Consider the following 57671-nt stretch of genomic DNA (forward strand, 5'->3'; position numbering starts at 1 on the left):
GGCGAGCGCCCCGCCGATAATCGCACCGATCGGATAACCCGCAGCCATCGCGGTAACGGCGAAACTCCGCCAGCGGTCATTCGCAAACTCCGCTGCCATGGCGTTTGTGCTGGCCAGCATGCCGCCGATGCCGATCCCGGTAATCAGACGGACAATCGACAGCATCAGGATACTGGTGGTGAAAATCGCGGCACCCATTCCAACCGTCATGATCACCAGACAGATGAGAATGGTCGGGCGGCGGCCAATACGGTCGGCAAAGTGCCCGAGTGTGATCGATCCGACCGACATGCCAAACAGTTCCATGGACAGCACGAGGCCAAGGGCAGCGCGGTCAATACCCCATTCTGCGGCGATCCCCGGGGACGCAAAGCTGATCGACAGGACGTCGAAGCCATCAAGGGCCGTCAGCAGAACGCAAAGCACCACGACGGCGATCTGCATGCCCTTCATCGGCGACCTGGCAAGCACCGACCTCGGATCTTCATCGAAACTCATAAGCTATCCCCAACAGCAGGCGTCGGCACGGCCGTACACCTGTCTTTCCCATCCCGACTCAATTAGTATGCTTATGATACAATTGTGTCAACATACATAACCGACTTGCAACTATACCCATACTTTCAAGGCTTTATCCGGCTTCAGGCTTTAGGCTTGCTACGAACCGATGTTCGCACCTTGCTCAGCAAACGACGAAGCTCTGCGCGCTCGTCAGCACTCAGATCGCCGAAGGCGTGCTGGTCGTGAAGCGCCGTCGCCTGCTCCACCTTTTCCTGCAGCACAAGCCCGGCCGGCGTCATGTGAAGCGCATTGCTGCGGCGGTCCCGCCCGGGCCTTCTCTCGACCGCGCCGAGGGCGACAAGTTGGTCAACCAGCTTCATTGTGCTGGCCCGGTTGACCCCAAGCGCACGTCCGAGCGCCACCTGATCACATCCCTCATGCAAGGCCACATAGAAAAGCGCTGTTGCCCTTGCAGGCGTCAGGCCATGCTCCGCCAGTTCCGCCGACAGAAGCGCCATGGTCGCCACATCGGTCTGGTGCAGTTGATAGCCAAGCCGCTTTGCAATGATGCCTAGTGAAGTTACGCCACTCATATTCTTGCCGGATCAAGTTGAAACCAAGCCCTGAACCTATGGACAATTGATGGCATGAACAAGTTTGAAATTGCGCCCTTGCGTGCACCACTTCCCTTGTTCTCAAAGATCGGGATTGCTGCCCTTTCGGGCAGGTCCCGATCTTTGATCCTTAGCCCTGCCGTCAGAACTCCAGACCGGCACTCAGGAACCAGGTGCGTTTCCGGGCATAGATGATTTCGGCATACCCGGTCGCTGTCGAGAGCGACGAGTTGCCCGCCACCGGATAAAGCTCGTCCGTCAGGTTTTCGATCCCGAACGTCAGGTTCCAGCCACCCTCGCGCTCGGCAAGCCGGAGTGAGGCATTGACAAGCGTGACGCCCTTGTCCTGTGCAACCTCGATGCTGTTCGCAGCATCGAAGAACTGGGACGCGGTGTAGGACAGGTCAACCCGCGGGGTCAGCTCAAGATCGCCCGACAACGGGAAGACATAGCTCACGCCGATGTTGCCTTTCCATTTGGGGGTGAAGGGCAAGCGGTTGTCTGGTCCAACGGTCGCCGTGGTGCCGGGCACCTCGGTAATCTCGTCGATCTTGCTGTCCAGATAGCCGAGGCTGCCTTCGATCATGAAGCGGTCGGTCGGCACAAAGGCCATCTCAAGCTCCGCCCCGTCGATCGTTGCCGAGCCTGCGTTGAACAGCAACGGCACCACGCCAAGGCGGTAGATAAGCTGGATATCCTTGTACTTGGTGTGGAAAAGCGCACCGTTCAGGCGGAAGACCCGGTTGATGTCGGCCTTGAAGCCCGCTTCGAGGTTGGTGGCACGTTCCTCATCGAACGCAATCGGCAAGAAGCCCGGAGGCGGTGCATTGTAGCGCTGGTTATAACCACCGCTCTTGAACCCCTGCGACCAGCTTGCATAGGTCATCAGCGAGTCAGACCAGCGATACTGCGCCTTGAGCGTACCGGTCATGGAGGAGAAGTCCGTCTCGAAAAGGTCGGGCTCTACAAACAGTGCCGGGGTGCTGGTTGGCAGCGGATCCGGATCCGGCAGGGTCGACGGGAAGATATTGAAGGCAATGAGCTGCATCCCCTTCGTTTCTTCTGTGTAGCGAAGCCCGCCAGAAACCGAGAAGCGATCCGACACATCATATGTCCATTCCGTAAATCCGGCCCAGCTTTCGGTGCTGAGATCAACGATTTGCAGATCGCGCGAGCCCACACCGCCAGCGGCAACCACTGGCGGTGGCGCCCCGAGAAAGACAGTTACATAGTCATTGGTGTCTTCATCGAAATAATAGAGGCCGGCAACACCGTGCAGCGCGCCGAATTCGAACAGCGCCTGGAATTCCTGGCTAAACTGCTTGCTTACGCTCGAATAGTCAGTGGTCAGGATCGTGAAGGGCGTGTTGTCGGCATCGCGAACACCAGACCAGGTAAGATCCCTGTATGCCGTGACCGACTTCAGCGAGACATTATCGTTAACCGTCCAGTCGATAACACCGGAGAGGCCCCAGTTCTCGGTCTTGCTGCTCACATCTGCGTTGCCGCCGTTCGTGAATGGCCCGAGGTTCCAGAAATTGTTGGCGCACCGCGGATCATTGATTTCCGGCGTGCTCGGCGGCGGGAACGTTGCCCCCGGACACCCCGCGCCAACGCTGACCGCTGCAACAAATGCTGCGTTGGGATTGATTTCCTTGAACACGAACGGCGAGCCGTTTTCGTCTGCCTTGCTGTAGTCGGCTCGAACGGTCACGGTGACATCTGCACTTGGCGTCCAGCGCAACGCACCCTTCACGGCCCAATTGTCAGTATCACCAAGGTCAAGGCCATCAACGAGGCGGGTAACATAGCCGTCGCGTGTACGCCGGCTTACCGAAACACGGCTCTTCAAGGTTTCGCCAAGCGGCAAGTCTGCCGCAACCGAAAACTCCCGCTGGTTGTCGCTGCCGATCCGCACCTTCGCGCTGCCGCCAAGTTCGTCGCCCGGCGTGTTCGAGGTCAGGATCACAGCGCCGCCAATCGTGTTGCGCCCGAAAAGTGTGCCCTGCGGACCGCGAAGAACCTGGACATTGGCGACATCATTGAAATCCATCGCGCCGCCGACCGACCGGCCCATATAGACATCATCCACATAGATGCCGACACCGGGGTCAACAGCCCCCGTCGGGTCCACCTGGCCGATACCACGAATGAAGACCTGGGCGGCCGAATTGTTGCCCGAAAGCTGGCCGTAGCTTGTGAATTGCAGGCCCGGCGTGATGCGATCAAGGTCCGTCGTGCCGTTGATCTGCTGGCGCTCCAGCGCCTTTTCCGAGAAGGCCGATACTGCAATCGGCGTGTCCTGCATGTTTTCTTCGCGCTTACGCGCCGTCACCACAACTTCCTCAATCATGATGACGCTGGACTCTTGCTGCCCCGCCGCATTGGCAGCCGCTGCGGGCACAAGAATCGTGGCAGCCGCCATAACTGTAGAGATGACATAAGTAGAACTGGCGCCGCGAAGGCGCGACTTGATGCTGGTCATGGACCCCTCCCCAATTGTTCCGCATCTCCCAACCCGCCAAACGGCTGCCATATTCACTCAAGGCAGACCAGACCTGTTGAAGAGACCGCACCGAACACCCTCCCTGGCAGTCGGTTCGAAAATAGTATGACTAGGATACTGTCTGCATGCAATACTATTTATCGCATGCCTTAACCATAAATGGCGCATTTGTGTATTGCACCGCCGCCGCAGCTCGCCTGGAAGGCAAGAAACGGCCCTCTCCGGCGCGCATGCCGGCTCGCACAAACTGTTTCAGCAATAGGCCGGGGTTGAAGAAAGCCCGTCAGGCACCAATAGCGGCCCTGCCGCTTTCCGCAGCAGCCTGTTCGGCCTTGAGCAGGCGAGACAGAATGCCCCGAGCCCGCACGCCGCCGGCATCGATATTCAGCCCCAGCAGACGACGATCCGGATAAGCCAGCAGATTGGCTTGCTGGCGTTCGAGCATCTCGAGGTCTTCGCTGAATATCTTGCCCTGCCCTTCGCGGATGCTATCGGTGATGGCCTGATCGTCAGGCTTGAATCGACGGGCCATCCCCCAGAAATACCAGTGCGAGGTCCCTGTTTCCGGCGTGATGAAATCAACCACAATGCTGGAAGCCTTCACGTCATCCGGCGCGTCGTAGCCCCCATACCCGGCATGGGCGACCCCGACCTCGATCATCACATGGCTCGGCGGGCTGAAGCGGCAGATTTGCCAGCGGTCGACAGGCTTGTCATCTGCAAGGCCATTGGCCCGCAGCGCCATCTGCCAGAACGGCGGAGGCATCACATTCTCCATGTGGCGACTGGTGACAACCTGTTCCCCTTCAATAGTGGTTGTGGGGGCAGCTTCGTCGATCTCCTTCTGGCCGATGCTGTTTGCATGTACGTAAGTCTCATGCGTCAGGTCCATCAGGTTGTCGATCATCAGGCGGTAGTCGCACTGGATATGGAAACGCCCACCACCATAGGCCCACGCAGGATCCTCCGCCCATTCGAGATGATGGATTAGGCCGGGATCTGCCAGCTCACGATGGCCCGGCCACACCCAGATGAAGCCGTAGCGTTCCTCCACCGCGAAGGACTTGATCCGCGGAAAGCTGTCAACACGCTGCCCGGGCATCGCAAGGGTTGCACCGTCGCACCCCATTGTCAGCCCGTGATAGCCGCACACAAGCTTGCCCTCCCGGACCGTACCGAGCGAAAGAGGCGCGCCGCGATGCGGGCAGAAATCTTCCACTGCAGCAACCCGGCCGCCCTCACCGCGATAAAATACGATCTTCTCGCCGCAGATCTGACGCCCCAAAGGCCCTTCAGCGATTTCATCCGGCGTACAGGCAACGTACCAGGCATTCTTCAGGAACATCTCGTCTCTCCCCATTCACAATGGATCCAATATTTGCTGTTTTAAGCGTTAGTCAACACATATTGATATTTAATGGATCCATAATAAAACTGATCGAGACATGAGCTTTCCTGTCAGGGCATTATCCCTGCGGGAGAAAACTTGCGGAGAAACACGTGCAGAAACCCGGCTCTCTGGTCATGGTGACGCTTCGGCAAATGATTGGTTCCGGCGAACTGGCAGCCGGCGAAAGGCTTGTCGAAACAGCGATTGCCGAGCGGCTTGGCGTTTCGCGCATGCCGGTCCGCACTGCATTCCGTGAGCTGGCGTCGGAGGGATTGCTGGTGCGCGCCGGCGTGCGCGGCTATATGGTCCGGCACTTCACTTACAATGATATCGTCGACGGGGTTGAGGTTCGTGGCGTCCTCGAAGGACTGGCAGCACGCCAGCTTGGCGAGCGCGGCCTTGATGAAAGCACGCAAAAGCGGCTCCGCTCATGCCTCGCCGAGGGCGACCGGCTCCTTGCCAAGGGTTATCTCGATGAAAAAGATGCGGAAGCCTATCATTCGATGAATGTCCGGTTCCACGAGGCCATAGTCAGCGCCAGCGGCAACACCGCAGTGACAGCAGCCCTCGCCCGCAACGATCACCTGCCGTTCGCTTCGGTGAAAGCCATGACAATCAACACATCCGAAATGGAGCGCGAGTTTCGCAGGCTCAACTATGCTCACATGCAACATCATGCCATTGTGGACGCGCTTGAAGCGGGCCAGGCAGCCCGCGTTGAAGCCCTGATGCGGGAACATGCTGCCGCTGTCATCCGCTATACCGACTTGCTCCAGTCCGCCGATCCGCCCCTGAAGAACTGACGACGACAACGATAGACCTTACGCAGGAACGTTAGGCTGTTGCTCTTTGTGGTTGGTCACACTAATGGTATCAAAGGCTTGAGATTGGCTTGGAAACCGGGATCTGCACGACCACCCTATGCACGCGCGACGCACAAAAATGACGATGTCGGAACTGGCACGAATGGCCGGTGTGGATATTTCCACCGTGTCTCGTGCGCTCAGCGACAGCCCGCGGGTCAAGCCTGAGACCAAGAAATATATCCTCGAAGTCGCCGCGTCGACCGGATACGTGATCAACACCTCGGCCCGCAGCTTGCGCCGCCAGACGAGCGAAGCCATCGGCCTAGTCATTCCGTTGCGGCCGGAATCCGGCCAGACCATTTCCGACCCCTTCTTTCTGGAAATGATTGCGGCAGTGGGCAATGCGGCTTCGGATGCCGGATATGACCTCATCGTCAACATGCCGAAGGAAAAAGAGAAGATCGCTGAAAAGCGCCTTCTGGAAGCCGGACGTGCCGATGGCCTGATCGTGATCGGGCAAGCTGGCCTCAGCGCCCGCCTGCACGATCTTGGCCCCTTGAGGGACCGTGTTGTTGTCTGGGGCGGCAAAACGGACGAAGACGAATATACGCTCGTCGGCAGCGACAACCGTGAAGGCGGGCGACTGGCAGCCGAACACCTTCTTTCCCTCGGTCGCCGCCGCATCCTTTTCGTCGGCAACATGGAATTGCCGGAGGTGTTGCTGCGCTACTCCGGGCTGCAGGACGCCTATCGGGTTATGGGCTTGCAGCACCCGTCAGAGCTGGTCCTAGGGCTTGACTTCGGGGCACAGAACGCATTCGAGAAAAGCCTCGAATTCATCGATAGCGGAAAACAGTTTGATGCCATCTTTGCCGCTTCGGATGTGCTGGCAATTGCCGCCTTGCATGCCGTCAATGCGCGGGGCATGAGCGTGCCTCAGGACGTGGCGATTGTCGGCTACGACAATATCAGCCACTCGACCATGGTCGTTCCGCACCTGACCACCATCGACCAAAGCATCAAGGAAGGCGGCGAGATCATGGTGGACCTGCTGCTACGGAAGCTGGCAGGGGAAGAGGTGCACTCACAGGTGACCCCGACCCGCCTTGTCGTTCGTCAGTCAACCGTCGCAGCAAGCTGAAAACATCAGTCTCCTGCTCCACGCATTGCCAGCAGAATGCCGCCTTTCAGGCCGGCGTCATCGCCGAGCCCCGGCGTCGAGATCAATTCAATGGTTGCCCTGTCCTTCACATAGCCGTTCATCAGCATGTCATAGGCCACCCGGACCTTCTCGATCAGCCCATCGGCCAGCAGGATGCCGCCTCCCAGAATCACCCGTTCGACCCGGCTCATGAGCACCAGCGAGAGGCTGGCCTGCGCCAGATAATAGGCCTCGATCTCCCATGCCAGATGGTCCGCAGGCAGCGCCGCCGGATCACCAAAGCGATCCTGCAGCGCCTTTGCGCTGGCCAATCCTTCAAGACAGTCACCGTGAAAGACACAGCTTCCTTTAAAACCCAGGTCTTTCGGATGGCGTTGCAGGCGAATATGTCCGAATTCGGGGTGAACGGGATGCCCCAGCAGGCGACCACCTGTGTAGATGCCCGCCCCGATTCCTGTGCCTACAGTGACATAGGCGGCGCTGGCGCATCCCTTGGCCGCACCCCAAGCCATTTCCGCCAGCAGGGCGCCATTCACATCAGTTTCGACATGGACCGGCACGCCAAGGGCAGCGCTCAACCTCCCGCAGAGGTCACAAGACGCCCATCCGGGCTTCGGCGTCTCCAGAATGGTGCCGTAACTGTCAGATGCAGGATCGATATCGATAGGCCCAAACGATGCCACACCAAGGCTTTTCATCGTGGCATTATGCATGGACAGCGCTTCCCTGAAAAATGCAGTAACCGAAGCGATGGTCGCCTCCGGTACGCTCACCGGGATACGCTTGCGTGCGATAATCTCTCCGTCCAGACCTGCCAGCACACATTTGAAGGTCGTGCCGCCAGCGTCAATGCCGCCGAGCACCTGTTTCTGGTCACTTCCGCTCAAAATTTTCCCCTCTTACCCTTACAGAAATATCAGCAAATGCCTTTGTACAATCGTTTGTATTATGGCATTGCAAACGTTTGTACAATAGTGCAATAGTCCTTCGGGGAGGACCATATATGACGCATGTTTCCGCGCCGAAACCACCGGCCAACGCCACCATCATCTCTGCATTAACTTATGGCATGTTCTTTCTTTTCGCCATGACGACCGATGCAGTTGGCGAGATCATCAGGATCGCCAGGGTGGAAATGGACCTCTCAAACACCGAAGCCAGTGCCTTCCACTGGGCCAGCATGATCGCAATTGCGGCAAGCGGCCTCGGACTTGGTTTCCTCGCGGACCGGTTTGGCCGCAAGCCTGTGATCATTCTTGGCCTCGGCGTCTATATGGTGGCAAACGCCAGCTTCATGCTCGGCCAATCCTTCTACCTCTATCTCTCACTTCTCTTTATTTCGGGACTCGCAATCGGTGTCTTCAAAACCGCAGCGCTGGCTCTGATTGGCGATATCTCGCAATCCACCGAAGACCACACGGTGAGGATGAACAAGGTGGAAGGCTTCTTCGGCGTTGGGGCGATCATGGGGCCGATGCTGGTGGTTGTGCTGACGGGGCAAGGGTTTTCATGGACCCACCTTTACGGGATCGCGGCCACGCTTTGCGCCCTCATGGTCATTATCGCGGCGATCACACGCTACCCCGAAAAGGCCGCTCCTTCCGAAACACCAGCCTCCTTCTCTCGCAGCCTTTCTTTCCTGCACAACCGTTATGCGCTGGGCTTCTCGCTTGCCATCGCCCTTTACGTTGCCTGCGAAGTGGCAATCTTCGTCTGGCTGCCAACCTTCCTTGACGGCTTCATCAGCGACGGCATCGCTGGCCATTTCGCTGCCTACGCTGTGATGATTTTCTTCACCCTGCGGGCGGCCGGGCGGTTCCTTGGCGCCTATGTGCTGCAGAAAGCCGACTGGACAATTGTCATTCTGGTCTTCACCGCGCTCATCTTCGCCTGTTTCGCCCTCAGCGTATTGATGGGCCGCGAGGTCGCCGTGTATCTCTTGCCCCTTTCCGGGCTTTTCATGTCGGTTATTTACCCGACGCTTAATTCCAAAGGGATCAGCTGCTTCCCGAAATCAGATCACGGTGCCGTTGCCGGGCTCATCCTGTTCTTCACCGCACTTTCAGCTGCCTTCTCGCCACTCGCGATGGCCTTTGTGAGCGACAGTTTCGGCGCTGGCGACATGCGGATCGGCTTTGTTCTGGCAACTGTATTCGCCGCTGCGCTTTGCGCGGGAGCCTTCTGGAACTGGCAACGCAGGCCCGTGGAAACGGCGCTCGCCCAAGCAAACCGCATTCAATATTCGTGATGGACAGGAACCTGCATGACCAGCCCATTCTACGTTGATATTCCCCCGCCCAATCCCACCGTTTTCGTCAATGGCATCTGTCATCCGAACCTCTGGCTGTGGGATTCGTGGACTGCCCATGACCAATCGTCATTGCATCTCTATTGTCTCGCCCTGAATCGGCTGGCGCGCGACGGCAGCGCGATCCAGCCCGGGGACCGCAACAACTACCCCTTCCATATCCGTCACTTCCTGTCGGAAGATGATGGCATCAGCTGGCGGGATCTCGGGGTTGTCGCCAAACCGGGGGGCACGGCAGACGGGGCCGACGGCCGCAATGTCTGGAGCGGATCGGTGCTCCATTCACGGACGGGAAAGTGGCTCTTTGGCTATACCGGGCTGCGCGAAGTTACGGATGACCGCCAATTCCTGCAAACCATCTGCATCGCGGACGGCGCCACACCGAATGCCATCAGCGGTTGGTCTCCCAAGCCGGTCTCATGTCCGCTTCGGGATTACGACAGCATTCTTGCAGCAGGCTATTATCTTGGCACCAAGGAAAAGCTCGGCAGCAATGCAGGAGAAGCGGGCGGCCCCATTCTGGCCTGGCGAGACCCCTATCTCTTCTATGACAGGGATGGCATCCTTAACGCTGTCTGGGCTGCCAAGCTTGGCCCTACCAAACCTGCTGTCGCACGCGCGACGATTGGCGAAACGGAAGACGGATTTGTCATCGACAGGCTTTTCGCCCCCATCGCCCTGCCGGACGCCGCCGATTTCACACAGGCCGAGGTCCCCAAAATCTATCTCGATACGGCAGGCGACCAGTATCTGATGCTGATTTCGGCCTGCGACCGGCTGTATGAAGGCCAGCCCAACGCGGAAGTGACGATGGAAATGCGCCTGTACAAGTCGCGCGAACTGGAAGGTCCGTGGCTGCCCCACGGCAGCGAAGGCAGCCGCCTGCCGGAGTTGCGGGACCTTTTCGGGGCCAGCATCATCTCCAAGGGCTTCAGCCCGGAAGAGCTGGTCTTTCTCGGCCCCTATACCGAAAATGCAGGACCAGTGAGGCAGCTTTCGTTCGCGCCACCTGCCCGCCAGAAGCAGACAGCCTGAAAAGCCCGAGCAGACAAAAGGGAGCAACCCATTGACCAAGTCCAGAAATGACCATGCATCCGTTTGGGACCGCCGCCGGTTCATGCTGGCGGCCAGCGTCGGCGCGCTTGCAACTGCAAGCATGGCCGCAGGGCTGCCCGCGAGCGCCGAAGAGAAATTCCCACCCCTGCCCCCGCGCTCGAAAGCATGGGACGAAGCTACCGTGATGCCACTATGGCCTGGCTCGCCGCCCGAGACCGGCTTCAAGGCGCAGGAACTGCCGGAAAAGTGGCCCGACATTTTCCTCCGTAACATCAGCATGCCCGAGCTGCGGATTTTCCGCCCCGCAAAGCCGAATGGCCGCGCACTCCTAGCCATTCCGGGCGGAGCTTACAAATTTGTCTCGATCCAGAATGAAGGCGTGGATCTTGCCGCCGAAATGACAGCGCGTGGCTACACCGTGTTTGTTCTTGTCTACCGCCTCCCCGGCGAAGGCTGGACAAACCGGTCAAACGTGCCGCTTCAGGATGCGCAAAGAGCCGTCAGGCTGGTGCGGCATCACGCAGACAAATTCGGCTACGGCAGCAACAAGGTTGCCGTCATCGGCTTCTCTGCCGGTGGCCACCTTGGGGCATCGCTGACGACCGCCTATGATGAAGCTGTGTATCAGCCGGTTGACAGCGCAGACAAATTGTCCGCCCGGCCTGATGCCTCCGGTCTGATCTATCCTGTGATCAGTGTCGAGGCGCCGGTCACCCACGCGGAATCAGCATTGTTGCTTCTGGGCGCCAATCCCTCGGCGCCGCTTGTGGCGCACCGGTCGCCAGCGAACCATGTCAGTAACGACACACCTCCGGTATTCCTGATGCATACAGTGGATGACCCGGCCGTGCCCATCGAGAACAGTCTGCTCATGATGGCTGCCCTGCGGCAAGCCGGACGCCCTGTCGAGGCGCATTTCTATGAAGAAGGCGGCCATGGCTTCGGGCTCGGATCGCCGGACATGCCCGTGGGCGAATGGCTTACGGCCTTTTCCAAATGGCTGGATCGGCATTTAGGCGAAAACTGACCAACTGTTTCTGGGAAGGCAGGCGACCGGATATCGCCTGCAATTGATTTCTATCGGGAGGACTATGGATGACAACCTTCAACAGACGCGATTTGATGAAACTGACGGGCACCGCCATGTTGGCCGCGCTGGCAGCCCCGAAAGCCATCGGTGCCATGGCATCGGAGCCCGCCAAGGCAAAGCCGGTAGGCGATCCGCTTCAATATATCGACCCTGAACTGCGCCCTGCAGCTGAACAGGTTCTCAAGTTCACGGCCGACATGCCGCCCCTCAGCATGGAAGGGCTGCCCAAGTTGCGGGCCGGCGGCGCTGCCTTCGCCGCGCCGCACCTGCCGGAGATCCCGGTAGAGGAACGCACCATTCCGGTCGGCAAGGGCATGCCGGACGTCAAGATTTTCATCGTAAACGCCAAGGCTGGGGCCAAGCGCCCCGGCATCCTGCACATGCATGGCGGCGGCTATATCGCCGGCGCTGCCAAGTGGGAAATCCGCTATGTGCAGGAAGTCGCCCGTGATCTCGATTGCATCGTGGTAAGTGTCGAGTACCGGCTGGCGCCGGAGACGACCTATGTCGGCTCGGTCGAGGACAATTATGCCGGCCTGCGCTGGATGTACGACCACGCAGCAGAGCTGGGCCTTGATCCCGACCGTATCGCCGTCATGGGTGAAAGTGCCGGTGGCGGCCACGCCGCACGCCTCGCCATCACAGCGCGTGACCGGGGCGAGGTACCGCTGGTGCTGCAGGCGCTGATCTATCCGATGCTTGATGACCGCACAGGCTCGACCATTCATCCGCCCGCCCATATCGCTACTGTTGGTTGGGACGGCCAGGCCAACAAGTTCGGCTGGCAGTCCTTCCTCGGGCAAGAACCCGGCGTGAAAGGCGTCCCGGCGGCGGGTGTGCCTGCGCGGGTCGAGGACCTTTCCGGCCTCGCCCCGGCCTTCGTGGCGGTCGGCGGCGTTGACCTGTTCGTACAGGAAGACATTGCCTATGCAACACGTCTGCTTGAGGCCCGTGTGCCAACCGAACTACTGGTGGTGCCCGGTGCATTCCACGGTTTCGACCGCGTTGCACCGGAGACATACCCGGCACGGCTCTTCACCACTTCAAAGCTGAATGCCCTGCGCCGCGCGTTCGGCGAAACACTTCCCGCGGCCTGACCCTCGTCCGCTTTGCCGCACCGGTTCCTCGCCGGTGCGGCACCCTCAAAAAAATTGCGATCATCGGGAGCACCCAATGAAACCTGTCCTGAAGCTTTTGACGCTCGGCCTTTTCGCCCTGCAGGCGAAAGCCGCTGATCAGGGCGCCACCGCCCTGAAGGCCGGCGCTGCCAAGGTGGAGTTCACCCCTGCCCTCGCAAGCCTGCCGGAAGGCTTTATCGGCATCCTTGATCCCGTCTACGTACGTGCCGTTGTACTGCAAAGCGGCAAAGGCAAAGCAGCCCTCGTCAGCGTCGATGCAGGCGCCATCCCGGACGGTGTTTGGCAGGCAGCGAGTGATGCTGCCGCAAAACTCGGCATTCCGAGAGAAGCACTGCAGGTGACAGCCACCCATACCCACAGCGTGCCACGCGATCTGGGAGATGTGCTGTCAGCCAGGATTGCCGACGCATTGAAAGCAGCCGCTGCGCGGCTGGAGCCGGCAAACATCGCCTACGGCGAGGGCGTTTCTTTCATCAATGTGAACCGCAATATCATCGACCCCGAAACCCGCAAATGGTGGGAAGGCCCCAATTACGACGGCCCGTCAGACAAGACCGTCGCCGTTGTGAAGGTGGAAGCCGCAAACGGCACACCGATTGCGCTTTACTATAATTATGCGGTCCATGCCGTGATAACCGGCCAGCTTGATAAAGTCAGCGGTGACATCCCCGGCGCCACCTCGCGCTATATTGAGGATGCACTCGATGACAAGGCCGTCGCGCTGTGGTCCGAAGGTGCGGCCGGCGACCAGAACCCGATCTTCTTCCAACAGACCTATGACCTGCGCGAGATCCGCATCAAGGACTTCGCCGCACGCGGCATCGACATCAGCAACACGATGCTGCCCGGTGGCAAGGGGCTTGATCGCAGCAACCCGCAGGTCCAGAAGTTGATGAAACAGCAGGAGCAGATGATCGCATCGATGGGCCAGATGCTGGGCGAGGAAGTCCTGCATGTGGCGCGCAGCAATATGAACCGGGCGGAGACTGTGCCCGCGATCTATGGCAGCCAGAAAGATATCACCTGCCCCGGTCGCACGCGCACGGATGAAGGCCGTGCCGGTGCCCCCGGCACTTATATGGATGCCGATCCGGTACCCATTCGCCTCAGCCTCCTGCGGGTGGGCGATATTGTGATCGGTGGGGTGAATGCCGAAGTGTTCAACCCCATCGCCACGAAATTCAAGGCGCGTTCCCCGTTTGCCCGCACCATGATGGCAACGCTGACGAACGGGTATGCGCCGTCGGGCTATATCCCCCACGACGCGGCCTATGCCCAATATACGTTCGAGGTGGTCTCATCCCGCCTGAAACCGGGCTGCGCAGAAGAGGCCATCACAGACGGGCTTCTTGACCTGATCGAAGGATCAGAAAAAGCCCGCCTGCGCTGACCTATCGGCCTTATCGCTTTATGCTGCGCAGTTCGTCCTTGTCAGGGGCGAACGCAAGCTTGGGTTCGTCGTCCCAGATCATGCATGGCTCATCCGCCGCCTCGTAAGGCTTCCAATTGGGGATACCGGCATGATTGGGATTACCTGTCCGGGCGAAGGCGATCCACGCATCTGCCATCCGGTCGCTCAGTGCCTTGGCGCGCGGGCCGCCGCCCGTCATGGTGTCGCACCTTTCGGTATTGGCAAAAACGAACGGGATATCTAGGCAATGGAAGGCGCGGGGGCGGCCATCCAGAACCGGCGTCTGCCAGTTGAAGGAATAAAGATAGGCGGGTGCACCGCCGAGCGCTGCCTTTGAGGCCGCCTGATCGATCGCCGCCTGCCGGACAGGTGAGGTGGCAATCCGAGACCAGAGATCGAAGGGAGAGGCTTCCGGCGTGCGTGCCGCAAAAGCCTTCACGATCCGGCTGCCCTGCCCCGGGAACATGGCCTCGGCTTTCGCGGTAAGCCCTGCCTTGTCCATCCCCTCGTCTGCCGGTGTCATGACGCCGTTAATGAACTCATTCAGCGTGGTGCCGATCATCATCGGAACGTCCGCCGAGATACCCGGCGCCTTCGGCGCAAAGGGAGCAGACGGAATGATGCTGCCATCCATCACCGGGGCAAAATTGAGGTTCCGGGCGAACTGGCGCACGTCCACATAGCCGGGGAACGGTTCATTCTCCCGCTGCATGACAGCATCACACGCCAGTCGGACATGGTCATAGGGCATAGTTTGAAGTTCATCCACCGTTTGCCGGTTCAGCCCCAGTTCGGCCACCACCAGATCGGCTAAACGCCGTGACATATCCTGCGAAATCGCATTGGTGAACGACCCGCTTTGCACCACAGCCCGGTGGAACAGCCCTTTTGCCACTGGTATGCCCATCAGCGCGCTGACCTTGGCGCCACCACCCGATTGGCCGAAGATTGTCACTCGGCCCGGATCACCGCCGAATTCCGCAATGTTGTCCCGCACCCATTCAAGCGCTGCGACGATATCGAGCATCCCGACATTGCCGGACCGGGCGTAGCGATCGCCGTAGCCGGAAAGATCGAGATAACCGAGAAGATTGAGCCGGTGATTGAGTGTGACAACAACCACGTCACCCCGGCGCGCCAGATTCTCGCCGTCAAATGCGGGCAGGTCATGCCCTGATCCTGCGACAAAACCACCGCCGTGCAGCCAGACCAACACCGGCCTACGAACGCTATCCCTGACACCAGGAGACCAGACATTGACCCTGAGACAATCCTCGCCCGCCACGCTGTCGTTCCACTGGAAAATGAAGGCGGATTCGTCGTGAAAGCGGCCCATGCCCTTGTCTTGCGGGGCGATCAGACCGTAATGCAACGAACTGCGCACACCCGCCCACGGCTGTGGCTTTTCGGGCGCACGGAAGCGGTTCTCGCCACCTGTTGAGGCGCCATAGGGCATGCCCTTGAAGGTGAAGATCCCGTTTCGGATATAACCGCCAACCCTGCCATACTGTGTTTCGACGACTGCCGCACCTGTCTTTGCAACGAGCCGGTCACGACCGGCCCTTGCTTTTCCACAGGCAGGCTCGGCGGCTGTCACCCCGCCTATGCCCGAGGCTGCCCCTGCAGCCGCCCCTGCGAGAACGGCAGCCCCCTTCAGGAAGGCGCGGCGCCCGACCCGATCATTTGAAGTGTGGTCTGAATGTTTGGTCACGAAAGCCTCCCCGATATGTCCCCTTCCGCAATCCTCCGCCCTGACAGGCGGCATCCTGCTAGCTGAAAAGAAAGAGGGCCGAGTTCTTAAGATACCCGGCCCTCTCCTCACTCACTCAGTCGGTTGCCTCAGTTCATATAGAGCCTGAAGGCAACACCGATCGTGCGGGGACGCGGCCCTGCCAGAAGGGTCGGGCCATTGGCCGAAGTCGGGCCACGCAGATCGCTGAGGTTGGAGCCGAAAAGACGGAACTCATACTGGTCGCGGCGGAAGGCGATGCTCGCATCATAAAGCTCGTAGGCATCAAGCTCGTCTACCGTCGCATCCTGGTTCTTTGCCTTGCCATTGAAGGTGGCGGAGGCATTGGCCGTCATTTCCCAGTCGCCAACCGTGGTGCTGTAGTCCAGATCGAAGCGGACATTATAAGGCGGGGTATTGAACAGCCGTTCGCCGTTGGCGGCACGCGGTGTCGCCTCGGCAAAGGCCGGGATCACATTGGTGAATTCCGACGAGTTATAGTTGGCAATCGCATTGACGCGCAGCCCCTCGATCGGGGTCATCCACTGGATTTCGGCATCGATCCCCTGGGTCTTGCCGTCCCCAAGGTTGGCGAATGCCGAGAGCCCGATCGAGGTGTTAAAGGCGCTCTGCAGGTTGGTATATTTGATATCATAGACACTGGCAGCAACCTGCAGCCGGTTATCGAAAAGCGAGCCCTTGGCACCGATCTCGATGTTGCGCAGTTTGTCTGGGGTGAGCGAAATATCGCTCGGCACACCGTCCGCGATCACGGCATCAGCCTGCGCCTGCGATTGCAGGATGCTGCTACGGAAGCCCGTACCGGCGTTGATGAACAGCATCCAGTCGTCGCTCGCGTGATAGGCAAGGTTCGCCCGCCACGTCCATGCATCAAGCTTGTCGTCGCTGGCAGCCGGCACCCCGTTCGAAACGGAGTCCGAGCTGCGGCTGTCCTTGAAGTAGCGAAGACCAAAAAGCGGCACCAGCTTGCCACCGAACATGTCGTAGCTGATCTCCGAGAAGATCGAGCCGTTCTCGGTGCGGGTGATGGTCTCGCCGCCAAGGGCAAGCGTCGGGAAGTTCAGGCTGAACTCGTAAACACCCTTGGCATTCTGGTAGAACATGCCACCAACCCAGTGGAACGGGCCGTCATCCGAGGAAGCAAGCCGGAACTCGTTCACGAAGTTCTTGGCGTCGCCCCCGTTGATCAGGATGCCGGTGCCAAGCGGCGCGCCAAGGCCAAGCCCCACACCAAACCCGCCGGGCAGCGAGCGCTGATAAGAGGTCGCGTTGGTAAGGGTTACCGTATCGAAATCATAAGTAATCGTGTTCGAGAAATAGTTGGCGCTTCGCTTGTCGTAACCCTCGAACGTGCCCTGGTTGGCAGCATACGGCGGATCGACCGAGTCCATCACATTCAGATAGTCTTGGTCTGTCGAGAAGTGCCACCCGCGCATCCGCAACGTCAGCTGGTCGCTGGGCTTCCAGAGCACCACTGCCTGGATGTTTTCGGCCTTGATATCGTTCGCATCCGTCTTCAAGGGTGTGCCCGTCGGGGCCCCTTCATAGATATCATTGTAGCCGGCGCGGAAGTCGTAGCTGCCGCTGATGCGGATGGCGAGCTTGTCTTTCACCACAGGGATCGACACTGCTGCCGAGCCACGATAGTCGAAATCGTCTGCGTCCTTGGTTTTGGAAAGCGAAAGCTCACCCTCCACTCCGAATTCTTCGAGGTCCGGGTTCTTGGTGCGATAGATGATCACACCACCCATCGAGCCCTGGCCATAGAGCGTACCTTGCGGGCCGCGCAGCACTTCAACACGTTCGATATCGAAATATTGCAGCGGCGGCGCAGCCTGGAAGTTCGGAACACCGAAAGGCGTATCATCGAGATAATAGCCAACCATACCATCGCCGACCGGGCCACCAGCGCCTGACCCCCGGAACGAGAAGATGCGATAGCCCGCACCGATCTCCTGCGCTTGCGAGGCGCCGGGGATCAGCTTGATCAGCTCGGCACCTTCGCGAATATTGCGGGCAGCAAGCGAGTCCCCGCTGAAGGCCTGAATGGCCATGGGCACGTCGCTCAGTGCCCGCGCGCCTGTTTTGGTGGCGGAGACGACGATCTCGTCGATAACAAATTCAGTGTCAGCGTCCGCTCCGCCCTGCTCTTGCGCCTGGGCGGCATTACCGGCCAGAACCGCCAGAATGGCATAAGCCGCGACACTGGATGAAAGACCCAGACGGCGCATCCCAGCCCCGGCGAATCCCTCTTTGTTCATGCTGGAGGCAGAATCCAGCAGGCTCGCGTTGTTCATAAGCATAATCCCTCCCCAATGCTCTCTGTACAATCGATTGGCTTTTCCCTAGCACGACCAAAAACCCTTTACAAGAGGCCAATACAAACGATTGTATTTTTGTTGGAGAAAATGCAGGACACTGCCGAGGCGAATCCCCCGGACCAACGTGACGGGAAGAACAAGGGCTTTCTGAAAGCGCAGCAATCGGCCCTTACATGGCTAACCCAATCACTGAAGCCCCCAGCCGCGATAATCACCACTGAACCCGTGATCTGAACGAAGTGGCCTGAGCTTCGCCGCTACGCCGGCATCGGACCAGCAACTACCCCGCTGGTTGAGGCTATAAAATATCAATAAAATCAATAACTTATAGTCATTGGTGCCCGCTGCCGGCACCAGAGTTATAATTATATCAATGAGTTACAAGCACTTGGCGCAAGTTTGGCGCACGAATTTTGGCGTCACGAGGCCCCCGTCGTTATAAGAGGCACACTCTGAACTGATGAAGAAGAATGACCTGAATCAGCATCCTTTGCTTCAATCATCAGACTCACTCTACGGCAGACCTTTATTTGCATCAATTGCCTGACCGTCAGCGCCGGCAGGTAGTCAGAAGGCTCGACCATTTTGGGTGTGCATTACCTATTTATGATTGTATATTGCGTGCGTTTTCACGGAATGCACATGAACAGGGGGATGCCATGGGCCGGCGGGGGGCTGCTGACGCTTGGCGAAAGAAGCTGCAAGACGGCATCAGTGAGCTGCGGGCGCGGACTTGTTCGGCGCGGCTCTTGGTGATCGATAGCAACGGCTACCTTCACAATGACATTTCCCGGATACTGCAGCCCGGGAAGTTTGACGTGCGGTGCGTTACATCAGGCCGTCAGGCGCTTGAAGCATTGTTCGATGGTAGTGCATTGCGTGCCGCCCCTGCCTTCGACGTCGTTATTGTTCCTCACGAAGCGGATGCAAGTGACGGCGCCGGTATCTGCCATGCCCTGCGCCGGCTGTTCGGCAAACGGACCCTGATTATACTCGCATTCCTGCCGCCCTATCTCGACGAGCAAACAGTCCTTGGCTATCTGGCAGCCGATGTCGATGAAATCTGCATCTACCCCCTCAGCCGCATCGCGATGCAGAACCATTTCCGGATGCTAGCGGACCTCGTGGCCGAACGTCGCCGCACCCGAATACTTGGTGAGTTTCAGGCCGCTGCGGGATCGTATGGTTCAGTTGCAGCGGCAGCCGCAGCGGCAGCAGCCCTCCTTGCCAATGACATCCATGTCAGGCGGGCAATTGCCGTGCATGAAGATCATCCTGACATGCTGACCCTGGCCGCGATCACGCCACATGCCGAGGGACAACCCTATCGCCTTGTCGGCACACGTCTCGCTATCGCGGTGTCCGGCGGCGGGGGGCTTCAGTTGCTGGTCGACTATGACGTCGCGCCGCAGCAGGCCGATATCGATTTCGCCGTGGCCCTTGTCGGCGCTATAGCCGCCGACCAGACACGCCCGCTTGAAATAGACACAATGCGGGGTCTTCTGGCCATTCAGGATGGCCGCAATGAAATTTCGGTCATCAAGGGCGCCAACCAGTATTCCGAGATCGTTTTCGCAAGCGGCGCCACCCAGCTTTTGCTGAAAACGCCGCTAAAGACCATTGCCGGGCAATTCAGCGCCGACTTTGTCCAGTGCCACCGATCCTATCTGGTGGCGGAGCGCTGCGCCTGGGCCGCCAGTCACAACCGCAATGGCCGGTTCACGCTGAAGCACCACCAGCACACCATTCCGGTCGGGGACAATTATCTGTCCATGGTCAGGGCATGCCACCCTCACTGGTTCCATTGAAGCGCCGCGCCAGCCCCTGAGTCTTGCCTTTCGGTTACACACTCCTTGCGCAGCAACACTTCTCTCCTGCCACTCACTCATGGCCATCCCAGGCGGCAAGGCAGGCGACGACCGGCCTTCGGCACCAGCCTCCCCGGTTCACTCATTTGAAGTTGCTCAAAAAACTACCACTGCGAGTGTAGGCCGGGAATGCCTAGGGGGTTTCGGCCATGATCGAGTCAGCGCTGGAGCTGTTGCGCCACCAGCTGAGCGACTATATCGCCCACCGTCTGGGCCTGCCGGACGATCAGCCGCGCGCCGTGCTCGGCCCGATCGTTGATGAACAGGGGCGTACCGCGATTCCGGCAAATTCCCTGGGTGTCAGCCTGATCAACCTCGAAGAGGACAGGATCAATCCGCTACCGGGCAAAACAACGATGAATGCCAGTCAGGTAACATATCAGACCGTGCCGACCAAGCTCACCGCCTATGTGATGCTGGCCGCGAACTTCAGCGACTATCGCGAGGGGCTCAAGACCCTCGGTTGTGCGATCGAGATGATCCGGTCGCAGCCGGTCCTTACCGCGGCCAATGCTTCGGCGATGCCGGATGATCTTGACGTGCTGAGCCTTGAGCTTTGCTCTTTCCGCCTTGAAGACCTGAAAGATGTCTGGTCTTTCCTCGGGGGTCGCTACCATCCGTCGATCATTGTCCGCCTGAAAGGGATCGTCGTGGATGCGCGGCAGGTGCGCGGCCTTGGCACGCGGGCAATGGAAGCGCTGCTCCAGATGCTGGGGAGGTCATGATGCCCGGCGCTGCCCTGTTTGAACTCGTCACATCCCATGCCTACAGGGGCGGCGCCATCGAGCCGGATATCGGCTTCGTGCCCTCGCCCGCCACAGGGCAACTCCTGACGGCCCACGGCCTTGCGGCCCGAAGCGACAATGGCAGCCTGAAAATCGCCCGCTTCAACGATCGCAAGCCCTGGTTCGACGACCGGCCGCATGGCCCGCTCCTCTTTGCCGTCACAGCGCGCCGCGATGAAGTATTCCACTATACCGAACTGCCGATGGATAGCCCCGGCAGGGGCTGTGCCCCCGCGAAACCCGTGGTCGCACAAAAGGAATTTGCCGTCGGCCGGACACGGGCACATGCCGAATTCGGCAATCTCGCCGGCTGGCTTGCCGGCCTCCGGGCCTTTCTTGCCCTGATCATCCCGACCAGCTTGCTGGAGGGCAGCAGTCGCTGGACCCTGCCGCTTGCCGCCCGGCGCGCTCATTGGCGGTATCATGTGCTTTCAAACAGCCGGGAGCTGCAGCCCGCGAACCGGATGCTCATTGACGGAACTCCGGACGGCCTTTCGTTCAAACCGCTTGATCCCGGCCGCCGGGATCTGGCCGAGGCTGAAACGCTTGAATCCGATACCCCCTGGCCGCTGTCGGAACAGGGTCTGAAATCTGCCCGCCTCCTGCTTGAACGTCAGGGGCGGGATCCGAAAATCCTGTTCAGCGGCCTGCCCGCGCCGTCGCCCTTGAGCCTGCGAATGGTTCATGACGATCCGGCGCCCCGGGCCGACGCATTTCTCTATGTCTGATCCATCTGGTGAAAGGGACGACCATGCCAGCATATCGTACGCCTGATATCTACATCGAGGAAATCCCCCTCTTTCCGCCCTCAATTGCCGAGGTGGAAACCGCCATACCGATCTTCATCGGACATACGCGTTTTGCCGAATACCAGGGGGCTTCCCTTCTGAAAAAGCCGATCAAGATCCGGTCGCTGATGGAATATCACGAACGTTTCGGCCGCCAGCCCCCTGCCTGCATCGGCGATATTGCCATCAATGCCCAGAACAAGCTGGAAAGCGTGCGGCAGGTGGTCAGCTACAATCTGTATGACAGCGTCAGCATGTTCTTCATGAACGGCGGCGGGGCCTGCTACATCCTTTCAATCGGGGATTTCACCCTGCCTTCGATCAATGCCTCCGGCGCGATCACCAAAGACAAATATATCGAGGGCCTGCAACTCGCCGCCAAGGTAGACGAAGTGACGCTGATCCTGATGCCGGATGCCGTCAATCTGCCCGATCAGTCGCTTTATACCGTCCAGCAACAGGCGCTGGCCCAGTGCAACACGCTGATGGACCGTTTCGCCATTTTCGATCTTTACGAATATGAGGATGCAGGCGGCACCAGCGGCTGGGAAAAAGGCGTTCAGGAATTCCGCGACAAGGTGGGCATCAACTATCTGAAATATGGCGCTGCCTATACGCCCTATCTCGTGGCGGATATGGACCGTCCGCTCGGCTTCGCCCATTTCCAAAGCCGCATCACGAAGAACAAGGTGCCGGTGCAACTGGAAGACCTGACCGACGACGCCAGCATCGTGGACCTGATCCGCGACACATCCGAAGCGAATGACACCGCCACCCGCATGTCGACGGTCACCTATGGCAATCTGGCGCCAACTTCGCCGCTCGTGAATGTGATGCCGAACCTCGTAAGCAGCCAGCAGACCTCGGACCTCGAAGCGTTCGTTGCCGGCTACAAGATTCCCGATCCGCCGGCCGGCGTCACGCCGGACCCGAATGCGCCGAAGCCCGCGAGGCCGAAAACGCTGCAGGAGCTTTACAACCAGATTTCGGCCGCGCTCCGCAGCGTCAAGAAGGACGCCGACCAGAAGCCCATTCTCGGCAGCCTGCAAGACCTGACGTTCAAGGTACTCACTGATGTCGTCATGGCCAAATGGCTGATGAGCGACGCCAACGCCGACGCCGTGCGTCAGCATGTGAATGATCATCTGGCGTCGTTCATCGAGGATCTGGTCGCCTCCGGTTCATCCGACTATCCGCAGATTTTTGCGGACATCCTCGGGCGGATCGACACCCTGTACAAAGCCGCGGGCCTCACGAAACCTGCAGCGGATGACGATGCCGCGAAACTCGGCAACCTGGGACGGGCCATCTATGCGCTGTCGAAGTCCGCGAAGCCGACCGGTGTTACGGCGTCGACAGCCGACCAGAAGGCCCAGACGGATACCTTGTTCCGCGCCGCGCTCAGGCTGATCTCCAGCGTACAGACAGGCGCCTATCGCCACCTGAACAATCTGGAACAGAGCCTGCGCAAGCTGTTCCCGCTCTATAACAATATCGTTGAACGGGCGGAGCGCGTGGTGCGCACCATGCCGCCTTCGGGCGCCATTGCCGGGCTTTATGCGGCGGTCGACCGCGACCGCGGGGTCTGGAAAGCCCCCGCCAACGTTTCCCTGGCCTCGGTTTCCGCACTTACCCACCAGATCGACTCGTTCGGCCAGGAGTCGCTCAATATCGATGTCACAGGCGGCAAATCGGTCAATGCCATCAGGCCGTTTGTTGGCAAAGGGTTCCTCGTGTGGGGTGCCCGTACCCTGATGGGGAACGACAATGAATGGCGCTATATCTCGGTCCGCCGCTTCTTCAACATGGTGGAAGAGTCCGTCAAGAAATCGACCTACTGGGCCGTGTTCGAGCCCAACGATTCCAACCTTTGGATGAAGGTGAAGTCGAGCATCGAGGCCTATCTGCATGAGAAACGCATGCAGGGGGCACTGGCCGGGGTCACCGACAAGGACGCCTTCGTTGTCAATGTCGGCCTCAACAGTACGATGACGGCACAGGATATCCTTGAGGGACGATTGATTATCGAAATCAAGATGGCGGTTGTCCGGCCCGCCGAATTCATCATCATGCGGTTCATGCACAAGATGCAGGAATCCTGAGAAGAGGGGCGAATCGCTGATTCGTCACGCAGCTAGGGACCACGACCATGGCAGATGCAAAAGACTACCCAATTCCAAGCTTTCTGTTCCAGGTGTCCGTATCGACGCTCGGCAGCATGTATTTCAGCGAGGTATCGGGGCTCACGCGTGAGAACGACCTGATCGAATATAACCACGGCATGAACAAGTCTTTCAGTCCGCTGAAGATGCCCGGCCGACAGAAATATTCGAATGTGACGCTGAAGCGCGGAATCATCGTCGGGCAGAACAATTTCTTCGACTGGATCGGCCAGAACCTCTGGAACGTCGCCAACCGCCAGTCACTCATCATCCAGCTCCTCAATCAGGAGATGGCGAACGTGGTGACATGGAAACTGGTCAGCGCGTGGCCTGTGAAGATCGAGGGGCCGACCATGAATGCCGGCGCCAGCGAGGTCGCGATCGAAACCATGGAAATCGCCCACGAAGGCTTCACCATCGAACACAAGAGCTGACAGGCGATGGCGAGCAGCAGTGATCCTTTGCCCGGCTTCTATTTCAGCGTCGAGTTTGCGGCCCTGCCGACCCCGGACCGGGACATGTGTTTTCAGGAGGTCAGCGGACTTGAAGCCAAGATCGACTATGAGGAGATCAAGGCAGGTGGCCAGAATACCGAAGCGCTGTTTGTGCCGAAGCCCGTCGGTTTCGGAACGCTCAGCCTGAAACGGTCACTGACCACAAGCTCGGCTTTTGTCACCTGGGTCGAAGCCGCCCTATCGATGTTCAGGTTCGTGCCGGTTGACCTGCTTGTCTGCCTCAAGAACCAGAAGGGCAATCCGGTAGTTGCCTGGTATGTGGCCGGGTGCCTGCCCACCAGCTGGACTTCGACAGGTATCGACGCCACCAAAAGCGATCTGGTGATCGAAACGCTGGACATGAAGTACCGCTACTTCCGCCGTCTGACACCGCTTCTTTCCTGAGGAGTTTGCCATGCAATCGGCCCCGGCATCACCGCGTTTCCCGACGTCCGAAACCATCGTTCCGGATACGCCTGTCCGCCCCGATACCAAGAGCGGTCCCGTTACGGTGATGGACGACGAAGGGTGCGGCCCACCGCTTCGGGAGGATGACAAGAAGGACATCGTGGCGCGGTGCGTCGCCGAAATCCTCAGGATTCTGGACCAACGAAACGAACGATAGCGGAGTGACGGGTATGGCGGCCTCGCCCATCAGCAGCAAACTGGCAAAGCTGAAGATCGAAGCTTTCAGCGACAAGGCCATGACGTCTGCCATCTCGGGCGGGACCTTCACGGCACTGGTCAACCCCGACACGGTCAAGGAAACAATCGCGGTCTGCTACAACAACCAGAATGCCTGGCGGAACAATGGTACCGGGCGGGTTTTCAACCATTTCAAACCGCAAGAGTTCGAGCTCAATTTCTTCCTCGACGGCACCGGCGCTCTCGGCATCGATACGCTCGCGGCGGACTATGTCTGGAATCAGGTCCAGCTTTTCCGGTTCGTAACAACAACCCGCAAGGATGCCGCCTCCCCGCCGCCCTATCTCAAGGTTTCCTGGGGGGCGCTTTTCATTCATTGCCAGCTTGAACGCGCCAGCGTCAATTACACGGTTTTCGATACCGACGGCACTCCGCTTCGCGCCAACATCACGGCCGCCATGAAGACTTTTGCGGACGAAACCTTGAAAAAGGCCAACGACCCTGACGGCACCAAGGCAATCGCGGCAGCGGCTGGCAGCAGCCTGGCGAAGCTTGCCGCCGCGGCTTACGGCAGCGCGGGCTATGCCGCCGCACTTGCCAAGGTCAACGGCCTGACAAGCTCACGCTCTGTCACCTCAGACAAGACGCTCAGTGCGCCGCCAGCCACAGCGCTGAAAGCGAACTCGTCATGACCGATGCATCCACCGACAAACCCGTCGCGTTCACGATATCCGCGAACGGCAGCCAGCTCGACAAAATGATCGAGGTCCGGTCGGTGCGCATCTGGCATGCGTTCAACCGGATCGGCCATGCCGAAATCCAGCTGCTGGACGATATCGATGCAAAGCCCCCCCTTCCGGCGACCACGAATGCCGGCCTCAAGGTTGGCAGCAGCCTTGAAATCCAGATTGGCCGCGGGGACGACCTGCAAACCGCCTTCAAGGGCAGCATCACCCGCCTGCAGCTGAAACTTGAGGACGGCGCCCCGTCCCTGACTGTCGAAGCCCGGGATGATGCCTTCAAAATGACACTCGTTCCGGTTACGAAACTTTTTCAAAAGGTCAAGGACAGCGATGTCGCCCAGACGGTCGCCGGGGCCTATGGCCTCTCCACTGACTTTACAGCGACAGACACGGAATATCCGATGCTGCTGCAACACCAGACCACCGACTGGGACTTTCTGGTGGCGCGGCTGCAGCTTCAGTCGCAGGTTGTCTGGAGCGCCTTGGGCACGATCCAGTCGAAAAAGCCTTCGGCGACCGGCGGGGCCGCCATCAATGTAGCGCTCGACGAAGGCCTTCTGTCGTTCGAAGCCCGCATGGATGGCCGCGACCAGTTGGCCTCCACCGAGGCGCTGACATGGGACATGGAAAACCAGCAGAGCGTCAATTCCGCCGGAGCCGATCCCGGCGTGAAAGAGCAAGGCTCCACCATCGCCTCCAGCCTCGCCGCCGACATGAAGCCAGCTGTATCAAAACTGACCGTCGGATATGGCGGGGCGGTTGACGGCCCCGCAGCCCGCGCCGGCGCCATCCTCACCCAGAGCCGCCTCGCCAAGGTCCAGGGCACAGCGCGCCTTGTCGGTCAAGCAGTATCCCCCGGAGATACCCTTCAACTGAAGGGTTTCAGCACCCTTTTCGACGGCGCAGCGCTGGTCTCGGCCGTGACGCATATCGTTGCCGACGGCGGCTGGGAAACCATCGTTGAAACAGGGCTCGCCCGCGACTGGCTGATGGACAGGATCTATGACACCGGCGGCATCGACAGAATGCCGGAGCGGCTTCTGAAACAGTTGCATCTTGGCAAGGTCACCAAGATTTCCGAGGACCCGGAAGGCCTGTTCCGCGTGCAGGTCATGCTGCCTTTGGTCTATGGCGCCGAAGCACAACCCGTTTGGGCGCGGGTTGCCATGCTGGCAGCCGGCAGCGACCGGGGCAGCTTCTTCATGCCGCACGTGGACGATGAGGTGCTTGTCGGCTTCGTCGGCGCCGACGCTGCCTCACCTGTGGTTATCGGCAAGCTCTACAGCAAGAACCGCGCGGCGCCTGTCACCCCTGCCGACGAGAACAACTATGTTCAGGGCCTTTATACGAAAGCCGGCCTGAAGCTCGTTTTCAATGACGAGGACCCCGCCGTCACGCTCAGCACCAAGGGCGGACAATCGATCTGCCTCGACGACAAGGCGGGCTCGATCACCATCAAGGACCAGAATGGCAACAGCCTGACCATGGATTCAGGCGGCATCAAGATGACAAGTGCTGCCGATCTCACCGTGTCTGCCTCGGCAGGCACATTCAAAGGGTCGGCCAGCAACGTGAATTTCGACGCATCGATGGAAATCAAGGGCAACGGTGGCCTTGGCGCACAATGGACAAGCGGCGCCAACACCGTGGTCAAGGGCGCCATCGTCCAGATCAACTAGGGCCAGTAACCGTGAAGCAGGACATGAAATCCATAGTCGGTCAGGGTTGGGCTTTCCCACCTACCTTCACCAGCAGGGGGGCAACCCCCCTGATGGTGACGCTGGAGGAAGATATTGTCCAAAGCCTCATCATCCTGCTGGGCACCACGCCCGGCGAGCGCCCGATGCGCCCCGATTACGGCTGTGACCTGCACCGCTATCTGTTCGAGGAACTGGACGACAGCCTTTGCCGCTATCTGCGCAACCTGATCCAGATTGCCATCAACCGCTATGAACCCCGGATTGACCTCAACAGTGTTGAATACCGGGCCGACACCGCCATTGGCCTGATCGAATTCGACATTGTCTATTCGGTCCGCACGACCTCGAAGGTCGGCAACATTGTATATCCACTTTATCTTGAGGGAGGGCAGCCGGCATGAAAGGCGTCCCCACCCCTGTTTCAGCGGCGCGCCGTGACGCTTGGCCCGGCCTCAGCCGCCTGCATTTCGAAAGCGAGGGGCCACGGCCCGATGCCACCCCCCTTGAGGTGCGCGACCCCTGCTACCAGCTGGCACGGATCATTCGCCTGGGTCGGGCCCTGCCTTTTTTTGACGACAACAACAGCCGCGTCGGCACCTGGTTCGATCGCCTTTCGGAAGACCCCACCGCCCGCCTCGCTCTCGTCGCGACCGAGCCGCCTTCTCGCTTCGAGGACGAGGCGAAATCCCTGCCCGCCGACTATCTGTCGCTCCTTGAAGATTGCATCGGCAGTGATGGCTGCTTTGACCCGACGACGCAGCGAACGGCTCTCGACCAGCGTGCCGACCGGCTTGTCGATCAGGCTGGTGCAAGGCTTGGTATCCTAAGGGACTGGATCAACACCCGTGGCAATGACAATGGCTCGTCGGGTACCAATAGCCGCAAGGGCGACCCCGAACGGCTGGCGGCTGAACTCGCCGCACTCCACAAAATCATATTCTGGGGCGAGACGCGCCCATTGCCGCAGTCGTTACAGCGCTTTGCCGCCTCCCGACTTCCCAAAGAATATGACAGCCTCACCGGCATCACAGCACCCTACCAACGCCGCAGCGAGGCGGCACGGCTGCTGCTTCAGTGCCTCGCGGCCATCGATACCCTTGATGCAAGGGTCCGCAATATCGCTGTCGGGGAAGTCCGGACAATGGTCCAGAAAGGTGAGGCTGTCGCCCCTCACATCGCCCTCATTCTGGCTTTCATCGCTATGTATGACCGGGTCGCGGAAGAATTGAACGGGCTGCCAGCACGCTACATGCACTATCTTTACCGCGACTGGCTGGGGCTCCGGCCCGCCGCACCGGTCGCTGACAAGGTGGATGTGGTGCTTGGCGCTGCAGAAGATGCCGGAGGCAGCTATGTGCCGGCAGGGACGCGCTTTGACGGTGGCGCCACAGCAGCGGGCAAGGCAGTCCAGTATGCGCTGGCCGATCCGCTATTTCTATCGACCGCCAAGCTTGTGGAAATCGAAAGCCTGTCGGTGGCACCCAATGCGCTCGGCACGCTCGAAGGCAACCGGATCGACCGGACAGCGGCCAAAGCCGCCTGGCCCTTTCTCAGCACCGACCCGGAAGCGGACGAAACCGACCGGTTCGGCTTCATCCTCAGCGGGCGCCCGTTTGACCTGCCCGCCGGTCGCAAGCAGATGACGGTCACGCTGAGCCTTGAGCCGGCTTCTGCGGCGGAAGCCCAACGCCTTGTCGACGTTTTTGCGCAAAACGGGGTCAGCGAGCAATTACCGGAGAACGGCAGCCGCCAGACCCTGTTTGAGGTATCCTGCATGAGCAGTACCGGCCAGCTTCCCCTGCCGGACGAAGACCTGACGGCCGCCTTTGAGGCCCGCACAGATGGCCGCCTCATCCTCACGCTTTGCCTGACCCTGCCAAGAGCATCAGCCACACCCAAAGCGGGCGAGCCGTCGGCTGGCCCGGGCCTGCAGTTCCTGTCCCACCGGTTGGCACAGGGGCTGGCGGCACCTGAATTCAGCACCTGCGCCATCAAAGGAATGGCGGTTGGCATTGAAGCCACCGGCATCACTGAGCTTTACGAGAGACACCAACACGGCCAGCGGGTTGCCGCAACCCTCGCCGCCCCCTTTGGGGCACCTCCAAAAAACAGGGGGGCCTTCACCGTCTGGACCCCGATCTTCGAGGCCGGATACAGCCTTTCAGGCCTGCGGCTGTCGTGGAACTGGACCGGGATGCCCGACAGTCTTATCGACTATTTCGCGCATTATTACCGCCGGCTGACCCGCAGTGCACGTGACCGACGGCCCTTTGCCATGCGATTGATCGCAAGCGATGCCACCGGCGAGCCGGTGATGACGGGACGCGCCAATTTCGATGGCGGACGCGGTGCCGCTGTCGAAGCCCACGCCGCAGAGGAATGCGCCGCCACATCAGCCGTTGCCGGGGCGAACCTGACCCTTGAAACCCCGCCTTTCGCCTTCGGGCATGATCTCTATGGCCAGATGCTCGCCGAAGCCTCGCGGCAGGATCGTCGCTGGCATCCCATCCGCTGGCTCAGGCAAAGCGTTCGGGCATTCGTTCATGCCTTCATCATTCCTGTCGTCATCCCCGTCAGCGACCGGGTCCAGCCACTGGCGCTGGGGCTGGAGCGAAAAGCCCGCCTTGCACCGCTCACCCTGTTGCGCCGCTTCATCCGATACAGGCGTCCGCCCGAGCATCTGAAGGTGCCCCAGCCATGCTCCTTCCAGATGCAGAATCTGACACTTGATCTGAGCGGCTTGCTGGAAGCGGACCTGAACGACCCGGCGTCTGCCATCACCCTCCAGCATGTTGGTCCGGGCGGCCGGATTTGGCGCCCCGACTTTGCCACCCTGATGCCGCGCCCGGATCGGGGGCATGAGGTCAGGCTGGGCTTTTCGGGGCTTGATGTCACCAAGCCGCTGAGCCTGCTGTTTGACCTGCCCTTTATCGACATGGACTGCACGGCGCCGGACACCGCTGTCGAATGGTCGGTGCTTGACGGCGAAACCTGGCGGCCGCTCGACGATACAGAGCGCGGGCTGGATCATACGGCCAACCTTACCCGAAGCGGTGCCCTGACCCTGCACCTGCCGGCAACCCGATCCGACGGTCTTTACTGGCTGCGGGCGCTGGTGCGCGGCGACCAGCCGATGCAGCGCCGCTGCGCAGGCATCCATGTGAATGGTGCGAGCCTTGACCATGCTGCCGATACCGCGCTGCCGGATGCCCCGCCGCTGAAAGGCACCGTCAAGCGGCTGGCAAAACCGTCCAGCGCCGTAACGAGCGTCCAACAGCCCTACGCATCCTACGGCGGCAAGTCGGGTGAAAATCCGGCGCATTTTGCCGCGGCCGCGGCCCGGCGGCTCCGCAGCCGGAACAGAAACGCATCCGCCCATGACATTGAGCACGCGATCCTTGCAGCCTTTCCGTCGATCGAGCGCGCCAAATGCATCCCGGCCACACGCCCTGACGGCGCGCGGGCTGCAGGACATTTGCTGATTGTGGTGGCGAGCCGACCCGCTTTCGAAGGCGGCAGCCTGCGGGCCCCCGTCCCGCCGCCTCTATGTGACGATATCAGGCAGATGGTTGCCATCATCTCTCCGATGGGCGCGGAAGTGCATGTCATGCCGCCGCGCTATCAGCCCGTGACAGTCGAAACGACGCTTGAGCTCAATCGTTATGCTGACCCGGTGCGCTGGGAAGGGCTGACGATCAAGGCGATCAACAGGGCAATCGCCGACGCTGCCCTGACCGATGGAGGCCTGCGCCTTGGTGGCTCGCTGGATATCGATCCCGTCCGCAAGGCCCTGATGGGCCTGTCTTTCATCTCCGCAATTCCGGCCTTGTCTTTCAGGTCGCCTCTCGGGGATGCCAACACCGCCCTTGTCACAGCCTGCCACCCGGGAGCTGTGCTTTCCCCGTCGTTCCGACACCGGATGTCATCCACTGCCGAACAGCCGCCCCGAGCGGCGCAATCGGCATGAAGGGGGTGTGATGCAGGAAAGCCCCATCCGGTATGAAGACCTGATCGGCAGTGCGCGCGAAGCCCTTGAGCGCTTTGCGCCCGGTCTCTGGACTGACTTCAATGCCCATGACCCAGGCATCACGGCCCTTGAATATCTGGCCGAAGCGCTGGCCGACTGCAGCTACCGGATCGGGCTACCGGTGGCAGATCTCATCGCCTCAGGCCCCGGCGGTGCGCCCCTGCCATCGCCGCCTGATCTCCTTGCAACGGTGCCTGTGACAGACGGCGATGTGCGCGCCCTTCTCATCGACATACCGGAAGTGCGCAATGCGTGGATTATCGGCAAAACAGGCGGCCTTCTTCAGGTCGCGATCGATACGGTTCGTCCGCTTGGCCCTGCCGAACAAAGCTGGCTGCGCCGTGACGCCCGCGAACGCCTTGTGCGGCAACGGCTGGTCGGCACCGATATCGGCGAGATCGCCCTTGCGAAACGTGGCTTGATCGGCGCCTCGGTCACCGTCGCAGCCGGGCGGGATGCCGATACCGAGGCCAGTGCGACCGCTGTAACGCTGGCACTAGATGCCATCCTGATGAACCTGCCGGCCTATCGGATCGACGAGCGCGCCGGCGAGAATGCCGTCGCTTCCGGCCCCGCTGTCAATCGCGGGATCTTTGACACTACCAGCATGGCGGCAAGCAACCTGCAGGCACAGGTCGACCTTGCCAGCATCGCCGACCAGATTGAAAAGGAACTAGCGGACCTGCAGGTTCGCGATCTTTTCCTGTGGCGCAAGGATGACGCCGGCACAACAGTGGAAGCCGCCGGTGGCATGCTGCAGCTGGAAGAACACTGTGCCTATATGCTGGATACCGGTGACATGGCCCTTTCCGTCCTCGTCAATGGACGGCAGGTCAAACCCGACCTCAACAGGCTCGTGAAAGCCATCGAACAGGGCCGCGCGCCCCGCGCACGCCTCTATCCCGGCGACGACGAAGCGATTGATCATGGCACGCAGCGAACTGACCTTGCGTCCTACCCTTCCGTCCAGCGCGACTTTCCGGCCCTTTACGGCCTGAAGCGCGGGTCCCTTTCCCCGAAGGCAAGCGACACCCGGCAGGCGCAGGCCAAACAGCTGCAGGCATTCCTGTTGATGCTGGAGCAACCGGTCGCCGACCTTCTGGCGCGCCTCTCTGGAAGCGCTGCATTGCTGGGGCTCACCTCCGCCGACCGCAGCATCGCGGCTGGCACCGTGGAATTCGATCACCTGCACAAGGGACTTGAAAATGCCCCCGCTGCCCTGACGGCGGCAAGCCGAGACGACCTGGCGGCCAGCGCCGAGACCGCCCGCCTTCATCGCGGCTGGGGCCGCTTCACGGCAGCACTTGTTGCCAAGGACGACCTGCCTTCGCCGGCAGGGCTGCCGTCTGCAGACCTGGCCTCGCTGGCGCATCAGCCACTGGCTGGCTGGAACTATCTGGAGCCGCCGACTACACCCGGGCGCCTCACTCCTTTCGAGCGCCTCGCCGCTGGCCTTTGCCTGCGACCGCACGACGACGGGCCGCCCCTGAAGGACCGCCTGACGATCATCGCGGATGATGCGGAATACCGCTTCAGGCTCGATCAGGGGGGCGATGCCCTGCCGCTTCTCAGCCGGGACTGTTTCTCCGACCCGGCCAGCACAGAGGCCGCAGCCGCGGTGGCAGGCCTGTCGCTGCCGCTCAGGGACCGCTACCGGATCGAAACGCGGCGCGCGTCCGGCACGCCCGGCTATCGGGTCAGCCTCATTGATGAAAGCGGTGCGACACTGGCCCACAGCACTCTCGCTTTCGATAGCCGCGCCGCGGCGGAAAAGGCCATTGAGGCCTCCGTCCGCAATGCCGAGCCAGAAGGTGGCAGTGGCATCTATCTTGTCGAGCATCTTCTGCTGCGGCCTGCAGATGCGGGGGGCAAGGCCCTAAGCCCTGCATTTTGCCATCAAGTGACGCTGGTCGTTCCTGCCGCACCGGAGCGCTGGCAGCCACAGGCAGACCTGACCACGCTCGACTGGTTGGTTGCAGAAGCCCTGCCCGCCCATCTGCTGGTCAACATCCTGCCGCTTCCTGCCGCTGACCTTATTGCCTTCGAAGAGGCCTATTTTGCATGGCTCGACGATTTCTGGGGAGGCGGCCCGGCCCTTGGCCATACTCGCCTCGGCGTTATCGCCGAACTGGGCCGGCACGGCATCGGCGGCTGGGCTGAAATCGAAAGGAAGGAAGTCCCCGATGCAGAAGAAAACTGACGAACCGGCCGCCGGGCCAAAGCAGGCCCCGACCGCGCCGCTTTCAGCGCCGGAACTGAAGGCCAAACTTGCCCGTTTTTACGACCGCTTCACCGATGAAGCGTCGGTGCAGCGCGCAGTGCGCGAACAGCTTTCAGTCCGCCGGAGCATCGATCCTGCCAAAGAGGCCGAACCGAAAGCCGCCAAACGACCCGCCACCAGCGCGGGCCTTGTTCTCATCGCGCCCTACCTGCCGGTGTTCCTGCGCAATCTGGGGCTCCTGTCCCCGACCGGCACCTTTGAGGGTAACGGTGCGACGAAGGCCGCCATGACCCTTCATTTTCTGGCGACAGGCCGCGATGCTGAAACAGGCGATGACCTCTTTTTCATTCAGCACCTTCTGGGTGTCGATCACGATAACGGCGAGCGTTTACCTGTCCCTGCCCCCCACAAGGACGAAGCCGAGCGCCTGCTTGGCTCCATCATCGCCAATTGGCCAGCGGCCCAAAGCCTGAAGGTTGCGGGGCTCAGGGAGGCCATGCTGCAACGGGGCGGCATCCTGGAAAAAGCGAGCGACACGGATCAGCTGCAAGTATCACCCCATCCGATAGACGTTCTCCTGTCCTCGATTCCGTGGGGATTTGGTGCTGTCTATCACCCGTGGATGGCGCGCCCGATGGTGGTGGACTGGCCATGACCGTAAATACCGACATCACATCCGCTGATCACGGGCACGCAGGCCTGATGGCGGAGTTCGCCTGGTTCCGTGAGGTGCTCGCTGCCCGCATCGCTCTCTATTTCGGGCAGGAGTGCCCCTATGCGTCGCCCATCGATGTGCCTGTGCCTGACCTGGCGCAACGGCCCGACCTCTATGCCCGCTGGGCCACCGCGCATGAATTGACGGTGCCTGAAAGGCTCGTTGTGATGCTCGCGCTGGCGCCAGAAATCGCGCCTGAAGCTCTCGACCCCTTTTTCATCCGCAACGCTACATACGACCGGGCTCACAGCGAGTTCGGCGGCTTCACGGGGCGTGGCCACGCGGGCTTCCTGCCAACGCATGAAACCGCCCTTTTCCTGCTTGCGGGTGACAATCCGGCCGCTCGGCTGGATCTCTTGCCGCTGCTGCAATCCGGCAGCGCACTTGTCGATCACTGGATCATAGATAGCAGTCCCGGGCTTCCTCCCGACAGCGCAGGAGCCCCCCTCCCCGAACCTGTAACCGCCCGGCCGCTTGCGCTGTCTGCCACTGCCATGACGGTGCTGCGCGATGGCGGCAAGGCGATGCTTGTCGTCCCGCCGGGTGTTCCGGGCGCACTGCTCACCTCCCGGCTCGCATGGGACGACCTCGTGGTGCCACCTGCAACCAGTGCCGCACTTGCCCGCGTGCTTGCATGGATCGAACATGGTGGTCGTCTGCATGAAATCGACGGCCTCGGCTCACACCTGCGGCCGGGCCACACAATCTTGTTCCATGGGCCATCAGGAACCGGCAAGACGCTTGCCGCCGCCCTTGTCGGCAAAAGGGCGGAAAGGCCTGTCATCAGTGTCGACCTTGCCCAGCTTGTCTCCAAATATATAGGCGAAACCGAAAAGAACCTCGACCGCCTCTTTACCGAAGCCGAACGGCGCGGCTGGATCCTGTTCTTCGATGAGGCCGATGCACTGTTCGGCAAACGCACCAGTATCAACAGCTCGAACGACCGCTATGCCAATATGGAAGTCGGCTACATGCTGCAGCGGCTGGAGGCATTCTCGGGCCTTGCGATACTCGCGAGCAACCTTGTCACCAATTTCGATGATGCCTTTCTCAGGCGCTTTCACCAACTGATCCATTTTCCACTGCCCGATGCACCGATGCGCGAACGGCTGATCCGGGACTGCCTCGGCAAGACTGCCTCGAAAGACATTGACCCAAAGCATCTGGCAACCAAATTCACGGTATCAGGCGCCACCATTGTCAATGCCATCCGCCATGCCTGGCTGTCAGCCTTTGCTGCGGGCGACGCCACCTTGCAACTGGACGAAATCGAAGAAGGCTTCCGTCTGGAACTTGCGAAAGAGGGGAAGTCGTCATGACCGCAGAACGACAGACAAGGGAATGGACCCCCGCACCGTTCGCCAGCGGCAGCGGCCCAGGCGGCCTCACCCTCAGCCGTGCCAGCCCCCTGCAGTTTACAAAGGTCTGGGAACGCAGCGAAGAGACTGGCCGACTTGTCCGCCGCGAAATCCAGGTGAACGAGCTGTCAGACGCCCAACTTGAAAGCAGTCCCGATGTTGAAGCACATCTCAACGAAGTCGAACATGGCGGCCTTGACGAGCCCGGCGACTATACCGGACGCCCGGACCTGGTAGTTCAGGCCAAATTCAATGATGGCCAGTCGGGCCCGAAAAGCGTGAAGCCTGCAAACGCTAGCAAATCCTACAAGCTGACCTTTGACCGCAAGGATGGCGGCACTATCTATTTTGATCAGCCCAAGGACAACCCCGATGGCTGGAGCAGCGCTAACCACAAGCATGTGAATATCAAAAAGGGCAGCAAAGGCGGCCGCGACTATGGTGAAACGCTTGGCGGCAAGGACGAATATATCGACACGAATGACCGTCCACAGCATTTCAGCATGGCCGACAAGAAGGCTGGTATCAAACCGGCCGACCGGACCGCAAAATGGACCTGGCACCACCTAAAAACCCCAACCTACGACATGGCCCTTGTTGACATGGCCGTTCATCGGGCCTTCGGCCACAATGGCGGCGTCCACCTGTGGCCGAAGAATTGAAGGACAGACGATGACCCGATCCAAGTCTCATCGTGATAGCGCGCTCCCTTCAGCGCCCGGTGCCGGGAAAGACGGCGTCGCGCTCCAGCGAAAACCGTCAGCGGGCGATCTGCCTGAAAACCTGCAATCCAGCATCGAAAGCTTGTCCGGCCAGTCGATGGCGGATGTGAAGGTGCAATTCAATTCGCCCGAGCCCGGCAAATACGGCGCCCACGCCTTCGCGCGCGGCGCCAGCATCCATGTGGCGCCGGGGCAGGAGCAGCATCTGCCGCACGAAGCCTGGCATGTCGCCCAGCAAAAACAGGGCCGCGTCAGCGCCACCGGCAAGATGAGCGGGATGCCGGTCAACACCGATCAGAGCCTTGAAAGGGAAGCCGACACAATGGGGGCGAAAGCCATGCAGATGGCCGTGAATGCCCAGGCGACACTCCCGCTACAATTCGGCTTTGGAGACACCTCTCTCCCCGCACTGCTGCAGTTGAAGGACTCGCACGTAGCATTCACCCAACAAGAACTCGATTTCAGCGCGAAGGGGAAGGGACACAAGGTAGCTGTCGGAAAGAAAACCACTGCCGATCTTGTCCCTCACAAGCCCCTGAAAGGCTCATCCCCCGGGTCGAGCAAGGAGCACGACCTTTTGATGAAGGAATTGCGGATTCACTACCCGGGGGAGGGCTTTTTAAGGGGACACCTGCTGAACGATAATCTGGGTGGCCCCGGCATCTGGGAAAACATGTTTCCCATCACTGCCAAGGCAAACGGCAGCCATCTTTATGACGTTGAAAAGCCGGTAAAGCAGGCGCTTCTTGATGCCTATGAACTGAATGAGAAAACCGTCTCGAAGGACAAATATTCAGTTCACTACGCTGTCGAGGCGGTGAGTACCGGTCAAATGGATGAATTCATAGAAGACCCCAGGGCCAGCCTTCACTGCACATGGAAAGTTGAGCCGAAAGTCTCTGACAAAGATATGCACGGCGAGAAGAGCCATCACACGGGAGCAGTGTCGACGGGATCAACCCCGGGTGTGAAACAGGGACAGAATGCAGCGCTTCTCGGAATCCAGTGGGGCAGCGAAGGAAGCGGCCGGACCAAGCAGGTTCGCGCCGGGTTCAAAAATAAAGAGTATGAAACCGAGGGCAAGTCAGTGCCTCCAACCCCGAATGGCCCTGCCAAGAATATTGCCAAGAAAGCACTCATGTCTGTTGAGTTAACCCGTAACCAACTGCAAGAGACCAAATCCGCAACAGAGGAACTGATGGACAAAATCAGCAAGGGTAATCCTGGGTGGAAGGAAGCAGATGCGGCCGATGACCGTCTTGTCGAAGCTGATGAAGCCCTCGACGCTGCAGTGGACGCCCTTGAAGACAGCAAGAACAAGATCAGTTGAAGGAACCCCCCATGCCCCCCGCTGCCCGCATCACTGACATGCATACATGCCCGATGGTGACCGGTATCGTGCCCCATGTGGGCGGGCCGATCCTGCCCCCAGGGACGCCGACGGTGCTGATCAACAGCCTGCCCGCAGCAGTGGTCGGCACGCCACTCACCTGCGTCGGCCCGCCGGACACCATCGTGAAGGGCTCAGCGACGGTGTTCATCGGTGGCATGCCGGCAGCGCGCATGGGGGATACGACGGCCCATGGCGGCACCATCGTGCTGGGCAGCCCCACGGTGATAATCGGCGGCTGATAGGCCGCATCGGAGAAGCAGATGATACGCTCGATCAATGTCCTCTCGATCCTTGCTTTCCTGATTGCGGCGGCAGCAGCTGCCTATTTCTATGTCGAACTTGGCAAGGAACAGACGGCACGTGAAGGCGCGGTCACCAGCCTCAATGCCACGCTCGGGGCACGGATCAGCAACAACGAGCAGGCGATTGCTGATCTAAAAGACGCTTTCGACAAGGCGACGGCGAGCCAGGCGGACAGCGCCCAGACATTCGACAAGGAATGGGCAACGGCCCTTGCCACTCAGGAAACGCTGCAGAAGGATGTTGATGCACTGACATCGGAATTGAAGCAGACCTCCGATGCGCTTGACGCCGCGAAGACGAGCATCGTTGCGGACGCTGTCCAGAAGATCAACGATCAGATGGCCGCCCAGCAGAAGGAAGCCGCCGCCGCCGAAACCGTACAGGGCCTCAATGACACGATAGCGGCCTCCAAGGCCAAGCTCGACTGGATGGGCAAGTTTGCCATGCTCGCCAAGGATTACGGCACCCTCAGCTGTTACGACAGCGACCTTTTCTGGCATATTTTCTCAGGCCCGCTCCTTGGCAAGGAGCCGATCACCGACATTTCCGCCGAGATCGACAAGCTCGCCGCCATTGACTTGAAAACACTCGATGCCAAAGGGATCACTTCGCTCAATACCACAACTCAGCCTGTTTACGACCAGATACTCACGACCCTTGGCAACGCCAATGCCTATATCCAGAAAAAGAAAGGCGGTAAATCCGCGATGGTCGATGCCGTCAAGAAATGCGGCAGCCTCGTGCTGGTGGGGAAATCCTGAGAATAATCTTGCACCAAGCGCGGCGCGAAAGGTCACATGGGAAGTGCATGAACCCGTCGAGAAAAATCCAAAATAGTCAAATAAAATCAATAACTTAAAGTAATTGGTGCCCGCTGCCGGCACCAGACCCTTATTGATATCAATGAGTTACAAGCACTTGGCGCAAATTTGGCGCAGGGATTTTTGCTCATAGAAACCTTAATCAGGCTAGGTCACACGTCAGCCGCCAAAGTATGTCAGGGTCTATGTAGCCAGCTTCGCTGGCCTTGACGAGACTTGTAGCCCAATCCTGGTATGCAGGTAGTTGACGTTCACGCTGAATAGGGCTTTGAGACGCGCCCACTATCCAGCTCATGATCCGGCATTTCAACATACCCTTCGGTGCCGGACTTTCAATGGCATGGGTAGAATTCATCTCTATGCATTCAGTCAACTGACCCATTTGCCCCCTCCTCGAACTGCAGGTATGGGGGACCTAATGGTTGCAACGCTGCCATCTGACAGGCACCTTGAGCTGCCTTGTGATAGGATGGGGAAGCGCCAACCGGCGCCGCCGATTAACATGGATTATATGGAAGATATTGTTCCACTAAGCGTTATCAATGCTGGCAAGTGTATCACGCGCAGAGCACTATTTGAGGAATCTGTCTGCGCGCAGCCTATCAAAAGCCACGTCAATAAAGGTTCGCACTCACATTAGATGCCCGATACTTCCGCAATGCCATTTGATGGATCAGGCGACCGGTTCTACCCAGGAACTCAAAATGATTTAGGCGTAATCCGCTGAGATGACGCCGACAAGGTCAGCCCCCTCCAAAAGGACACTTGGCACCTTCAAGATGAAGCTTTCTGAGCATGAAGTTTTTATCAAAATCAATTTCAAGCTTCAAAATCCGATCTATTCGAAAATGCCTAAGCTCCTGTTTTTCTGTGTCAAAACCTATCAGATACCAAACCGGCGCCATTATTAGTATGCCCTGAGGCTCGACCTTGCGATGTGTGTCACGACCAGCGCTATCGCGGTAACTTAAGTCAATGCAATGTTGGCTAAAGAAGGCCCTTTCAATTCCCTCGAACACAAGTTCAAAGTTCGAATGATTAACTTCACTTCTTCCCCTCGCTGTGCTTGCAGGCCCTACATGAATGCGAGCAAAAAGCCTCCTAAGATCTCTCAGGGATTCTGCGTGCAAACTCGCCTCGATCTTGTCGAGGGCAGCACGGGTGCGTGACGGGAAGGGTAATAACGACAACTTCTCCGCGACAGCCGTGTATATAATGAGTGCAGCCACCTCAGATGCCATTAGTCTCGGCCTTGAGATGATAGATCGAGGGTCCAGCGCCACCCCTCCCCCACGGCCCGGTTCGGACTCAATTACATATCCCTGATCCCTGAGCTCAGCGATATCCCGAATTACTGTTCTGCGAGAAGCGCCAACACGAAGCGCCAGCGCATCAATTGTGTGATGATCCCGATGCCTCAGCTCCGCCAGCAACCTTCGATGTCGATCCAACTTGCGCATGCAAACAACAGTGCCATGTTTTGACACTTTTATCAATTATCTGTTTTTTTAGAAGCTTGAAGGAGCACGTTAAAATGAAAAAGGGCACTCTACAAATTCAAGAGACCATCTTCATGGACGCCCCCGCACACAAAGTCTGGGATGTTCTTCTGGATGCGCCTCAACTCGTTCACTGGATGCCCGCCGTTAATGAAGTACTGGAATGGGATCAATCAGGAGAAAAGATCGGCTCCGAACGAAAATGTAGGGCAACGCTAGCAGGTAGGTCCGGTACGATAAATGAGAGGGTTGTGGCACACCTCCCTGGCGTTTCAATTCATTATGCTGTGATTGATGACACATTCGGCATGAGCAAAATGTTCAACAACTACAGCTTTGAGCTCAGCACTCAGAACTCTCACGGCAGTACAGTTGTAACCAGCCGAACATATTACGATTCAAAGAACATATTTGTCGCAATAATGAATAAATTATGTATGCAAAAAAAATTCAAAAAAGTTATTTCCTCAATGCTAATAGGACTAAAGTCACACGCTGAAAAACAAAAATAAACACGCTATGATTTCATGAATAATCACTTTTTGCAGACAGCCCATATGATATTCATATCTTTATCCAAAATATCGAAATCAACAATATTGAGCCCTGATAATTCTATAATTGATCTGACATCCAGAAACGTTAGCTGATGGAACCGAGGCATGATGCCTATCGCCCCCATCAAGCTTATTATTGATGCTAAAAGGCTTCGACGTTCGCCCAGGCAAGCTACTGCGATCATTACCAATCCGTCGTCACTCAACTTCGCAATATTTCTTAGAAATTCATCTGGTTTATCAACGTACTGAAGCACATGAGTGCAAAGGACGGCGGAATAAACGCCCCCATTGTTCAGGCACATATCAAGAGTCTTGACCTGAAATTCGAGATTAGGCAGGCCGCCGATCATATTCGCGCGCTCGATCATGCCCTCCACAGGGTCAACCGCAACCACTTTCCTGACATAGGGCGCAATCGCTCTTGCCAAATTGCCAATACCGCACCCCACATCCAAGACGGCAGAACTCGCTGAAAGCCTCTTACGGACCCTAGTCAGAATATCACGCTCGATTTTATCTAATCGACTCCCCCCAAACGATGAAACAATACCCCAGAAGATGCCCCCCCTGATTAAGGAGCTGCCTGACTTACCCAGCAGGATCATGGCATTATCCTGAAGCCCTCACCATTAATCGCATATGCGTTCGCCCCCAAGACAGGCGAGGCTTCCAATAGGGTGTATACGGACCTTGCTAAACTGGACGCGTTGAAGGGCTGACCGAGACCACTTAGCCACTCTTCAGCTGTCAGGTTTGCGCGTGCCCCATATGCCTGAGCAGCGTCGCGGCTCAATTTGGTATCCCCCGTTATCCTCGGAAACACGGTCACGAATCTGATCTGGATGCCAATCCTGTTACATTCTTCTTGGAAATGATTAGCCATTATCCATTGCGTTCTTTTTGCGCCACCGTAGCCGCCTGTTAAAGGCGAACCACCAATTGCAGCACCGCTCGACATTACAACAATAGTCGCCCCCTCCAATGGCAACCTCACCGCCTCCTGGCACCATACAAGGGTAGCCTTTACGTCGGTCTCCCAAGTTGCAGTGAAGGACTCCCACGTCTGATGAGTGATCGGCGCAACATCACCAATAACACCGGCGTTAAGGATGACCGTGTCGGGGCGATGTCGAGCCAGGAGCTCTGCGGCCAGCGCTCTATCTGTTACATCGCCAGAATACAGAGTCACATTTGGATCTGACCTCAGATCCTCCAAACCGCCACCTGATCGCGACAATCCGACAAGCTTTACACCTCGGCCGATAAATTGGCGCGCTATCGCGTCTCCAAACCCAGTACTTGAACCTGTCACCAGAACTTTATGCACCATATTCATCACCTCCCCATCGCCCGTCACAACGCCAATCATCCATCACGGACCATTCAATAATTAAGATACCTTTTGGTATCACATAAAATATTTTTATAATCAACCCATTGATTTTGTGTTTTATATAAAACATATTGTAATACCTTTTGGTTACATATGGAGACGGAAATGACTATCAGAACCCTCCCCGCACTGAGCTGCCTCTTAGTTTGCTCCGTGCCATTTGAAGCTGTGGCCGATGATGAAATACGCGTTGCAAACATTGAAGATCTCGCGTTCGAAACCACCCCTGAGGGCGTGGCATTCGCTTCCTTAGAGGGGGAACGTTTCAAGGAGGCTTATATGGCAATGGTACGACTACCAGCAGGCACGGAGAGCCCACTCCACATCAAGACGGCAGACATGTTTGGCATCGTGGTGGCCGGCGAAATGACGCACTCGTATTCGAAGGATAGCAATGAAGATGCAAAGACTCTGGCTACCGGGGCATATTATCATATTCCCGCGAATCTTCCTCACGTGAGCCGGTGTGTTTCTGAGGTCGAATGCGTCACATTCCTTTACCAGGACGGCGCTTTCGACTTTGTCCCGGTTCAAGATGAAAAATCAGGTAACTGAATGCAGCATGACACTACACACATGGCCTTTCGAGGCCTTGCAGATCCCACAAGACGGCAAATCATGGTGATGTTGACTGACCATGATCAGTCAATCGGAGAAATCTCTGAGCAGTTCAACATGACTAGAGCTGCCGTTAAAAAACACCTGACAATCCTGGAGGAGGGCGGCCTGATCAGGGTACGTAAATCCGGACGAGAACGAATAAATCAAATAGACCCTAGTGGTTTTCAAGCAATCCAGTTCTGGTTACGCCAGTTTGACAGCATCTGGGCCGGTAGGCTGCAGCGCCTTATCGCTGCTGCTGAAGCCGCCGAAGCAGCCCAAAATTCCAAACCTGAAGGATGAAAAAATTGAATTCACCAGCGATCCGCAAAACTGCATTCATCAAGGCAAAACCTGAAACAGTATGGGCCTTTCTTACCGACAAAGAGCTACTCGGAGAGTGGTACCATCCCGCCAGGGAAACCTTGGCCCACGGCAAACCATACATGCTGGGCATGAAAGATGATGGAAAGCCGACCGTATGGGGGGAAGTTGTAGAGTTTGCTCCCTGCTCTCGATTAGTCACCACTTTTTCCATTGCCCCATTCAATGGCGGAACGAGCACCGTGATCTGGAAGCTGCAGAGTGTTGAGGGTGGCACTTATCTAGAGCTAACACACGAGGGTATTTCAGAAGCGATTGGATCCTTCTCATTAGCCCTCATGGCAGCCCTTGACGAAGGCTGGTCACGGCATTTGGCTCGTCTCGCGAGTTGCAATCCCAGCGGCGCCTGACGAAGTCTGATCTTAGCGTTGGCTGTAACAACAATAAAAGTCATTGAACATAGCCAGCCAGCACACGCACATAGTGAGATGGAGATAGCCACTTTAACCGCGGCAAAAGATCCATCTCACTTTGGCGCATTTTTCCGGATCATAATGCTCCGATCAATTCTTCAACCATTTCCTGCGCTGCAGTACGGATTTCTTCCGCAAAATTCTTATCGGGTATCGTCCGAGCCAAAACCATTCCCCCGACACATAACGCAGCCAAAGACAATGCCTTTTCCCTAGCCTTTGATTGTCGTTCAGACATACCTTGCTGGAACAACCGAACCATAGCCTCGAGCAGTCTCTGATAGGCTGCCTGAACGCTCGGGTTGGCACGAGCAACATCGGATGGCAAAGCAATCATGGGACACTGTCCTTCTACATCAGCAAGATGCTCGACAGAAAGATAGCCTAGAACCATACGCCGGACGGCTTCAATGGATGGATTTTCCGAATCTACTTGCGCATCCTTCCGCCATTCAGCACCTCTTCCCATGAGAAAACTGTCGACCGCCTCACTATAGAGCGCCTCCTTACTCTGAAAATGATTGTAGAAGCCTCCTCTGGTCAGTCCAGAAGCCTCCATGATTTGGTCAATTGTTACTTTTTCAAATCCGTTCTTGTTGAACAGAACTCGAGCCGCTTCAACAATCCTCCCCCTCGTTTTCATCTTATGACTAGCACTATAGGGCACCTGACTACTCCTCTAGTTCATCACTCATGTTGCCCAACTATACTGCACTGCTTTTAAATATGTTCTTTAACATATTTAAAAGCAGTGCATAAAAAGATTCAGAATGACCACTAAGCAGCAGGGAGCTTACCAATGCAGAAGTATGTTTTCGTGTACCATGGCGGCCCGAAGTCCATGTCACCGGAAGAAGGAAAGGAATACATGGGCAAATGGTTGGATTGGATGTCCAGCCTAGGGGAAGCAGTTGTAGATCGCGGCCTGGTCGTCGGGAAGTCGGTTACGGTTGGGCAGTCGGGGATCTCCCTGGATGGAGGGGCCAACCCTGTCTCAGGATACACGGTCGTTAAAACTGAGAGTCTTGATAGCGCCACTGAATTGGCAACGAAATGCCCTCATATCGCAATAGGCGGCTCCATTGAGATCGCGCCTGCCCTGAACATTCCCATGTAGCTGAATTGTCGGCAGCAAATCTTTTCTCATAGAGGTTCAAAATTGATGACGCAATTAACTATCACTGCTGCAATTGCCTCGATTCTAGCACTCAGCCTTATCCCACTGAGCATTCAGGTTGGTGTCAAGCGCTTGCAAACCGGCATTTTTTTCGGTGAAGCGGGCAATTCAGACCTAGCCAGGCGTCGTGCGGCCCAAAGCAACTATGTCCAGTATGTGCCGTTCTTTATTACGCTTCTTGCGATCTGTGAACTCGCGGGAGCCGCGACATGGCTGATCGCGAGTGCGGGCGCATCAATGGTTCTTGGAAGATCATTGCATGCGTGGTGTCTTCTCGCTACCAACGGCACAGGGAACGCCCGCGCTGCTGGCATGATCCTGACTTTCACCTCATTTGCATTGACAGGAGGCTATCTTGGATGGTGGTCGATGATCGCTGCTACAAATTAGTAATAGCTGACAGCAATCCACATTTAGCAAGTTTTCTGATTGTGAGCCATTGAGTGAGACGCGGTCGATTTGAATTTGCCAATGCTCAGCGGATTATGCTTAACGAGTAAATATTGTGAGTAAGCGGTTGATGATCCCGAGCTAATAGTCTTGGCAAAAACTGCAGCCGGCACTCCCTTCGTGTCGGCTGCAGACCAGCTAAGATAACGCCCTTACATACTCAGCGGTTCAACAACCTTAGAATCCGTGATCTCAGCCCCCGCGCGGAAACGGCATCTAACTTTTCCAGAGAACCGCGGACATGCAGAGGTAGATGCTGACGCGGCACTGTCGGATCTCCAAAAACATAGTGATCGAAAATATGTTTCCAGGCATGCTTTTCATGCTCAGGCCGGTCACGAAGGGCTAGCATACTATGTAATAACGCCCCACGTGGATCATCGATATGAGCAGGAACATCGTTCCACCAATAGTTCATCATTACATTGAATTGCTCTATCGCCTCTACTTGATGCCACCAAAGAGCTGGAAAAAAGAGGACATCCCCCGGATTTAATTCCGCGACTTGGGCTGCGGCAATAGCGTCCCTGAACTTGGGATAAAGTCTGTAGTCTGGCGCATTGAAATCCACCATCGAAAGCGCCTGCCCCCCAGGGGTCATCTCCAATGGACCAGGATACAGTGAGTGAACAGCTTCTGGCGGGAAAAGTGTAAAGCGCCGCTTGCCAACCAAATTACACGCAAGGTTGTTAGACACATCATAATGCGCTGCAACCCTCGTTTTACTCCCCAGCCAAAGTGTGGCGAATAAATTTCCATGTCCAAACATTGGATGGGTCAACGGCAAATCATTATCCGCCCTGAATCCTGGAAAAAATCGCTCTGCATCTCTAGAGCCAATGTAATAAGACTCTGCCTCATGGGCAGAAAGTTGATCTTCGATTGCAGAAAGAAATTCCTGAAAACTGACTTGGCTGACCTGATAGTTCGGCGCGGACATAGCCTCATTGTAAAAAACACGGCCACAGTCGTCAGAAGGTATCCGGTACATAGCATACCGATGACCCGATTCAAATTTCAGCAGATAATGCATCGCAGCCTGTATGGAACTCTGGCCAGCCTTAACAAGTGCCCAGTCCTTGACAAGCTCCCGGAGAACGACCGGCTTCTGACCGTCGATAAGTTCTTCGAATGGTATATCTTCAGGCGCAATGCCCCTGACTTCCCTCACATTCTGCATTTGTACTCCTGGCTCTCATCCACGGGGCTTTTAGTAGCTTATCCCTACTCGCGCTGATCCGCTTTTAAGTAATCTAGAAGCTGTCTGTTTTCCGGAAGCATATTCAACAGCTGCTCAGTCCTTCGTCGAACTAGCTCGAATTGCTGCTCACTGAAAGCCCGCAAAGACGCTGGCACGCCCCTCAAATTTGGCTTCACCTCGAAGCCCATCCCATAAAGGACATACTGGTAGCTCGCGATTGGAAATACATCATCCCTTCCCTCAAAGTCAGCTGTACGCGGCGCTTGTTCCTTCCAGAGCCGCAAACTCTCTGAAAGGGCCAGCGGTAAGCTGTCTGGAGCGCGATTGTCTTTCCAGAAGGGCTCATTGCGCTGGCTGAGGCAATAATGGAGCTTGAGAAACTGGACAATACTCTCCCACAAGCTATGCATTCTTTCATTGAACCTGCGAGCGACTATCTCCATCGCATGCCGAGAAGCTGGCATATTGTCCGCAATCATGTTGGCTGATCGCTCGATAAGCATCAATGCAGAGGCTTCCAATGGTTCCAAAAAGCCTGCGGATAGTCCAACCGCAACGCAATTCTGTTTCCAAAAAGTCCTTCGGTATCCAGAACCTATGGACAATTGCCTGACACTGAGCTCACCAAAGTGCGTTTCATCCCAGTCGATATATTTACGGATGGATTCGACCGCTTCTTCTTCGCTCATATAATCGCTGCTGAATACATGACCGATGCCCCGTCGGGACGAAAGGCTTACATCCCATATCCACCCGGCCGGCTGCGCCGTAGATATCGTAGTTGATTGAACCGGCACCTCTTCACGGTATGGAACCTGTACTGCCAAAGCCTTATCAGGAAACAGAATATGTTTCACTGACATGAGGTCGACTTCGAAATGCCCTCCCAATAGTAGTGCTTTGAAGCCCGTACAATCGACAAACAGATCACCTTCGATGACTCCATGTCTTTGCGTCTCGACTGAAGCAATATCCTGATTGTCCTGCACAGCCAGCCCAATCACAGTGTCGCTTATGTGCTTAACGCCTAGCTTGCTAATACAATGATTTCGCAAGTAACCGGCAAAAGCGCTGGCATCAAGATGATAGCCGTAATTAGAAAATCCAGCATAGCCCGGACTTGTCAGCAATTTGGGCGCACGGAACGCCTCACACAGCGCCTCCTGAGAGGAAACAGCGCGAGAAAAAGAAGCTCCGGAGGAGTTTTCGTACCAACTTTCCGCTACATTCCCCTCACGAAAACCAAGGGGCATTTCAAATGGATGATAGTAGAAATCTGTCGGATCATCCCGACGCCATTGGCAGAATTTTGAACCTTGTTTGAATGAGACACTGCAGGCCCTGACGAAATCCCACTCATCAATCTGCATTGCCCTCAACGTTGAGCGCATGCTTGGCCATGTACCCTCGCCTACTCCGACGATTGGGATGTCGGGTGCCTCGATCACAATTATTTTCAACCCGCCGGCATGCATTGGTGGATACTTGGCAGCGAGCAAACCTGCTGTAATCCAGCCCGCGGAGCCACCACCTACTATCACAATTTTCCGAACACAGGATGTCACGCTCCGCGCAGCCTCTTCCCTAAGCATCTGCCGAACAATATTGGGCTACAAAATCTTCATGTCGCGGTAATTTGCTCACAAATTCTTTCACCCGGGCAGCATAGCCTTCCATATTTGCACGGAGCACCTCCGGCTTCATCAGTTTGCCGACGTGATGATAGCCCTCACTGTGAAGTCCCTGCCCACGCATCACCTGAAGCCATGAATCCGCCCGAAACAGATCTGTTTCAGCTTGGTGGATGATCGAATGTTCCTTGAAAAGTGTAATTTTCTCACGCAGTGAACCCGGAATATCCAGCGTTTGCCGATCTCTCCAAAACGGCGTGTCATCCCGCTTGGTGGCTAGATAATGCAGGATGATAAAATCCCGGATTCCCAACAACTCCTCGTCATAAAGCTTATTATAGAAACTGGTCAGGGAATCGCTGACCCCGGAGAATGGGAACATTTGCACCAAACGGGTCGCAGAAATTTGGAAAAGATGGATACTTGTAGATTCTAGAGGCTCGAGAAAACCACTCGAAAGCCCCAGGGCTACACAATTCTTTTCCCAAATCTTTTTTCTGCGACCGGTACGGAAGCGAATAAGTCGAGGTTCGAAAAGTTGCTCTCCGTCGAGATTGTGGTCCAGAATGTGGCGCGCCTCATCATCACTCATATAGTCTGAGCAATAAACATGGCCATTCCCAACTCGGTGTTGCAAGGGAATCCGCCATTGCCATCCAGCATCCTGGGCTATCGATCGAGTGTAAGGAGGAACCACAGAAATGGCTCGCGTCTGAACCGCTATGGCACTGTCCATCGGAAGCCAATGTGACCAGTCTTCGTAGGGCACACCCAATGCCTTCCCAATAAGGAGCGCCTGAAACCCGGTACAATCTATGAATAAATCACCCTTCACTTCCTTGCCTGATTCCATCACAAGGCAATCGATGAACCCGTTTTCTCCATTTTTACGTACTTCCTGTATCTTGCCCTCAATGCGACGGACCCCCCGTTTCTCGCAATGCGCACGCAAGAATTTCGCATATAGCCCTGCATCAAGATGATAGGCATAGTTCAAGGCGGGTTTCTGAGAAATCGCGAATTTTCCGGCTTCAGCAGCGCGCAATTCGAGACAATAATCGCCGAGATCACCGCCAAATCCGTCAGCCTGAGCCTCAAGCCAAAGATGGTAAAAATCCGCCATCCAGCTCGAGACACCAATCTTACCGAAGGAGTGAATATATTTTTGGCCGAGGGCGCCCCAGTGCTCGAACGAAATCCCAAGTTTGAACGTTGCCCGTGTAGCACGCATGAATTCGGCTTCATTAACGCCTATAATATCATGGTAGCTGCGATGGGTTGGGATGGTGGCCTCTCCTACTCCAACAGTGCCAAGTTCATCAGACTCTACCAACGTGACATCAATGAGCTGACCAATCTGGCTCGAAAGAGCCGCAGCAGCAACCCAGCCGGCTGTTCCGCCACCCGCGATGACTACTTTTCTTTTGACCTGTCCCTCCATCATGCTGACTGCCCCACCCTCTTCCGCTCGACAATCAAGCTGACATTGTTGAGTGAGGCAAGAACCCAATAGCAGTAGGCTAATATTCCGCTGCTATGAAGATCAGCGAGCGCCTCCGCTCCCAGCCTCTCAAATTTTTCCCCGCTAATCGAATAGATGCCGGGAATACTATATTGACGGGTCTCGTCAATCTTTACCTCAAATGTGACAGGCTCAATCAGATCAAGCTTTTCCAGAGCGCTAAAAAATGCTTTCGATAACGAAATCCCATCTTTCAGAATACTTAGCACACCAACAATATATTCAAGATAAGGAGACTGTCCGCCATGTGGTTGAAACAGTTGATAGCCCTTTTCCCTACCTACTGATGGATTGTCCAAGTCAATATTCACTTCGGCGTCAAAATTTGCATCGACGCCTTCCACACCGCTACGCACACCAATGGAAAACGGTCCCCGCGCGTGCACAGCAGGGATATACCGTGCGTCCCAGGAGGATCCCCGCAGGAATACATTTTCGTCTTTGTCGAGCCCTAACAAAGCCACTGCAAGGTACTCGTTATTCTGATCCTTCCGGAAAAGAATTGGATACTCTCGCTGAAGCTCACGAAACTCGTTGGGAAAGACAAGCGCCTGGTTAACATTGTCACCAAACACGGCCCCACGATCCCCACAGACCTTCAAGTCATGATGATCAATATTATTCAACGCAACAATGTCCACCATATCCATTTCCCATTCGGCACAAATAGCTCCCCAACCTATCTCCAGGGGTCACAGAATCTAAGACTTTCTGAAACTCCAATGCTTAAAACTGGGACCGCTCGGCAGAGCAGTCCCAGTGCCATAGTGTTGTTACTTCACAAATCTCATCCGCTTAGAACTTATAGCGCGCCCCAAGGAAGAAACGCGGGGCGTTTTCACGCGCAAACCAAAGCTGATTTGGCGCCCTGTTATATTGGTAGGTGTTCTCGCCAGTTATATTGATCGCATCAAGCGAGACGACGAGATCATCAGTCACGTTATAGCTTACGCTCACATCGATTGTGGCGAACGAGTCAGTGAATGTCGGGTTATTGTAACTATCCCCCCGGTTCGCATCAGAAAGGAACTTATCCCTCCAGTTATACGAGGCCCGAGCCGAAATCCGGTCCTTCTCGTAAATCAGTGTAAGGTTCGCCGTATCGCTAAGCCCCTCAAGCGCAAACTGGCTTTCGGTTGGGGATTTGGTCACATCATAGCCGATATCACCGTCGACAAGCGTATAGCTTGCAGCAATACCAAACCCTGTGTCCCCAAAGAAGTGTTGGCCCGCGAGCTCAATACCCCGAATAGCTGCCGATTCAATGTTGAGGGGGCGAGTAACGTCAATGATCCATAGGGGATCATTTCCATTTGCTCGAACGTCATAGTCAGTTTCGACGCTAACATAATACGCTGGATCCAATGCTCCATTCACGACGTGAGCCTGGAAGGTTGAAACGGCATCGTTAACTGAACCAAGTTGATCAATGAGGGCGGACATGGCGAATAGATGCGCGTTGGTCGCGGTAATGCCGATACTTTGCAGGGCATCAAGCGCCTGTCCAGACCGCGTACCTGCCTCACCCGAAGTAGCGTTACGGATGCCGAAGAGATTCTCTTGAACTGTACGGCTACCTACAAAGTTCTTCACATTTTTGTGGAACAGCCCTACGGACAGCCAGTCATCGTCCCCATAATACCATTCGAACGACACGTCAAAGTTCTCGGATACCAGCGGCAATAGTCCAGGAGTTCCTGTGTTCGCTGTGAGTGTACCACCGAGCGCGGTCGGGCCTGAAGGCTGCGACAAAGAAGTACTTGCCTTCAGATTGTCATATCCCGTCCGCGACATAGTCTTACTGTACGAGAAGCGGGTTACGAACGTATCTGTCAAATCGATTGCAAGATCCAGATTAGGCAGGAAATTGTGGTAAGATCCATCGACCGAGAATCCGCCTTGGCCTGCGCCGGCAACGCGGGCAAAGTCTTGGTCGCCCTGCCAAACAATTTCGGTCGTTGGTGCAGACTGAGAGAAAGCAGTAACATCAGTTTGTTCATATCTTAAGCCGGCACTGAAGCGGACGCGCCGATCCGCCAAATCGAACTCACCGTCAAACTGACCATAGAAGGAGAGAACATCTTCTTCGACAATGTCAAAGTTCTCCTGCTGCAGGTTAAGCGTATTGCCTTGGCTCAGATAGTACGCGGATGCTGCCTCAAAGATGTCGAGTGCATTACCACGAACACCCACAAGACCCGACGGGATAGGAAATTCTTTGAAGGCATCATCCCAATCGTAAAGCTCCAATGCGCCAGGTGCCAAACGCTCTACATCGCCTGGGTTATTTGCACCCCAGTTGCCCATAACCTGCTGATAAAGTGCCTCATACGTCTCGTTCCGCTGAGTGCGATAATTGGCACCAAAGGTGAACTTGGTCTTATCATCAAGATCCCATTCACCACGCAAATCAATCTGGTCGATGTCATTGAGCTGGTAAATATCGCGGTTGTCGTTTGATATCTGGGTTGAGACATCGTTGAGGTCGTAGACACCATCGCCATTGCTTCGGATAGAATCGTCACGATTAACCACGATTTGCGGGAATCCAGAGGAATAGTCCACCGAATGGTTCAGAACCACCGGCATGGCCATACCTACGTTTGTCTGGGCAAATCCGGTCCTTGCATCTGGCCGTACGGAAGCTTTGGACGTGTGACCATCCAGGATAAACGTCAAGCCATCCGTGGCATCGAACTCCAGATTAACGCCAAATGACTCAAGCTTGTCTTTGGTTGCGCTATGGCTCTGCTGCAGAGCAAAGTCTTTAACACCGCCACCCTTGTTCTCTGACAAGAATACTGACGTAGCGACTGGGTTGTCATCGAATGCCAACTGATCGAATGGCCTATCAAACCAGTTGCTGAGATCAGTCCGATCTTCCTTTGCGCTCGATTCCGCATAGAGGGCATCCGCTGTAAAACGAAAACGCTCAGTCGGGTTGAACTGAATGACAGCTTGCCCATTAATCCGCTCGCGGGACAGTTCAGTAAACTGATATCGGCTATCACGAGCGATGGCCACATTACGACCATCAGTTGGAAGGCCGGTTACTTTGGCATTATTTGTCAGGAGCCCGCTACTTGGGTCCAGAACAGCATCGGCTGAGATTACATCCCATCCGGCATTCCGAATGGCCCCCGCAGCAGAGTCACGCTTTGAATATCCTGCGAACAATGCCACGCCGAAATTGCTCTCGTCGTTGCTCCAGCTCATGAAGCCAGCAAGTTCGGGAGTTACCTTATTGCCTTGGTCGACGTGAGTGTCGTGTGCTGCTTTGGCAACAACAGTCCCGGTCAAACCCGCATCATTGTCGAGCGGCTTCCGGGTATTGACGTTAATGGTCGCGCCAACACCACCTGAGGCGATGTCTGCCCTGCCCGACTTGTAAACCTGCATTGAAGAGACACTCTCTGAAGCGAGCGTCGAAAAATCAAAGGCCCTGTCGCTGGCTTGTCCAAGCAACCCTTGCCCATCTCCACCGATAACCGGAATGTCAGCCGTAGGCATTGTACGACCATTGATGGTCACCTGGTTAAAGCCAGCGCCAAATCCACGAACGGTAACCTGCGATCCCTCACCTGCCTGACGGTTGATCGCAACACCGGTAATTCGCTGCAACGATTCCGCAATGTTTGAATCTGGAAATTTGCCGATATCTTCAGCGACGACCCCATCAACAACGCCACGAGCGTTGCGTTTGATGTCGGCACTTTCCTTCAATGATTTCCGTATACCCGTAACAACGATCTCTTCAAACGCAACCTCATCGCCTTCAGCAGCATTTGCTGGTGCCGCGAGACCGACAGTTAGCAAAGCAGCAAGCGATGTACCACATAGTAACAGCCTCGCACGTGAGGGCCCATCGCCCCTGACTGCTTCACGCTCAACAATAATCGTATTCATCTTCCCTCTCCCTAAGCGTTTCCTTCACGAGGAATCTCCAAAGCGACAGCACATGAAAAACTGATTGCGGAAGCAGGGCGTCATCATAACCGACTGCAACATAAGATAACGCTACCATATTTTCATCACAAACAAACTGACAGCGCTGTCAAATGACACGCTATGGCATGCAAAGTCAGCTTGTAAACCCATATTTTCCCCCACTGATTAACGAATCAAAATATTGTGCGAAGCGGTATAATTCATGCCGCACTGCATATATTTTTTTATTATTATATTACTTATTGTTAAATTATTATTTGTTGCATCGCAAAATAACTTAAGAGGCCATTTTTCGCAGCATTTAATCTATATATTATCAGCATCATTGCTTTCGTTTTTTGCATTCACGGCCATTCGAAAAGGAAATTTCTGGTATCGATTTCAGATTTCTTTCAGAATCAGTCCCTGATTCCGACTGATCTCACTCATCGCCTCGAGCGAAAAGATGCCTCAAGCCGCCAGAGTGCAGCGTTTGCGACGCCGCGGATGCCAGAGATGCATCTTCAGGGTTGGCTCAGCCCAAGGACCCAGCATTTAAAAAAGCTCTTCTCAATTTATTGCCGGGGGACGGACCGTCAGGATATTTATTTCGGGGCACATAAGCGTTGTGAGCAGATTGCGCCTTACGGCTTCAGGGACAGACGAGAGCACTGCTGATGCTGTGTTCCCGACATTCCAGTTCCAGGAAATGCCACCACGTCAAACTAGCGGCAAAAAATCACGCGCATACCTAGTGGAGCCGACGTGCCCGATGACGCGCAATTCAAATAGTCCTATACGAATAACGTCCGATGTGTGTTCACCACACAACAGCCATGACCAGAGCCGTGAGGCTGTCGGGAAAAGATCAGTCCACCCTGACCGGCGCCGTACTCTGGCGTATGATGAAGCGATAAGGCAGGACAACGTCATGTGATTCCTGGCCTGCCGACACTCCCTCAATTATGTCAGCCAAAATGTTTGCGCTGCTGACACCCATATCATACCCAGGCTGCTCGACAGTTGTGAGGGGAGGCATAAAGAATGCAGAAAAATCTAAGCTATCAAATCCAACAATTGATACATCTTCCGGCACGCGTAAATTAAGCGTATGCAGGGCTCTAATAGCGCCAAGCGCCATTTCGTCATTCATGCAAAAAATGGCCGTAGGCTTAGGGTCGGGACCATCCTGCATTAAACTTTCTGTTGCTTGAAGGCCAGAAAGCATTCGGAAATCACCCTCCCGAACCAAGTTCGGATTGTAGGACAACCCGGCCTCCTCCAGGCCGGCTTTGACCCCTTCAAGCCTGACCATAGTGTTACTATTGTGGGTCGGACCGGTTACGATCCCAATTTTCTGATGCCCTGACGCTGCCAAGTGTAAAATGCACTCCTTTGCAGCTGCTCTGTTATCTATTCGTACACATGAGTAAGGCGTTCCTGGCACTCCAGCTACGCTGACGGCCGGCACGTGTTGATGAGGCAAAACAGCATTCCTTTCCGATAGCGTGAACGGATTCATCTGGATAATGCCGTCAGCCAGACGAGATTCCACCATACGGACAAAGTCAAACTCTTTGCTAACCGAACCGTCCGTCGCGCCAACGAGGACCCTAAAGTCGCGTTCATCAGCAGCTGCCACAATGCCCGCGATTACTTTTGAGAAAAATGGATTAGCCAAGTTCGGCGCCAAGACCACTATTGTACGAGCCTGATTTTTCCTGAATGTCTGGGACAACATGTTGGGCCTATAGCCCAGAACCCTGATAGCCTCCTTGACCCTTGATAGGCGCGCTGGAGAAACTTTGTCTGGCTCTTGCAGGGCACGCGTGACGGTCGCTCGAGACACTCCAGCAAGACTTGCAACATCTCTAATCGTGGCCACGGACCACCCCTATATCTCTCAATTTACTAACCTTAACCTGCCGAAAACCGATGCTGTTATGTAGCCTAAATTTTTATCCCCATTGACAGGCGCAATACTTTGCGATCCCAAAAAATGCTCCCGTTCCGGGCTGCCATCATTATCGCAATACGCAACCATAAAGCCGACCTGCTTCCCTTCGTGCAGTCTGACAGGAATGTTGTCAGTGCGATCTGGGTCAAACTCTTTTCCAAAGAGCTTGATAGCCACCTCCCAGATCACTTTGAAGGGGGGCTCAGCTTGCCGTGTCCACTCACTTCTTACATGGTCATTCAACAGCAGTATCGCTGCCCCTCCTGACGGAAAAGCGCGCCCGATATCCACAACATTACCGTCGAGCGCAATGTGGTAGGCAAACGCATTAAAATCATTCAGATGGTTCCCACCAGAAGCATCCTCATCCACAAAAATTTCCAGACAGTCATCGTCCCAATATCGGTCGCGTGGATCAGCATTGCCATCGTACAAGATGTCATCAACAATTTCGGCGATAACGTAGAGATATTCTGAATCCCAAAGCAGTTTATAGCGCCCGCTAAAATCGCTCTCACCCGGGACAGCCCCTGCAATATGTTTGTCGATTGGGAGCCATTCAGTTTTGCTCCAAATCTTATCCATGGCGCCATCTATAACTGGTGCGGTATCGGCAAAAATTACGTCGTCGGCGTGCACGTCAAGCGCCAGAACTGGTAACCCCAATATGCCAGCCGCTAAGAAAGGTTTCAGCCTCATACAAGTTCCCCGTCTTGCGCAATCACGACATCCAAAACATACTCGCGACCCTCAACGACGTTTCTTACGATGCGGTCCTGAAGTATCTCCCCGTTTAAGTAAACATGTGTCTCAGCAACCCCTGAACGCTTACTGTAAGTCACATTGAATATTGCCCCCCGAAAGCGGCGAGTTACATGTGCCTTTTTCCAGTGAGAAGGAAGTGACGGATTGACCCGCAATCCCTCAGCGCATCCCTCCAGCCCAAAAAGTCGCTCTATGACAATCCTGGCGAACCATGCCACGGAGCCGGTGTTAAAAAGCTGACTTGACCTCCCAGATGTTCTCGGGAGCGATCGGTGCGCACCTCTGTAGTAATTTGGGATATAAACGGGGAGCTGGCCACGAGCGACGCAATCCGTTTCACTGGGCAGCATCTTCCGCAACACCTCAAACGCACGATCGGGTTTACCTACCTCAAACAGACTGAAGGCGAGAAATGCAGAAGCATGATTATATACGGAGCCATTCTCAGCAGTGCCTGGGAATTTCTGCGTCAGTCTCCCTACATCCTCCCTCATTTTTGTATAGGGCGGCGCTAACATCGCAACGCCATATGGTGAAGCAAGATGCGTCTCAATAGCTTCCAACATTTTCTGCAATTGTTGAGCATCAGCTGCGCGAGCCAACATTGCCCAACTTTGAGGGTTTAAATATATTGACCCTTCATCATCAGAAGCCACTCCAAAAGCCACACCATCATCGGTGATACCACGTGCGTACCATTGCCTATCCCAGAAGTGGGCATTTGCAGCCTGCCTGTATGCTTCCGCCAGGCCCCTCATATCGGATGCAACTGACTGCTCACCGACACATTCAAGAATGTCCGCCCATTGATCTGCGGCATAGGCGGCCGCCAATGTTAGCCAGCTTGAAACCCCCTTACCTTGGTACCCGACCATGTTCATCGGGTCGCACCAGTCCCCCTCCGCAATTAAGCAAAGTCCGCGACCATCACAATTCTGGGCGATCCATCGCATTGCTTTTGTGATGTGTCGACCAACTGTTTCCGGCTGATCGTAATCGACATAGGGAACTGGTTCTTCAAGTATCCCATAATCTGCCGTTTCATTCAGATAAGCGGTGATACATACGGGCAGCCAGATACAATGGTCAGTATGAGGCACCTGATTGATATATTTTAGCGATGCCTCAGGATGCAGCAGTATTCCATCCGGCATTTCGCCGCTAAATTTTTGTTGCGACAATGCACAAATGATTGCCTGCCTCATATTTTGAGGCGCCACATAGGACATGCCCATATGGTCCTGCAAATAGTTTCGAGTTTGCGGATCAGTAGTCAGGCGATTGGTGGCACCAAGATAATGCACCTGTCTGGTCATCCAATGATTTACGAAGTGATCAAACCCCTGATCTTCTGTCTCGATTTGGATTACACCATTGCCTGAAGCAACATACT

Annotated in this window: 50 protein-coding genes (2 of these 50 only partly in view); 31 read left to right on the forward strand and 19 right to left on the reverse strand. The window is 56.7% G+C overall.

The window, feature by feature from the left end:
* The 4 genes from PH603_RS12875 to PH603_RS12890 form a co-directional block, all read right to left on the reverse strand.
* A protein-coding gene (locus tag PH603_RS12875; protein WP_289502945.1) for an MFS transporter crosses the window boundary here: on the reverse strand, nt 1–498 show its beginning. The gene continues 825 nt to the left of window position 1, outside the view; 498 of the gene's 1323 nt are visible here — the first part of the coding sequence; its start codon is at nt 496–498; its stop codon lies beyond the left edge, outside the window.
* 143 nt (nt 499–641) lie between these two features.
* Complete coding sequence (locus tag PH603_RS12880; protein ID WP_289502946.1) at nt 642–1094, reverse strand: MarR family winged helix-turn-helix transcriptional regulator; 453 nt, start codon at nt 1092–1094, stop codon at nt 642–644.
* Between the two features lie 163 nt (nt 1095–1257).
* Nucleotides 1258–3600, reverse strand: a complete 2343-nt coding sequence (locus PH603_RS12885; RefSeq protein WP_289502947.1) for a TonB-dependent receptor — start codon at nt 3598–3600, stop codon at nt 1258–1260.
* A gap of 304 nt (nt 3601–3904) precedes the next feature.
* Nucleotides 3905–4966 (reverse strand): Rieske 2Fe-2S domain-containing protein, encoded by a 1062-nt coding sequence (locus PH603_RS12890; RefSeq protein ID WP_289502948.1) that lies wholly within the window; start codon nt 4964–4966, stop codon nt 3905–3907.
* A gap of 155 nt (nt 4967–5121) precedes the next feature.
* Between PH603_RS12890 and PH603_RS12895 the strand changes: the two genes are divergently transcribed.
* Together PH603_RS12895 and PH603_RS12900 are read left to right on the forward strand one after the other, a co-directional pair.
* A complete protein-coding gene (locus PH603_RS12895) occupies nt 5122–5814 on the forward strand; it encodes a GntR family transcriptional regulator (RefSeq protein WP_289502949.1) in 693 nt (230 codons plus the stop codon).
* Between the two features lie 145 nt (nt 5815–5959).
* Nucleotides 5960–6958 (forward strand): LacI family DNA-binding transcriptional regulator, encoded by a 999-nt coding sequence (locus PH603_RS12900; RefSeq protein WP_289502950.1) that lies wholly within the window; start codon nt 5960–5962, stop codon nt 6956–6958.
* A 5-nt stretch (nt 6959–6963) separates the two neighbouring features.
* On the opposite strand, the gene PH603_RS12905 is transcribed toward PH603_RS12900, so the two are convergent.
* Nucleotides 6964–7866: an ROK family protein gene (locus PH603_RS12905; protein WP_289502951.1), complete on the reverse strand. Its 903-nt coding sequence runs from the start codon at nt 7864–7866 to the stop codon at nt 6964–6966.
* Between the two features lie 116 nt (nt 7867–7982).
* Between PH603_RS12905 and PH603_RS12910 the strand changes: the two genes are divergently transcribed.
* From PH603_RS12910 to PH603_RS12930, 5 genes are all read left to right on the forward strand, one after another.
* Complete coding sequence (locus PH603_RS12910) at nt 7983–9227, forward strand: MFS transporter (protein ID WP_289502952.1); 1245 nt, start codon at nt 7983–7985, stop codon at nt 9225–9227.
* 15 nt (nt 9228–9242) lie between these two features.
* Nucleotides 9243–10322: a glycoside hydrolase family protein gene (locus PH603_RS12915; protein WP_289502953.1), complete on the forward strand. Its 1080-nt coding sequence runs from the start codon at nt 9243–9245 to the stop codon at nt 10320–10322.
* 31 nt (nt 10323–10353) lie between these two features.
* Nucleotides 10354–11370, forward strand: a complete 1017-nt coding sequence (locus PH603_RS12920) for an alpha/beta hydrolase (protein WP_289502954.1) — start codon at nt 10354–10356, stop codon at nt 11368–11370.
* 68 nt (nt 11371–11438) lie between these two features.
* Entirely contained in the window at nt 11439–12530 is a 1092-nt protein-coding gene (locus PH603_RS12925) for an alpha/beta hydrolase (protein WP_289502955.1), read from the forward strand.
* 76 nt (nt 12531–12606) lie between these two features.
* Nucleotides 12607–13962 carry a hypothetical protein gene (locus tag PH603_RS12930; protein WP_289502956.1) on the forward strand — a complete coding sequence of 452 codons (1356 nt, stop codon included), beginning with the start codon at nt 12607–12609 and terminating at the stop codon, nt 13960–13962.
* Nucleotides 13963–13972: 10 nt separating this feature from the next.
* Here the strand turns inward: PH603_RS12930 and PH603_RS12935 are convergent, their stop codons facing one another.
* Nucleotides 13973–15694, reverse strand: a complete 1722-nt coding sequence (locus tag PH603_RS12935; protein ID WP_289502957.1) for a carboxylesterase/lipase family protein — start codon at nt 15692–15694, stop codon at nt 13973–13975.
* 128 nt (nt 15695–15822) lie between these two features.
* Entirely contained in the window at nt 15823–18030 is a 2208-nt protein-coding gene (locus tag PH603_RS12940; RefSeq protein WP_289502958.1) for a TonB-dependent receptor, read from the reverse strand.
* A gap of 842 nt (nt 18031–18872) precedes the next feature.
* Between PH603_RS12940 and PH603_RS12945 the strand changes: the two genes are divergently transcribed.
* The 18 genes from PH603_RS12945 to PH603_RS13030 all read left to right on the forward strand — a co-directional run bounded on the left by PH603_RS12945 (nt 18873) and on the right by PH603_RS13030 (nt 38739).
* On the forward strand, nt 18873–19862 hold the full coding sequence (locus tag PH603_RS12945; protein ID WP_289502959.1) for a LytTR family DNA-binding domain-containing protein: 990 nt from the start codon (nt 18873–18875) through the stop codon (nt 19860–19862).
* Between the two features lie 209 nt (nt 19863–20071).
* Nucleotides 20072–20647, forward strand: coding sequence for a Pvc16 family protein (locus tag PH603_RS12950; protein WP_289502960.1), 576 nt, complete (start codon nt 20072–20074; stop codon nt 20645–20647).
* A complete protein-coding gene (locus PH603_RS12955) occupies nt 20644–21435 on the forward strand; it encodes a hypothetical protein (RefSeq protein ID WP_289502961.1) in 792 nt (263 codons plus the stop codon). Before PH603_RS12950 ends, PH603_RS12955 begins: the two co-directional genes overlap by 4 nt.
* Nucleotides 21436–21458: 23 nt before the next feature.
* Nucleotides 21459–23597 carry a phage tail sheath family protein gene (locus PH603_RS12960; protein ID WP_289502962.1) on the forward strand — a complete coding sequence of 713 codons (2139 nt, stop codon included), beginning with the start codon at nt 21459–21461 and terminating at the stop codon, nt 23595–23597.
* 47 nt (nt 23598–23644) lie between these two features.
* The gene (locus tag PH603_RS12965) at nt 23645–24091 is read left to right on the forward strand and encodes a phage tail protein (RefSeq protein WP_289502963.1); all 447 of its coding nucleotides are present in this window, start codon (nt 23645–23647) and stop codon (nt 24089–24091) included.
* Between the two features lie 6 nt (nt 24092–24097).
* A complete protein-coding gene (locus PH603_RS12970; RefSeq protein WP_289502964.1) occupies nt 24098–24556 on the forward strand; it encodes a phage tail protein in 459 nt (152 codons plus the stop codon).
* A gap of 10 nt (nt 24557–24566) precedes the next feature.
* Nucleotides 24567–24776 carry a DUF5908 family protein gene (locus tag PH603_RS12975; protein ID WP_289502965.1) on the forward strand — a complete coding sequence of 70 codons (210 nt, stop codon included), beginning with the start codon at nt 24567–24569 and terminating at the stop codon, nt 24774–24776.
* 13 nt (nt 24777–24789) lie between these two features.
* The gene (locus PH603_RS12980) at nt 24790–25488 is read left to right on the forward strand and encodes a CIS tube protein (protein ID WP_289502966.1); all 699 of its coding nucleotides are present in this window, start codon (nt 24790–24792) and stop codon (nt 25486–25488) included.
* Nucleotides 25485–27218, forward strand: a complete 1734-nt coding sequence (locus PH603_RS12985) for a phage baseplate assembly protein V (RefSeq protein WP_289502967.1) — start codon at nt 25485–25487, stop codon at nt 27216–27218. Before PH603_RS12980 ends, PH603_RS12985 begins: the two co-directional genes overlap by 4 nt.
* A 92-nt stretch (nt 27219–27310) precedes the next feature.
* Complete coding sequence (locus tag PH603_RS12990; RefSeq protein ID WP_289502968.1) at nt 27311–27640, forward strand: GPW/gp25 family protein; 330 nt, start codon at nt 27311–27313, stop codon at nt 27638–27640.
* A complete protein-coding gene (locus PH603_RS12995; RefSeq protein ID WP_289502969.1) occupies nt 27637–31206 on the forward strand; it encodes a baseplate J/gp47 family protein in 3570 nt (1189 codons plus the stop codon). The genes PH603_RS12990 and PH603_RS12995 overlap by 4 nt, the downstream gene beginning before the upstream one ends.
* Before the next feature lie 10 nt (nt 31207–31216).
* On the forward strand, nt 31217–33466 hold the full coding sequence (locus PH603_RS13000) for a hypothetical protein (RefSeq protein ID WP_289502970.1): 2250 nt from the start codon (nt 31217–31219) through the stop codon (nt 33464–33466).
* Complete coding sequence (locus PH603_RS13005; RefSeq protein ID WP_289502971.1) at nt 33450–34142, forward strand: contractile injection system tape measure protein; 693 nt, start codon at nt 33450–33452, stop codon at nt 34140–34142. The genes PH603_RS13000 and PH603_RS13005 overlap by 17 nt, the downstream gene beginning before the upstream one ends.
* Nucleotides 34139–35521, forward strand: coding sequence for an ATP-binding protein (locus PH603_RS13010; RefSeq protein ID WP_289502972.1), 1383 nt, complete (start codon nt 34139–34141; stop codon nt 35519–35521). Before PH603_RS13005 ends, PH603_RS13010 begins: the two co-directional genes overlap by 4 nt.
* A complete protein-coding gene (locus PH603_RS13015) occupies nt 35518–36222 on the forward strand; it encodes an HNH endonuclease (protein ID WP_289502973.1) in 705 nt (234 codons plus the stop codon). Before PH603_RS13010 ends, PH603_RS13015 begins: the two co-directional genes overlap by 4 nt.
* 10 nt (nt 36223–36232) lie before the next feature.
* Entirely contained in the window at nt 36233–37612 is a 1380-nt protein-coding gene (locus PH603_RS13020; protein ID WP_289502974.1) for an eCIS core domain-containing protein, read from the forward strand.
* 11 nt (nt 37613–37623) lie between these two features.
* The gene (locus tag PH603_RS13025) at nt 37624–37914 is read left to right on the forward strand and encodes a PAAR domain-containing protein (RefSeq protein WP_289502975.1); all 291 of its coding nucleotides are present in this window, start codon (nt 37624–37626) and stop codon (nt 37912–37914) included.
* A 21-nt stretch (nt 37915–37935) separates the two neighbouring features.
* On the forward strand, nt 37936–38739 hold the full coding sequence (locus PH603_RS13030; protein WP_289502976.1) for a hypothetical protein: 804 nt from the start codon (nt 37936–37938) through the stop codon (nt 38737–38739).
* Between the two features lie 803 nt (nt 38740–39542).
* Here the strand turns inward: PH603_RS13030 and PH603_RS13035 are convergent.
* Complete coding sequence (locus tag PH603_RS13035) at nt 39543–40259, reverse strand: helix-turn-helix transcriptional regulator (protein WP_289502977.1); 717 nt, start codon at nt 40257–40259, stop codon at nt 39543–39545.
* 74 nt (nt 40260–40333) lie between these two features.
* Here PH603_RS13035 and PH603_RS13040 point away from each other — a divergent pair, with 74 nt between their 5' ends.
* Nucleotides 40334–40810: an SRPBCC family protein gene (locus tag PH603_RS13040; RefSeq protein ID WP_289502978.1), complete on the forward strand. Its 477-nt coding sequence runs from the start codon at nt 40334–40336 to the stop codon at nt 40808–40810.
* 23 nt (nt 40811–40833) lie between these two features.
* On the opposite strand, the gene PH603_RS13045 is transcribed toward PH603_RS13040, so the two are convergent.
* Both PH603_RS13045 and PH603_RS13050 read right to left on the reverse strand, forming a co-directional pair.
* Nucleotides 40834–41463 carry a class I SAM-dependent methyltransferase gene (locus PH603_RS13045; RefSeq protein WP_289502979.1) on the reverse strand — a complete coding sequence of 210 codons (630 nt, stop codon included), beginning with the start codon at nt 41461–41463 and terminating at the stop codon, nt 40834–40836.
* Nucleotides 41460–42227, reverse strand: a complete 768-nt coding sequence (locus PH603_RS13050; RefSeq protein ID WP_289502980.1) for an SDR family NAD(P)-dependent oxidoreductase — start codon at nt 42225–42227, stop codon at nt 41460–41462. Before PH603_RS13050 ends, PH603_RS13045 begins: the two co-directional genes overlap by 4 nt.
* A 129-nt stretch (nt 42228–42356) precedes the next feature.
* On the opposite strand from PH603_RS13050, the gene PH603_RS13055 reads away from it, so the two are divergent.
* Genes PH603_RS13055 through PH603_RS13065 form a run of 3 tightly spaced genes read left to right on the forward strand, consistent with a single transcriptional unit; the run spans nt 42357 to nt 43585 of the window.
* Nucleotides 42357–42806: a DUF4437 domain-containing protein gene (locus tag PH603_RS13055; protein WP_289502981.1), complete on the forward strand. Its 450-nt coding sequence runs from the start codon at nt 42357–42359 to the stop codon at nt 42804–42806.
* A 21-nt stretch (nt 42807–42827) separates the two neighbouring features.
* On the forward strand, nt 42828–43154 hold the full coding sequence (locus PH603_RS13060) for an ArsR/SmtB family transcription factor (RefSeq protein ID WP_289505654.1): 327 nt from the start codon (nt 42828–42830) through the stop codon (nt 43152–43154).
* Nucleotides 43151–43585, forward strand: a complete 435-nt coding sequence (locus tag PH603_RS13065) for an SRPBCC family protein (protein ID WP_289502982.1) — start codon at nt 43151–43153, stop codon at nt 43583–43585. Before PH603_RS13060 ends, PH603_RS13065 begins: the two co-directional genes overlap by 4 nt.
* A 139-nt stretch (nt 43586–43724) precedes the next feature.
* Here PH603_RS13065 and PH603_RS13070 read toward each other — a convergent pair whose 3' ends face one another.
* Entirely contained in the window at nt 43725–44315 is a 591-nt protein-coding gene (locus PH603_RS13070) for a TetR/AcrR family transcriptional regulator (RefSeq protein ID WP_289502983.1), read from the reverse strand.
* A 132-nt stretch (nt 44316–44447) separates the two neighbouring features.
* Between PH603_RS13070 and PH603_RS13075 the strand changes: the two genes are divergently transcribed.
* Nucleotides 44448–44765 carry a YciI family protein gene (locus tag PH603_RS13075; protein ID WP_289502984.1) on the forward strand — a complete coding sequence of 106 codons (318 nt, stop codon included), beginning with the start codon at nt 44448–44450 and terminating at the stop codon, nt 44763–44765.
* Between the two features lie 45 nt (nt 44766–44810).
* Nucleotides 44811–45215 carry an MAPEG family protein gene (locus PH603_RS13080; RefSeq protein ID WP_289505655.1) on the forward strand — a complete coding sequence of 135 codons (405 nt, stop codon included), beginning with the start codon at nt 44811–44813 and terminating at the stop codon, nt 45213–45215.
* 220 nt (nt 45216–45435) lie between these two features.
* On the opposite strand, the gene PH603_RS13085 is transcribed toward PH603_RS13080, so the two are convergent.
* The 8 genes from PH603_RS13085 to PH603_RS13120 all read right to left on the reverse strand — a co-directional run.
* Nucleotides 45436–46455, reverse strand: coding sequence for a cupin-like domain-containing protein (locus PH603_RS13085; RefSeq protein ID WP_289502985.1), 1020 nt, complete (start codon nt 46453–46455; stop codon nt 45436–45438).
* Between the two features lie 44 nt (nt 46456–46499).
* Nucleotides 46500–48041, reverse strand: a complete 1542-nt coding sequence (locus tag PH603_RS13090; protein WP_289502986.1) for a tryptophan halogenase family protein — start codon at nt 48039–48041, stop codon at nt 46500–46502.
* Between the two features lie 19 nt (nt 48042–48060).
* Entirely contained in the window at nt 48061–49548 is a 1488-nt protein-coding gene (locus PH603_RS13095; RefSeq protein ID WP_353507416.1) for a tryptophan halogenase family protein, read from the reverse strand.
* Nucleotides 49548–50273: a SapC family protein gene (locus PH603_RS13100; RefSeq protein ID WP_289502988.1), complete on the reverse strand. Its 726-nt coding sequence runs from the start codon at nt 50271–50273 to the stop codon at nt 49548–49550. The genes PH603_RS13095 and PH603_RS13100 overlap by 1 nt, the downstream gene beginning before the upstream one ends.
* Nucleotides 50274–50424: 151 nt before the next feature.
* Complete coding sequence (locus PH603_RS13105) at nt 50425–53535, reverse strand: TonB-dependent receptor (protein ID WP_289502989.1); 3111 nt, start codon at nt 53533–53535, stop codon at nt 50425–50427.
* A gap of 889 nt (nt 53536–54424) precedes the next feature.
* Nucleotides 54425–55441: a LacI family DNA-binding transcriptional regulator gene (locus tag PH603_RS13110; protein ID WP_289502990.1), complete on the reverse strand. Its 1017-nt coding sequence runs from the start codon at nt 55439–55441 to the stop codon at nt 54425–54427.
* Nucleotides 55442–55459: 18 nt separating this feature from the next.
* Nucleotides 55460–56212 (reverse strand): sugar-binding protein, encoded by a 753-nt coding sequence (locus PH603_RS13115; RefSeq protein WP_289502991.1) that lies wholly within the window; start codon nt 56210–56212, stop codon nt 55460–55462.
* Nucleotides 56209–57671: the 3' portion of a GH36-type glycosyl hydrolase domain-containing protein gene (locus PH603_RS13120; protein ID WP_289502992.1), read on the reverse strand. 925 nt of this gene lie beyond the right edge of the window; only the last 1463 of its 2388 coding nucleotides appear in the window; its start codon lies beyond the right edge, outside the window — the gene reads right to left on this strand; the stop codon is at nt 56209–56211. Before PH603_RS13120 ends, PH603_RS13115 begins: the two co-directional genes overlap by 4 nt.

This window comes from Gimibacter soli (assembly GCF_028463845.1).
GTDB lineage: Bacteria > Pseudomonadota > Alphaproteobacteria > Sphingomonadales > Kordiimonadaceae > Gimibacter > Gimibacter soli.

Excerpts from the sequence above, each read along its gene's own strand:
- PH603_RS12900 (WP_289502950.1), top strand. The coding sequence starts at position 5,960 with ATGTCGGAACTGGCACGAATGGCCGGTGTGGATATTTCCACCGTGTCT.
- PH603_RS12880 (WP_289502946.1), bottom strand. The coding sequence starts at position 1,094 with ATGAGTGGCGTAACTTCACTAGGCATCATTGCAAAGCGGCTTGGCTAT.
- PH603_RS12960 (WP_289502962.1), top strand. The coding sequence starts at position 21,459 with ATGCCAGCATATCGTACGCCTGATATCTACATCGAGGAAATCCCCCTC.
- PH603_RS12965 (WP_289502963.1), top strand. The coding sequence starts at position 23,645 with ATGGCAGATGCAAAAGACTACCCAATTCCAAGCTTTCTGTTCCAGGTG.
- PH603_RS12980 (WP_289502966.1), top strand. The coding sequence starts at position 24,790 with ATGGCGGCCTCGCCCATCAGCAGCAAACTGGCAAAGCTGAAGATCGAA.
- PH603_RS12930 (WP_289502956.1), top strand. The coding sequence starts at position 12,607 with ATGAAACCTGTCCTGAAGCTTTTGACGCTCGGCCTTTTCGCCCTGCAG.
- PH603_RS13045 (WP_289502979.1), bottom strand. The coding sequence starts at position 41,463 with ATGATCCTGCTGGGTAAGTCAGGCAGCTCCTTAATCAGGGGGGGCATC.
- PH603_RS12925 (WP_289502955.1), top strand. The coding sequence starts at position 11,439 with ATGACAACCTTCAACAGACGCGATTTGATGAAACTGACGGGCACCGCC.
- PH603_RS12995 (WP_289502969.1), top strand. The coding sequence starts at position 27,637 with ATGAAAGGCGTCCCCACCCCTGTTTCAGCGGCGCGCCGTGACGCTTGG.
- PH603_RS13020 (WP_289502974.1), top strand. The coding sequence starts at position 36,233 with ATGACCCGATCCAAGTCTCATCGTGATAGCGCGCTCCCTTCAGCGCCC.
- PH603_RS12990 (WP_289502968.1), top strand. The coding sequence starts at position 27,311 with ATGGTGACGCTGGAGGAAGATATTGTCCAAAGCCTCATCATCCTGCTG.
- PH603_RS13060 (WP_289505654.1), top strand. The coding sequence starts at position 42,828 with ATGGCCTTTCGAGGCCTTGCAGATCCCACAAGACGGCAAATCATGGTG.
- PH603_RS13015 (WP_289502973.1), top strand. The coding sequence starts at position 35,518 with ATGACCGCAGAACGACAGACAAGGGAATGGACCCCCGCACCGTTCGCC.
- PH603_RS13105 (WP_289502989.1), bottom strand. The coding sequence starts at position 53,535 with ATGAATACGATTATTGTTGAGCGTGAAGCAGTCAGGGGCGATGGGCCC.
- PH603_RS12890 (WP_289502948.1), bottom strand. The coding sequence starts at position 4,966 with ATGTTCCTGAAGAATGCCTGGTACGTTGCCTGTACGCCGGATGAAATC.
- PH603_RS13050 (WP_289502980.1), bottom strand. The coding sequence starts at position 42,227 with ATGATTGGCGTTGTGACGGGCGATGGGGAGGTGATGAATATGGTGCAT.
- PH603_RS12915 (WP_289502953.1), top strand. The coding sequence starts at position 9,243 with ATGACCAGCCCATTCTACGTTGATATTCCCCCGCCCAATCCCACCGTT.
- PH603_RS13025 (WP_289502975.1), top strand. The coding sequence starts at position 37,624 with ATGCCCCCCGCTGCCCGCATCACTGACATGCATACATGCCCGATGGTG.
- PH603_RS12950 (WP_289502960.1), top strand. The coding sequence starts at position 20,072 with ATGATCGAGTCAGCGCTGGAGCTGTTGCGCCACCAGCTGAGCGACTAT.
- PH603_RS12910 (WP_289502952.1), top strand. The coding sequence starts at position 7,983 with ATGACGCATGTTTCCGCGCCGAAACCACCGGCCAACGCCACCATCATC.
- PH603_RS12940 (WP_289502958.1), bottom strand. The coding sequence starts at position 18,030 with ATGAACAACGCGAGCCTGCTGGATTCTGCCTCCAGCATGAACAAAGAG.
- PH603_RS13040 (WP_289502978.1), top strand. The coding sequence starts at position 40,334 with ATGAAAAAGGGCACTCTACAAATTCAAGAGACCATCTTCATGGACGCC.
- PH603_RS12970 (WP_289502964.1), top strand. The coding sequence starts at position 24,098 with ATGGCGAGCAGCAGTGATCCTTTGCCCGGCTTCTATTTCAGCGTCGAG.
- PH603_RS13100 (WP_289502988.1), bottom strand. The coding sequence starts at position 50,273 with ATGGTGGACATTGTTGCGTTGAATAATATTGATCATCATGACTTGAAG.
- PH603_RS12975 (WP_289502965.1), top strand. The coding sequence starts at position 24,567 with ATGCAATCGGCCCCGGCATCACCGCGTTTCCCGACGTCCGAAACCATC.
- PH603_RS13000 (WP_289502970.1), top strand. The coding sequence starts at position 31,217 with ATGCAGGAAAGCCCCATCCGGTATGAAGACCTGATCGGCAGTGCGCGC.
- PH603_RS13075 (WP_289502984.1), top strand. The coding sequence starts at position 44,448 with ATGCAGAAGTATGTTTTCGTGTACCATGGCGGCCCGAAGTCCATGTCA.
- PH603_RS12885 (WP_289502947.1), bottom strand. The coding sequence starts at position 3,600 with ATGACCAGCATCAAGTCGCGCCTTCGCGGCGCCAGTTCTACTTATGTC.
- PH603_RS13055 (WP_289502981.1), top strand. The coding sequence starts at position 42,357 with ATGACTATCAGAACCCTCCCCGCACTGAGCTGCCTCTTAGTTTGCTCC.
- PH603_RS13065 (WP_289502982.1), top strand. The coding sequence starts at position 43,151 with ATGAAAAAATTGAATTCACCAGCGATCCGCAAAACTGCATTCATCAAG.
- PH603_RS12955 (WP_289502961.1), top strand. The coding sequence starts at position 20,644 with ATGATGCCCGGCGCTGCCCTGTTTGAACTCGTCACATCCCATGCCTAC.
- PH603_RS13080 (WP_289505655.1), top strand. The coding sequence starts at position 44,811 with ATGACGCAATTAACTATCACTGCTGCAATTGCCTCGATTCTAGCACTC.
- PH603_RS13095 (WP_353507416.1), bottom strand. The coding sequence starts at position 49,548 with ATGGAGGGACAGGTCAAAAGAAAAGTAGTCATCGCGGGTGGCGGAACA.
- PH603_RS13010 (WP_289502972.1), top strand. The coding sequence starts at position 34,139 with ATGACCGTAAATACCGACATCACATCCGCTGATCACGGGCACGCAGGC.
- PH603_RS13085 (WP_289502985.1), bottom strand. The coding sequence starts at position 46,455 with ATGCAGAATGTGAGGGAAGTCAGGGGCATTGCGCCTGAAGATATACCA.
- PH603_RS13035 (WP_289502977.1), bottom strand. The coding sequence starts at position 40,259 with ATGCGCAAGTTGGATCGACATCGAAGGTTGCTGGCGGAGCTGAGGCAT.
- PH603_RS13005 (WP_289502971.1), top strand. The coding sequence starts at position 33,450 with ATGCAGAAGAAAACTGACGAACCGGCCGCCGGGCCAAAGCAGGCCCCG.
- PH603_RS12985 (WP_289502967.1), top strand. The coding sequence starts at position 25,485 with ATGACCGATGCATCCACCGACAAACCCGTCGCGTTCACGATATCCGCG.
- PH603_RS13030 (WP_289502976.1), top strand. The coding sequence starts at position 37,936 with ATGATACGCTCGATCAATGTCCTCTCGATCCTTGCTTTCCTGATTGCG.
- PH603_RS13115 (WP_289502991.1), bottom strand. The coding sequence starts at position 56,212 with ATGAGGCTGAAACCTTTCTTAGCGGCTGGCATATTGGGGTTACCAGTT.